We start from the raw sequence: 57,671 nt of genomic DNA, 5'->3' as shown, positions 1-57,671 counted from the left end.
TGGCGTCGGCGATCGGCACCGCTATCGAGCGCAGGCCGATTTCCAGCTCCTGATCGTTGATGGCGTAGCCCTGCGCCCGCACCCGCCCCAGCTCTTCGCGCAGCTTTTCGATCGAACCGACGGTGTGTCGGGTATAGCGCACCAGCGTCAGGCGCTGGAGGTAATCCTCGCGTTTCTCAGGCGGCAAATGGCTCAGCAGCACGCGGCCCATCGAGGTGGCGAACGCCGGCAGGCGGCTGCCGATGTTCAGATCGATGGTCATGATGCGTTCGCTGGAGGCGCGGGCGATATACAAGATATTGTCGCCGTCCAGCGTGGCGATGGAGCAGGACTCGTTCAGCACCTGGCTGATGTGCTTCAGTACCGGCTGGGTGGTTTTGGCCAACGGCGTGGAGCCCAGGTAAGCGTGCGCCAGCGCCAGAATGCGCGGCCGCAGCTCAAAATTCTTGCCGTCCTGCGCGTAGACGAACCCCAGCTTGTTGAGCGTATACAGGCAGCGGCGCACCGCCGCGCGCGGAATGCCGGTCTTTTGGCTGATCTGCGAGATCGACATCAGGCGCCGCTGTGGGGTAAACGCCTGGATCACCTCCAGCCCGCGCGCCAGCGAGGCCATAAAGTTGGGATCGCCTTTGAAAGGATCGCCGCTGACGGCGGATACCGGCAGGCCCTCAGCGCTTTCCGGTGAAGAAGTCTCGGTCATTACGGGCTCCTGAAACGTTATTTTCCGCCGGTTATGGACGAACTTTCCCGTCACGTACCGCGGCTATGCGCTTTAATGCAGCGTTTTATATTACCTATCCCGCCGGAGTCACTATTTTTCCATGAAATAAAACGTACCGGTGGGTTCGATTGGCAACTCGATTATAGTAGACCCCCGTTGCCGACTCGCCTGATGACTCATGATAGTCGCGCATCTTGCAGGACCGCTCAAATCTATGGAGGAGAATGCGTATTGTGGCTGCCAATGAAATTGACGTTCGCTCGCTGATTAACGATCGCCCGCTGGGCGGCTATCAAAAACTGATCGTTTTGCTGGGTTTTTGGGTTATCGCGCTGGACGGTTTCGACATTACGCTGATGGGGTTTATCGCGCCGGAGCTGAAGAGCGGGTGGGGCCTGAGCAGCGCCCAACTGGGCATGGTGATCAGCGCCGCGCTGGTCGGTTTGGCGATCGGCGCGCTGTTGGCCGGGCCGCTGGCGGATTGGCTGGGGCGCAGGATGATCATCATCAACAGCGTATTTTTCTTTGGCCTGTGGACGCTGTTCACCGCGCTGTCGCACAACGTCGAGCAGATGGCGTTCTTTCGCTTTATGACCGGCCTGGGGCTGGGGGCGGCGATGCTGAACGTCGGCACGCTGATCTCGGAATACGCGCCGGAAAAGAAACGCTCGTTCATCATCACCCTGGTGTTTTGCGGCTTCACCTTCGGCGCCGCGCTGGGCGGTTTCGCCGCGTCGTGGATCATTCCGCAGTGGGGGTGGCACGCGCTGTTGATCCTCGGCGGCGTGTTGCCTCTGCTGAGCGTGCCGTTGCTGCTGGCCCGGCTGCCGGAGTCGGTGAGGTTTCTGGTCAGCAAGCGCGCCAGCGCCGCGCGCATCGGCAAAATCGTCGAGAGGCTGGCGCCGGGCAGCACCCGCGCCGACACCCGCTATACCTTGCCGCCGGCGGCGGCGCCCGGCAAAGGCGCGGTGCAGATTGTGGTCTCGCGTCAATATCTGTTCGGCAGCCTGATGCTGTGGCTGAGCTATTTTATGGCGCTGTTTCTGGTGTATCTGCTGGGCAGCTGGTTGCCGACGCTGGTCAAGGGCATCGGCCTGAGCGTGGCGCAGGCGGCGGTGATCACCGCGCTGTATCAGGCGGGCGGCACTTTCGGCTCGCTGTTTGCCGGCTGGTTGATGGACCGCACCAATCCGCACCGTGCGCTGGGCGTGATCTATGTGCTTGGGGCCTGCCTGACGCTGGCCATCGGGCTCGCCGCACACAGCGGCTGGCTGCTCGGCGCACTGGCGCTGGCCTGCGGCTTTTGCCTCAACGGCGCCAACACCGGCATGAATGCGCTGTCCGCCCGCTATTATCCCACCGAGGCGCGCGCCACCGGCTCCAGCTGGATGCACGGCGTCGGGCGCATCGGCGCCATTCTCAGCGCTTTCGCCGGGGCGCAAATGCTGGCGCTGGGCTGGGGGTTTGAGCAAATCTTCGCCATCCTCGCCGTTCCGGCGCTGATCACCGCCGGCGCCGTTTTTATCAAGGGACTGTGGGGATACGACCGCCAGGCCCGCCCGGTGGGCGTTGGGGCGGCCAAGGGCGCATAAGGCAGCGGGGCCGGCCAACGGCCGGTCCTGACGCCATGCGTAAATGTATCGGCAGTGTTAATTGACTCACAGAAAATACACCCTGAATTCCCCGCCAAAATCTCCTATTGCGCTGATAAAAAATAACTTTAACAAATCTCTGCGCTTTTTCGTTCGGTTATCGCACGGTTATTAATTTAACAATATTGAAACTTTTTGGCGGCAATGCTTTGATCGGGTCAGTCGATTAACGAACCATGTTCCGATAATCGCACAGTATGCGATGGCCCCGCCGGGCTATCGCCGGCCGTTCCCACCACGCCGTGCCAACCCAGGAAGCGTGCTATGTCTCAACACAACGTAGAAATTCAGTCGTTCATCGACGACCACCCGTTCTCCCGCTATCAATGGCTGATTTTGGCGCTGTGCTTTCTCACCGTCGCGCTGGATGGTTTCGACACCGCCATCATCGGCTTTATCGCCACGTCGCTGGTGCAGGACTGGGGAATAGAAAAAACCGCGCTGGGCCCGGTGATGAGCGCGGCCCTGGTGGGGCTGGCGGTGGGGGCGTTGAGCGCCGGCCCGCTGGCGGATCGCATCGGCCGCAAAAAGGTGCTGGTGCTGTCGCTGGCGCTGTTCGGCGGCTTCAGCCTGTTGACCGCCTTCGCCACCTCGCTCTCGGCCCTGACGCTGCTGCGCTTCCTGACCGGTCTCGGGCTGGGCGCGGCGATGCCGAACGCCGCCACCCTGATGGCGGAATATGCGCCGCAGCGGCGGCGCGCGCTGCTGGTGAATCTGATGTTTTGCGGTTTTCCGCTGGGCTCCTCGATGGGCGGTTTCGTTTCCGCCTGGCTGATCCCGCACTTCGGCTGGCAGAGCGTGATGGTGCTGGGCGGGGTGATGCCGCTGCTGCTGGCGCTGGTGCTGATCGCGGCGCTGCCGGAGTCTGCGCGCTTTATGGTGGTGCGCGGCTACCCGGCCGAGCGCATCGCCGCCGTGTTGCGGCGCATTGCGCCGCTCAATCTCGGCCAGCCGGTGCGCTTCACGCTCACTGAAAGCGGCCAGGTCAAGGCCCGATCGGCGCTGGGCGTGATCTTCTCCCGCCGCTATCTGCTGGGCACGCTGATGCTGTGCCTGACCTATTTTATGGGTCTGATGATCTTTTACCTGCTCACCAGCTGGCTGCCGCTGCTGATCCGCGAAACCGGCGCCTCCATTCGCCAGGCATCGCTGATTACCGCCTTGTTCCCGCTGGGCGGCGGCATCGGCGTGCTGATTATCGGCTGGCTGATGGACCGGATGGATCCGCACAAGGTGGTGGCGGTGGGGTATCTGCTGACCGGCGCCTTCGTGTGCGCCATCGGCTACGTCTACAGCCATCCGCTGCTGATGGCGGCGACGGTGTTTATCGCCGGCACCTGCATGAACGGCGCGCAATCCTCCATGCCGGCGCTGGCCGCCGGATTTTACCCGACCCAGGGCCGAGCGACCGGCGTCGCCTGGATGCTCGGCCTCGGGCGCTTCGGCGGCATCCTCGGCGCCATGAGCGGCGGGGTGCTGATGCAGATGCAGCTGTCGTTCAGCACCATTTTCACCCTGCTGGCGATCCCGGCGCTGGTCGCCGCGCTGGCGCTGATGGTCAAGCATTTTTCCACCCGGGCTTCGGCGCTGCCGGGCTCGTTCAATAAAGCGTTATAAGGAGATGGCAATGCGCACACAGGTTGCGATTATCGGCGCCGGCCCGGCCGGGCTCATGTTGTCCCACCTGCTGCACCTGCAGGGGATTGAATCGGTGGTGCTGGAAACGCGCAGCCGCCAGGCGGTGGAGTCGACCATCCGCGCCGGCGTGCTGGAACAGGGCACCGTCGATCTGCTTGACCAGACCGGCCTCGGCGAGCGCATGCGGCGCGAGGGCGCCCGGCATCAGGGCATCCGGCTGGCGTTTGACGGCCGGCAGCACCGCATCGACCTGACCGAACTGACCGACCGCGCCATCACCGTCTATGCGCAGCACGAGGTGCTGAAAGACCTGATCGCCGCCCGCCTGGCGGCTCAGGGGCAGCTTTATTTCGGGGTGGAGCAGGTAGCGCTGCGGGCGTTGGATAGCGACCGCCCGCAGGTGCATTACCGAATTGACGGCGCGGCGCAGCGGATCGACTGCGATTTCGTCATCGGCTGCGACGGCTTTCACGGCATCAGCCGGGCGGCGATGCCCGGCGGCCTGCGCCAGGACTATACCCGGGTTTATCCTTTCGGCTGGTTCGGCATTCTGGTTGAGGCGCCGCCATCCAGCGATGAGCTGATCTATGCCCGCCACGCGCGCGGTTTTGCGTTGATCAGCACCCGTTCAACCGGCGTGCAGCGCATGTATTTCCAATGCGATCCGGCGGAACGGGTCGAGCAATGGTCGGACGACCGCATCTGGCACGAGCTGGCCACCCGGCTGGAAAATCACGACGGCTGGTCGTTGAAACAGGGGCGCATTTTCCAGAAAAACGTGGTGGGCATGCGCAGCTTCGTCACCGAGCCGATGCGCTGCAAGCGCTTGCTGCTGGCGGGCGACGCGGCGCATATCGTGCCGCCGACCGGCGCCAAAGGGCTGAACCTGGCGATGGCCGACGTTTGCCTGCTGGCCCAGGCGCTGGAGAGCCTCTATCGCCGCCGCAGCTGGCGCCGGTTGGACGACTACAGCGATCGGGCGCTGCAGCGGGTGTGGCGCGCCGAGCATTTCTCCTGGTGGATGACCAACATGCTGCATACCCGCCGGGACAGCAGCCCGTTCCAGCACCGGCTGCAGCTCTCCGAACTGCAATATACGGTGAAATCGCGCAGCGCCATGACGATGCTGGCGGAAAACTACGTCGGCGCGCCGTTTCCGCTGATGTAGGGAAAAAATATCGGCAATGTTTCGATTATCGCCCAAGGTAGCGTTTATCGAAGTTGACGCTGCCTTGGGCGGCGCGCCATCATCGAAAAATCGCCCATTCGCCGGAGGACCTATGGAATTACTGACGCCGCTGTTGCGATCTTCTGCCGTAAGCGGCTGTTTTAGCGACGCCGCCACGCTGCAGGGCATGCTGGACTTCGAAGCCGCGCTGGCCGCCGCGCAGGCGGAGCTGGGCATTATCCCCCCCGGCGCCGCGCGCCAGATTGCCGCGTGCTGCCGCAGCGATCTGCTCGATGCCGCGGCGTTGGCGCAGGCGGCGGCGCAGGCCGGCAACCTGGCGATCCCGCTGGTGAAGCAGCTGACCGCGGTGGTGGCGGAGCGCGACGCCGACGCCGCGGGTTTTGTGCATTGGGGCGCCACCAGCCAGGACGCGATCGACACCGGCCTGATGCTGCAGCTGCGCCAGGCGTTGGCGTTGACCCGCCAGGATCTTGACCGGCTGGCGGCGGCGTTGGTGCGGCAAATCACCGCGCATCGGCACAGCCTGATGATCGGCCGCACCTGGATGCAGCATGCCTTGCCCACCACCCTGGGGCTGAAGCTGGCCGGCACGCTGGACGCGCTGTTGCGCTATCGGCAGCGGCTGGAAGAAATGTCAGGCCGGGTGCTGGCGCTGCAGTTGGGCGGCGCCGCCGGCACCCTGGCGTCGCTGGGCGAGCGCGGCGGCGAGCTGGTCAGCGCGTTGGCCGCCCGGCTGCAGCTGACGGCGGCGGATGCGCCCTGGCACGGCCAGCGCGATCGGCTGCTGGAAATCGCCGGCTGGTACGCCGGCTTGAGCGGCACCCTGGGCAAGCTGGCGCGCGACGTGTCGCTGCTGATGCAAAATGAAGTGGCGGAATTGGCCGAGCCGGCGACGCCAGGCCGCGGCGGCTCTTCCACCATGCCGCATAAGCGCAACCCGGTGGCCTGCGCGGTGATCCTCTCCGCCGCCAACCGCGCTCCGGCGCTGATCGGCGGGCTGTACGCCGCCATGGTGCAGGAGCATGAGCGCGGATTGGGCGGCTGGCACGCCGAATGGGAAAGCCTGCCGGAGTTGGTGACGCTTTCCGCCGGCGCGCTGCATCTTGCCGCCGATCTGGTCGCCGGGCTGCAGGTATTCCCCGCCGCGATGCAGCATAACCTCAGGTTAACCGGCGGGCTGGTGATGGCCGAAGCGGTCACCATGGCGCTGGGAGAGGCCATCGGCCGGCTGCCGGCTCATCAGCACATCGAACGCCAGTGCCGTCAGGCGCTGGCGCAGCAGCGCCCGTTGCTGGCGGTGCTGCTGGAAGACCCGCTCGCTCGCCGGCATTTCACCGAGCAACAGCTCACCGATTTACTGGATCCGCAGCGCTACCTCGGCAGCGCGCAGATCTTTACCCAGCGGGTGCTGACTCAGGCATCCCCGAGCCTACCGGGAGCAGAAAGGCATGAATGACGAACAGCGTTATCAACAGGGCATCGAGGTGCGCAGGGCGGTGTTGGGCGACGACCACGTCGACCGCAGCCTCAGCCGCCTGACCCCGCTCAACGAAGAGTTTCAGGATTTTATCAGCCGTTACGCCTGGGGCGAAATCTGGACCCGGCCCGGGCTGGAGCGCCATACCCGCAGCCTGATCACCATCGCCATGCTGATCGCCCTCAACCGCGAGGCGGAGCTGCGCATGCACCTGAAGGCGGCGTTCAACAACGGCGTCACCCGCGAGGAAATCAAGGAAGTGTTGATGCAGAGCGCCCTGTACTGCGGGCTGCCGGCGGCCAATGCGGCCTTTCATCTGGCGGCGGAGGTCTTTGCCGAATGCGATCGCCCAGCGGATCAGCCGTGACGGGTTGCCCCGGCGATGCGCCGCACGCTGGCGATAAAGGCCAGCACCGCGTCGCTGTGTTCGCCGTCGTTGCGCGTCAGGATCCCCACCGCTTCCTCCATGCCCTGGGTCGCCAGCGGCAGCGGGATCAGCTGCCCGCCGGCGATATCGTCCTTCACCGCGCTGGAGGGCACAAACCACAGGTAGTCGAACTGCAGCGTCATCTGGCGCGCCAGTGAGGCCGACAGGGTCTCGACATACTGGCCGGGCAGGCTGAACCCCCGCGAGGACAGCAGGTTTTCGGTGTTATGGCGCGGCACCGTGCCCTTGGGCGACAGGATCGCCGGGTAGCTCAGCGCCCGCTCCAGGGTTACGGTTTCGCTCAACAACGGGTGGCCGGGGCGGGTGACCAGCAGCAGTGACTCCAACAGCAACAGTTCGAAGGCGATGCCGCTCATCATCGCCGGCTCGGCCATGCGGCCGATGGCCACCTCCAGCTCTCCGGCCTTCAGCTGCGCCAGCAGCTCGTCGTTTTTTGCGGTGATCACCTGAATGCGCGCATGCGGATGGGCCTGCTGGTATTGGCCGATGGCCTGCGGCAGCATGCCCAACGCGGCGGTGGGCAGGGCGCCGATGCGCAGCGCCCGGGCGGGCGCCTCGTCGAACCGCTCCAGCGCATGGCCGGCGGCGGCCAGCGCCTCCAGCACCCGGGTGGCGTACCCCAGAAACTGTTCGCCCTGTTCGGTCAGCTGCGTGCCTTGCCGATGGCGTACCAACAGCAGGTTGCCGGTCAGGGCCTCCAGCTCGCTGAGGGTTTTCGACAGCGCCGGCTGGCTCAGATTCAGTTTGTCGGCGGCGCGGCTCAGCGAACGCTCCTGCGCCACGGCGACAAAGCCGTTGATATGGCGCAAACGCATGCGCTGGATAAACAGATTGGCTTTTTTCATACCCCAGTGTAGGGAGTTTTTCCCGCCGCCGACAAGTGACGGCGGCCGCAGATTTTCAATATCGGCGGCCGCCGCGGCGCCCGGGCTCAGAGGTCGAAGAACACGGTTTCCCGATCGCCCTGAATGTAAATATCGAAGCGATAAACCACCTCGTCGCCGCGCCGCTCGCGCTGAGCGATCAACGTCTGGCGGCGCACCTCCAGTTCGATCAGGTTCAGCACCGGATCCCGTTGGTTGGCCTGCGCCTCGTCGGCGAAATAGACGCGGGTATGCAGCCCGAGATTGATGCCGCGCGCCACGATCCACAGATTGACGTGCGGCGCCATCGGGCGGCCGTCGCGCCCGCACACCGCGCCCGGTTTGACGGTGTCGAAGCGATACAGGCCGCTGTCGAAATCAGAGCAGCTGCGCCCCCAGCCGCGAAACGCCGGATCCAACGGTTTCTCCCGCTGCAGATCGCCGGGATGGCGGTAGCGCCCGTGGGCGTTGGCCTGCCAAATCTCCAGCAGCACGTCGCGGATCGGCGTGCCGCTGCCGTCGAACACCCGGCCTTCGAGGGTAATGCGCTCGCCCTGGGTTTCCGGCTGGGTCAATACGTGGCTGAAGTTGTTTTCGAAGATGTCGAAGCCGGCGGCGTGCGGCGCCAGGCCGATGTGCACATAGGGCCCGGCGGTCTGCGACGGCGTTTCCGGCAAATACGATGAAGGCATCATGGGTTCCCCTGCAGGCGGTTTTCGAACAGCGTGGCGCGATGGCCGCGCAAGACCAGGTCGAAACGGTAGGCCAGGCTGTCCAACTGCACCGAGGCGGTTTTGTCCAGCCCGGCGATCAGCGTGCGCACCGCATCGTCATTGTTGATGCCGCGGACAATCGGGCAACCGGCGATCAGCGGATCGCCCTCGAAGTACATCTGGGTGATCAGCCGCTGGGCGAAGGCGTCGCCGGACAGCGAAAAGTGAATATGGGCGGGGCGCCAGTCGTTGACCCGGTTGCGCCACGGATAGGGGCCGGGTTTGATGGTGCGAAAAAAGTAGTAGCCGTTATCGTCGGTCAGCATGCGGCCGCAGCCGCCGAAGTTGGGATCGATCGGCGCCAGGTATCGGTCCTTTTTATGCCGATAGCGGCCGCCGGCGTTGGCTTGCCACACCTCGACCAGCGCGTTGCGCAGCGGCAGGCCGTTTTCGTCGCGCACATAGCCGTGCACGATGATGCGTTCGCCGATCGGCAATCCCTGCTTGGCGTAGTTGAGGATCAGATCGTTATCCAGCGGGCCCAGCTCGTGGTCGCCGAACACCGGGCCGGTGATTTCGGACAGCGAATTCTGCAGCGAAATCAGCGCGTGCTTCGGCGAACGCAGCACGCTGGTTTTGTATTCCGGCACCAGCGCCGGCGGGTGAAGATCGTAATTGCGAGCGTAAAGCTCGTTTATCTGGCTCATGCGGAGATCCTCATGGCGTAGGGATATCAGAGGGCTGAGGTGTTGAGTTGTTATGTCAGCGCGTAGGGGAAACCGCCCCCCATCCCGAGTCTACGCAGGCCAAAGTGTTACAAGAAAGTGAAATTTCGCCGCAGGTTGCATAACTCAAGGTTATGTTCCGGGCGTAAAAAAGGGGCGGAAGCCGCCCCTGAAAGGCAGAGAGATTTACAGCCGTTCGCCGTTGCTGGCGATCACCCGGCGGTACCAGTCGAAGCTCTTCTTGCGCGAACGCGCGAGGGTGCCGGTGCCGTCGTCGTGTTTGTCGACGTAGATAAAGCCGTAGCGTTTGCCGTATTCGCCGGTGGTGAAGGATACGCAGTCGATGCAGCCCCAGGGGGTGTAGCCGATCAGATCCACGCCGTCGTCGATCACCGCCTTCTTCATCTCTTCGATATGGGCGCGCAGGTAGTCGATGCGATAGTCGTCGTCGATCCGGCCGTCGGCCTCGACCTTGTCGAATGCGCCGAAGCCGTTCTCGACGATAAACAGCGGCTTCTGATAGCGCTCATACAGCACGTTGAGCGAGTAACGCAGCCCGACCGGGTCGATCTGCCAGCCCCAGTCGGAAGCCTTGACGTGCGGGTTGGGCACGTTGCCGGGGAAACCGAACATGCCGTCGCTGTTGCTGACCGCGTCGGCCTGCAGCGCATTGCTCATGTAATAGCTGAAGCCGATGTAGTCGGTGCAGCCTTCGCGCAGGATTTGTTCGTCCTGCGGCTGCATCTCAATCCGCAGTCCTTTGCGTTCCCAGTCGCGCAGCAGGTAGGACGGGTAGTAGCCACGCACCTGCACGTCGGTGTACAGGTAGCGCTGGTGCATCGCCTCGACGGCGTACATCACGTCGTCCGGCTTGCAGGAGTACGGGTAGAAGGGCACGCAGGCCAGCATGCAGCCGATTTTGAACTCGGGGTTGATCTGATGGCCGAGCTTAACCACCTGCGCGCTGGCGACGAACTGGTGGTGCAGCACCTGATACAGCGCCTGTTCCGGGTTTTCTTCCCGGGTGTAATCCACGCCGGAGCAGCAGTAGCCGAACAGCGGATACCGGTAGTTGCTCTGGTTGTTGATCTCGTTGAAGGTCATCCAGTATTTCACTTTGTGCCGATAGCGGCGCATCACCACTTCGCTGAAGCGCACGAAGAACTCCACGACCTGGCGGTTCTTCCAGCCGCCGTAGGCTTTCACCAGATGGTAGGGCATTTCGAAGTGGGACAGGGTGATCACCGGCTGGATGCCGTGCTTCAGCAGTTCGTCGAACAGATCGTCGTAAAACTGCAGGCCGGCTTCGTTCGGCTCCGGCTCGTCGCCCTGCGGGAAGATGCGCGTCCAGGCGATCGAGGTGCGGAAGCATTTGAAGCCCATTTCGGCGAACAGCGCGATGTCCTGTTTATAGCGGCCGTAGAAATCCACCGCCTGGTGGTTAGGGTAGCGGTAGCCGTCGAGCACGCCGTCGGTCATCACGCGGTCTACGCCGTGCGCGCCGCCGGACAGCACGTCGGCGATGCTTGGGCCTTTGCCGCCCCGATCCCAACCGCCCTCGACCTGGTGCGCGGCGACCGCGCCCCCCCACAGAAAATCTTTCGGCAAGCGTTGCTGTTTCATCGTCAGGTTCTCATTGGTTTATTAATGAAAGGCTATGTAGTTAGCGTCTGAGAATATAGTAGCAACAGTGGAATGATTGTCACGATATAACAAATTACCGTTCGAGGTAATTTGTCACATTAAAAAAACAGCCTGTTTTATTTTGCCGCATTAATTAACCCCAGGCGTTTGCCGATGGTTTCAATAAGGTAAATAACCGGGATTTGGGTGGTGATATTGTGCTGGCCGCCGATCAGATACTGAGGCACGTGGTAGGAGAGGTTGAAGTCCGCCAGCCGCGCCAGCGAAGAGGTTTCGTTGTTGGTGATGCTGATGATTTTACAGTGATGCAGGCTGAACTGGCTGGCCAGTCGCAGGATCTCTTCGGTTTCGCCGGAGACCGACAGCACGATCGCCACGGCGTCTTTATACATGTCGCTGTTAATCGGATAATAAGGATCGTCGATGTGGGTGCTGAATTTCCCCACGTTGGAAAAGAAACGCGCGCCATATTTCCCCAGCGCGCCGGAGGTACTGATGCCGACGAAAATAATGCGCTCGGCGGCTGAAATATGCCGCACCGCCTGGTCGATCAGCTGATTGAATTCGTCGTTGTTGACGCTTTTGAAAAAGCTGATGATTTCACCGGCGCCGGAATCGGCCGGCAGCACTTCGCTTTGTTCGAGGTACAGTCTGAAGCGAATGCGGAATTCGGAATAGCCCTCGCAGCCCATCTTCTTGCAAAAGCGCAGTACGGTGGTGGTGGACACCCCGGCGGCCTCGGCCAGCTCGCGGATGGTCATGTACATCACCTGATTTTTGTTTTTGCTGACGTAGTTATAAACCATCAGCTCCAGAGCATTGAGTTCGGCGATTGCTTTATGGGTAAACATGGATCTGTCCGGCGGCTAACAACGGGAAGCTAATCAGCGGGCTAACATAGCAAATTTTGCCGCAGCCCGCTCGTGGTTTCCGTTGCCCGTCAGACGCGTTTGGCCTCGCCCAGCGGCGCATCCTCCGCCGCTGGGTTGGCGGTCAGGTCGCAGGCGGCCGGCAGCCGCCAGGCGATCAGGCCGGCGATAATCAACGAGGCCGCCAGGGCGCACACCGCCACATTCTGGCCGTACAGGTAGATCATCACGCCGACCAGATACGGCCCGCAGAAACCGCCCAGATTGCCCAGGCCGTTGATCACCCCGCGCGCGCCGCCGGCCACTTCCGCCGAGGCGATGCGCCCCGGCATCGACCAGAACGGGCTAGTGGCGGCCTTCAGGAAGAACCCGCACACCACCAGGGCGATATAGGCGGCGACCACGTTGTGGCGCAGCATCACCGAGGCCAGCAGGGCGCCGGCGAAGCAGAACAGCGACACCATCACCCACAGGCGGCGCTTGCCGGTTTTGTCGGTGAGCACCGAAATCAGGTAAATGCCCAGCAGGGTGGCGACGAACGGCAGGATAGCCAGGAAACCGACCGAGGCCATGCTGCCGCCGGTGAGGTTCTTCAGGATGGTCGGCAGCCACAGGGTGTAGCCGTAATCGCCGGTTTGGTAGAAGAAGTTCAGCAGCACCAACTTCATCAGCCCACGGTTGCGGAATACGTCTTTCAGCGGCGCGTTGCTGACCGGCTGGGTTTTGCTGCGTGCCTGGCGCTCGCGCGTCAGCTCGGTAATCAGGTAGTCGCGTTCGCGGGCCGGCAGCCAGCGCGCCTCCTGCGGCCGGTCGCTGATCAGCAGCCACCAGACGGCCAGCACCACCAGGGACAGCAGGCCTTCGAGGATAAACAGCCAGCGCCAGTCGAGCTGGTTGATGATGGCGCCGGAGACCGGTGCGGTCAGCATGCCGCCCAGCGGCGCAAACATCATCACGAAGGCGTTGGCGCGGCCGATTTCCCGCTCAGGGAACCAGTTGCTGATCATGGTCAGCACCACCGGCAGCATGCCGCCTTCGGAAATCCCTAACACGAAGCGTAACAGCAGCAGTTGATAATGGTTGGTGACGAAGCCGGTCGCCACCGACACCACCGCCCAGGCGCACAGCGACCAGGCGATGAAGCGCTTGCCGCTGCCGTTGACCGCAATCCGGCCGCCGGGCACCTGCAAAAACAGATAGCCGATAAAGAAGATGCCGCTGGCCAGACCGGCCATCTGGCTGGTGATGCCCAGGTCGCTTTCCATGCCGCCGGGCAGCGCGAAGCTGATGTTGACGCGGTCCATAAAAGAAATGATGCAGGCGATCAGGATCGGGGCGATGACCCGCAGCCAGCGGGTATTGGGTATTTTCTTATCCATGGCTTTCTCTCTTTGCAGGCACGGGGAAGAGCGCGTTATCCGGGGACAACGCGGTTCTGTTGGTCGGCGCTAATGAAAAAAGCGTTACTCGATGGCGTGGGGCAACGGCTCGCGGTTGAAGAAGGCGCTGACGTTGGCGAACACGATGTCGCTCATTTTCTGCCGGGTTTCATGGGTGCCGCTGCCGACGTGCGGCTGCAGCACCACCTGTTCCATGGCGAGCAGTGCGGCGGGCACCTGCGGCTCGTCGGCGTAGACGTCCAGCCCGGCGCCGGCGATGGCGCCGCTTTGCAGCGCGGCGATCAAGTCCGGTTGATTGACCACGCTGCCGCGGGCGATGTTGATCACCAGCGCATGGTTGGGCAGCGCGTCGAACACCGCCTTATCCACCAGGCCGGCGGTCTCTTTGCCGCCGGCGACGGCGACGATCAAAAAGTCGCTCTCACGCGCCAACGCCGGCAGGTCGGGGTAGTAGGCGTAGGGCAGGCTGCTGTGCCGGCGGCGGCTGGCGTATTGGATGCGCATATCGAAGCCGGCGGCGCGCTGGGCGATGGCGCGGCCGATATTGCCCATGCCGAAAATACCGAGGCGCTTGCCGCTCACCCGGGTGGTCAACCCCGGCGCTTCCTGCAGCCAACGGCCTGCGCGCACAAAGCGATCGTAGTGACACAGCTGGCGCGCGGTGGCCAGCAGCAGGCCCAGCGCCATGTCCGCCACGTCTTCGGTCAGCGCGCCGGAGGTGATGGTTACCGCAATGCCGTGCCGGCGGGCGTAGTCCAGATCGATGCCGTCGGTGCCGACGCCGAATACGGCGATCAACCCCAGCCGCGGCAGCTGTTCCAGCACCGGCGTGGCGACGCCCACGTCGCCGCGGGTCACCAGCGCGGTGATTGCGCCGCCGTGTTCGGCCAGGTAAGCGTGCGGGTCGTCCTGTTCGTAGAGACGATGCAGCCGGAAATCGCCCTCCAGGCGTTCCAGCAGGTTGGCCATCACCGGGGCCATCAACAGCACATCATGCGGGGTATCGGTCATCATTTTTACCTGTCGAGAAAAGGTTGTTGTTTCGTTATTGTTATCAAAGCGGTTTTCGCCGGGCTTTTTTGCGACGGATATCACGCTGAAGGATGTTAAAAAAGGCTGTTACCCGTAATGTGATCGCCGGGTGGAAAATAGCGGGCATGCCGTTAAAAAGACGGCGAAAAATTGCCGCACGGCGGTTTTTTTCACCTTTAGTGCGCTGAAGGAGGGCCGAACAGGCGGCGGGTAACAGCGGGGCGTAACACGCGCAGGGCTAAAAAAGAAAAACCGCACGACAGAAGTGCGGCAAAGGGTTCACGACGAACGAAACAAGGACAAAAATTCCGGAAGACGCGCGATGGAGGACTCTCATCGCGCGTCGCCATGATAAGCAAAAAACCGGCGGCGACAAATGCCGGATTTTGCTTTCTATAGTTAAATTAATGCAAATTTATTCAGTGGGTTACTTGTCTTCCGACCAGCGGGCAGCGTTAATGTCCACCTTCACCGGCAACAGCCCGATGGCGGTGAACCTGTCGGCCAGCCGCTGCTGCTGGCTGAACACCTCCGGCGTCATGCGCTGGCTGCCGAACGGCATGCGGGCGATGGCCTTGGCCCAGATGGCCTGCTCCAGCCCGGTGCTCTGCGCCAGGATCTTCGCCGCCTCCTCCTGATGCGCGTTGGCCCAGTCGCTCAGCTCACTCAGCTGTTGGATCACCTGCTTCGCGCTGTCCGGATAGGTGTCGGCGAAGTGGCGGCTGGCGAGGTAAAAGGTGTAATGCGGCACCAGCCCCTCGGCGTCTTTCAGCAGCCGGGCGTTGGCGTGGGTTTGCACTTCGGCGTAGAAGGGATCCCAGATCGCCCAGGCGTCGACGCTGCCGCGCTGGAAGGCGGCGCGCGCGTCGCTCGGCGGCAGGTACACCGGCGTGATGTCCTTATAGCTCAGCCCGGCCTGATCCAGCGCGCTCACCAGCAGGTAGTTGACGTCGGAACCCTTGTTCAGCGCCACGCGTTTGCCTTTCAGGTCGGCGACGGTTTTGATCGGCGAATCCTGCGGCACCACGATGGCCTCGGTTTTCGGGCTGGGCGGCGAGTGCGCCAGATACACCAGATCGGCCTTGGCCGCCTGGGCAAAGGCCGGCGGCGCGTCGCCGGTCGCCGCCAGATCGATGCTGCCGACGTTCAGGCCCTCCAGCATCTGCGGGCCGGCGGGGAATTCTATCCAGCGCACCTTGATGCCCTGCGGCGCGAGGGCTTTCTCCAGCGTGCCGCGGTATTTCAGCAGCGCGAAAATGTTGGCCTTCTGGTAGCCGATGGTGATTTGCTGCGGTTTTTCCTGCGCCGCGGCCGACAGGCTGAGCGCCCCCAGCAGCAGGGCGGCGAACAGCGGGGCGGTAAAAATTTTCATCGCGATGTTCCTTATTGACGGTGGTTCAACCGGCGAGACAGCCGATCGCCAAAAAATTGCAGCAGGGTGACCAGCGCCACCAGCACCAGGATCACCGTCAGCATCACCTGGGTATCGAAGCGCTGATAGCCGTAGCGGTAGGCCAGGTCGCCCAGCCCGCCGGCCCCGATGGCGCCGGCCATGGCGGAGGCGTTGATCATGGTGACCAGGGTGATGGTGAAGCCGCTGACGATGCCGGGCAGCGCCTCGGGCAACAGCACGTGGCGGATGATATGCCCGCGTCGGCAGCCCATCGCCTGCGCCGCTTCGATCAGGCCGTGGTCCACTTCGCGCAGGCTGACCTCGGCGATGCGCGCGAAAAACGGCATGGCGGCGATGGTCAGCGGCACCACCGCCGCCCAGACGCCGTACGAGGTGCCGACGATCAGGCGGGTGAAGGGGATCAGCGCCACCATCAGGATCAAAAAGGGGATCGAGCGGAACAGATTCACCAGCCAGCCCAGCACGCGCTGGATGCCCGGCCGCTCATACAGCCCGCCGCGTCCGCTGACCACCAGCACCACAGCCAACGGCAGGCCGAGCGCCAGCGCCAGCAGGGAAGACACGCCCACCATCAGCAGCGTATCGAGAAATCCGGCCCACAGCCGGTCAAGCAGCAGCGACATAACCCAATACCTCCACATCGTCGGCCAGCGCCGGTGAAATTGCCTGAACGGAAGGTGACGGCGTCACGGTAATCAGCAGATACCCGACGGCGTGGCCCTGAATATGCTCGATGGCGCTTTCCACCAGCGTCACGCGGCCGCCGAACGCCGCCAGCACCTGATTCAGCTCCAGCGAAGCGCCCTGGCCGCGATAGCGCAGCCGGATCAACAGCGGTGCGTCCGGCGCCGGCGGCTCGGGGCTGAGACGGCCTGTCAGCGACTCCGGCAGGCGATCGTGCGCCGGCGTCAGCAGGACGCGCGTGGTCGCCTGCTGCGGATTGCCGTACACCTGCCACACCGGGCCGCATTCGATAATCTCGCCGCGCTCCAGCACCGCCACCCGGTGGCAGATATCGTGGATCACCTCCATCTCGTGGGTGATCAAAACGATGGTGATATTGAACTCGCGGTTGATGCGCTGCAGCAGCGCCAGAATGGCGCGGGTGGTTTCCGGATCCAGCGCCGAGGTGGCCTCGTCGCACAGCAGCAGTTCCGGGTTATGCACCAGCGCCCGGGCGATGCCGACCCGTTGCTTTTGGCCGCCGGACAGCTGCGCCGGAAAGGCGTCCGGGTAAGCCTCCAGCCCAACCAGCGCCAGCAGCGCTTCCACCCGTTGCCGCCGTTCGGCGGCGGGCACGCCGGCCACCCGCAGCGGCAGCTCGATGTTTTGCCGCACCGTTTTGGCCGACAGCAGGTTGAAGTGCTGGAAAATCATGCCGGTGCGCCGCCGATAGCTCACCAACCGATCTTCGTTCAATTGGCCGATATCCACGCCGTCGACCTGTACGCTGCCGCCGCTGGGGCGCTCCAGCCGATTGATGGTGCGGATCAGCGAAGACTTGCCGGCGCCGCTGCGGCCGATAATGCCGAAGATTTCACCCCGCAAAATGCTCAGGTTGATATCCCTCAACGCCTCGGTTTGCTGGCCGGCGTAGCGTTTGCTGAGGCCGCTGAAGCGCAGATGGACCTCATCCCGACAGCGCACGACGTCATCCGCCGCCATGGCCTCCGGGTTGGACAAGATCAGGCTGGACATAGGCTACTGGCTCCAGCCGGGCTGATACAGCTTGCCGTAGAAACTGTCCAATTTTGCGCGCACCACCGGCGAGTGCTGATAGACGTCGACAAACTTGCGCAGCCGCGGATCGCCCTGGTGGCCGTCGCGGATCACGAACTGAATCACGTACTCCGGGTTTTCCAGCCCGTCGAACAACAGGGCGCTGGCCGGATCGACGGTGCCGGACAGCTTCAGATAGTGCGGATAGCCCTGCGCCAGATCCACTTCGTCCAGGGTGCGCGCCAGCTGCACCGCTTCCACCTCGGTGATTTCGATGTGTTTGGGGTTGCTGACGATATCCGCCTGGGTGGCCTGGATGCCGACGCCGGGCTTCAGCGTGATCAGCCCGGCCTTTTGCAACAGCAGCAGGCCGCGGCCGCCGTTGATCACGTCATTGGCGATCGCCACGCGGGCGCCGTCCGGCAATTCGGCGAGGCTTTTGTGTTTTTTGGAATACAGCCCGACGTTGTTGATGATCGCCGGGGCATAGGCCACCAAATGGAAATTGCCTTCTTTGTTGGCGTTGTTGAGGAACGGCAGGTGCTGGAACAGGTTGACGTCGATATCGCCGTTTTCCAGGCTGACGTTGGGCGCAGTCCAATCGCTGAATTCGATGATTTCCACCTTCAGCCCTTGCTTGCCGGCTTCTTCCGCCGCCACTTCCAGCGGCGGAGCGAAGGCGGCGGTGGTGCCGACCTTCAGCGCAGCGCCGTAATCATCGGCTGCGGCGGCGCCGGCGGAAAACGCCAGCAGGGCCGAGAACATCAGGTTTCGTATTGTCATGGTGTCGTTCCTTCAAAAAAGAAAATAAGCCGCTCAGGCGGACAAGGGGGAAGGCAGGCGCCAGCTCGCCGCCGGGTGGCTGGCGGGCAGCCGGTCCTGCTGCCGGAACAGCTTTTGCCGCAGGCTGCCGGGGCGGTAGGCGGTTTTATAACGGCCGCGGGATTGCAGCTCGGGCACCACCAAATCGATGAAGTCGCGGTAGCTGCCCGGGTTGACGATGCGCGTCAGGTTGAAGCCGTCGATATCGGCCTGGTCGACCCACTGCAGCAGCGCGTCGGCCACCTGCTGCGGATCGCCCACCACCAGCGGATAGCGCCCGCCCATGGCGTGCTGCTCCAGCAGCTGGCGGCGGGTCCAGCCGCGATAGGTTTGGCTCACCGATTCGATGGCCTGCGTCGGCCCGGCCTGGATCGGCTCGTCCAGCCCGAAGCGCGCCAGATCGATGCCGGTAGAGCTGGAGAAGTGGGCGATGCCGGCCTCCGGGCTGGCGTAGCGCAGGTACTCGCGGTATTTGTCCTGCGCTTCGGCGGCGGTGGGCGCCACAATCACCCCGAGGCCCATGAACACCTTCAGATCCTGGCGCCGACGGCCGGCGGCCACCGCGGCGGCGCGCAGCTTATCCACCTGCGCCTTCATCGCCGCCGGGGTGGCGCCGTTAACGAAGCTGCACTCGGCGTGGCGGGCGGCGAACCGTATGCCGCGCGCCGAACTGCCGGCCTGGAACAGCAGCGGGGTGCGCTGCGGCGAAGGCGACGACAGATGATAGCCTTCGACCTGATAGAACTCGCCGCGATGGATCACCTTATGGATCTTGCCGGCATCGGCGTAGACGCGCCGCTGGCGGTCGGCCAGCACCGCATCGTCTTCCCAACTGCCTTCCCACAGCTGATAGGCGACGTCGAGAAACTCGTCGGCCTGATCGTAGCGGCGATCGTGGCTGACCTGTTCGGTCAGGCCCATGGCGCGGGCGGCGCTGTCCAGATAGCCGGTGACGATATTCCAGCCGATGCGCCCCTGGGTCAGGTGATCCAGCGTCGACAGGCGACGGGCGAACGGATAAGGCGCCTCATAGCTGAGGTTGGCGGTGATGCCGAAGCCGAGATGCTGCGTCGCCGCGGCCATCGCCGACACCAGCAGCAGCGGATCGTTGACCGGCAGTTGGATGGACTCGCTGGCGGTCAGGGCGATGTTTTGTTGGTAGACGTCGTAAACGCCGAGAATGTCGGCGATAAACAGCCCGTCGAACAGCCCGCGCTCCAGCAGCCGCGCCAGTTCGGTCCAGTAGTCGAGCTGGTTGAATTCGGTGGATCGGTCCTGCGGATGGGTCCACATGCCGTGATGAATATGGCCGACGCAGTTCATGTTGAAGGCGTTCAGCAGGATCTCTTTAGCGGGCTGGCTCATTACAGGGTCCCCCGGCGCGGCGGCAGCACGCCGTTCAACAGATAGTCGCCGATCGCCGGGTACTTCCAGCGCACCGGATCGTGTAGCGTGTGGGTGCGGGCGTTGCGCCAGTGGCGATCGAGGTTGTGTTCCCGCAGCGTGGCGCGGCTGCCGGCCAGTTCAAACAACAGGTTGCCGGCGGCCAGCGCCACCTCGGTGGTCCAGGCGCGCGCCTTGGCCACTTCGATCGACGCCAGCGCCACGCTTTGTTCGTCGCTGTGGCGCTGCGCCGCGTCGACCGCCTCGCCGGCGGCCTCCAGCAGGGCGTCGCCGGCCTGAATGCGGGCGGAAATTTTGCCGATGCGGTCCAGCGTCAGCGGATCCTGGCTGGCGCGCTCCACGCCGGCGTCGATCCACGGCCGTGAGCTGTTGCGAACGAACTGCAGCATGTCCTGCCAGGCGGCTTTGGCGATGCCCTGGTCGATGGCGGCGTGCATGATCTGCGCCAGCGGGCCGACCGGCGTCGGGCGCTCAAAGACGCTGTGGAAGGGGACGATATCCTGTTCGTCGACCGGGCAATCCGCGAACGTTACGCTGCCGCTGCCGGTAGTGCGCTGGCCGAAGCCGGACCAGTCGTCGGTGATGGTCAGGCCGGGCGTGGCGCGCGGCAGAAACACCAACCGCTCCTTGCCGTCCTCGCCCAGGGCGGCGGTCGGGATGCGGCCGGCATACAGCGCGCCGGTGGCGTAAAATTTCTGGCCGCGCAGCCGCCATTGGTCACCCCGGCGGTAAAGCGCGGTGCTGCGATGGTGGGCGGCTTTGCCGGCGAATTCCGCCAGCGCGTTGCCGAAATGCACGCCGGCCAGCGCTTCCTGATACAGCCGCCGTTGCTGCTGCGGCGAACCCTGGACCCGCAGCACTTCCAGCGCGTAGAAGTGGTTCTGCGGCACCTGGCCGATCGAAGCGTCGGCCTGGCTGATAATGGCGATAATCCGCGCCAGCAGGCCGTTCGACAGCGCCGGCCCGCCAAATTCGCGCGGCACGGTAATGGCGCCGAGGCCGGAGGCGAACAGCGTCGCCAGCTCGGCGACCGGCAGGCGGCGCTGGCTGTCGCGCTCGGCGGAGGACGGCGCAAACTGCTCCGCCAGGCGGTGTGCGGTGTCCAATGCCTGTTCGGCGCTGGTGATGCGCTGCGCCGTCTGCGCCGGGGTTACCTGAGTGCTCATGTCGGCTCCTTTAAATCCACGAGTGGCGCGCCGGGAAGCGCCCGTTGAGGTAGTAATCGCCAATGGCGTGATATTTCCAGCGCACCGGGTCGTGCAGGGTGTGAGTGCGAGCGTTGCGCCAGTGGCGGTCGAGGCCGTGCTCCGCCAGGGTGGCGCGGCTGCCGGACCATTCGAACAGCTTTTCGCTGGCCAGCAGCGCCACTTCGGTGGTCAGCACCTTGGCTTCGGCCACCGCGATCGACGCCGCGGCGGCGCTCTCGGCGGTGACCGGCCGGCGGTCGACCTGGTCCAGCGTACCGGCCGCGCGCTTCAGCAGGGCGTTGGCGGCGCTCAGCTCGATGCTCAGGCGGCCGACGTCGGCCAGGATGTAGGGATCATCGGCGTTGCGCTCGACCCCGGCGTCTACCCAGGGGCGCGACCGCTCGCGAATGAACTGCGCCGCCTCATCCAGCGCGCCCTGGGCGATGCCGGCATCGATGGCGGCCTGAATCAGCTGCGAGACCGCGCCCTGAATGGTCGGTTTGTCGCTTAATGGCTGCAGCGGAATGACGTTGTCGGCATCGACCGGCACCGCGCGCAGGCGCACCGTGCCGCTGGCGGTGGTGCGCTGGCCGATGCCCGACCAGTCGTCGACAATCTCCAGGCCGGCGGCCGGGCGCGGGATCAACGCCAGCACCGGCTGCTGCCGATCGTCCAGGGCCTTGGCCGCGACGATATGCGCGAACAGCGCGCCGGTGGAATAGAACTTGTCGCCGGTGAAACGCAGGCCGTCGGCGGTCTGGCGCAGGCGGCTGTGCATGTCCAGCGTATGCTTGCTGTTTTTCTCCGGGCCGCCGTTGCCGATGCGTTGGCCGGCCAGCACCGCGGCGAAGATGCGCCGTTTTTGTTCTTCGTTGCCGGCGTCGCGGATCAGTTGGATCAGGCCGAAATGGTTTTGCGGGATCTGGCCCAGCGCCGGGTCGACGGCGGAAATCAGCCGAAACACCTCGGCGAGGGTGACAAAGGACAGCCCGGGGCCGCCATATTCGCGCGGGATGGAAATGCCGCCGAGGCCGGACTGGCTAAACAGCGCCAGTTCCTGCAGCGGATATTGCCGTTGCCGATCGCGCAGCGCGGCGTGAGGCGCGGCGGCGATAGCCACCTGACGCGCCGCCGCCAGCGCCTGTTGATCATCGGCGATCGGGCGGGCCAATTCATCGGTGGGTACAGCGCACGGTTCGGGCGCAACGAATACGGCCATAACGAATTCCTCAATATGACGGACAGCGATAAAGAGCGCGCCGCATTGAGCGTAGCGCTATGAAATATAATTAAAATTTAAATCGGTTCTGCGGTGGGGTACCCGTCGATAATAATAATTTGCGCGCGGAAGTGTAAAGCGGTGGCTTATTATAAATAGTGCCTTGCTTAGCGATTAATTAGCTTAAGGATTACAACGGGTTCGCCTTTAGCCGGCGGGGGGATCGATGCCGGCTCATGCGGCGGCTAAGGGTGAAATCGCCCGGCGACGGATCCGCGCCGGGCGGCGCCGATAGTCGGCGCCCAGCTCAGGCTGACGCAGGCCACGGGCGAATAAGCGCTGGACAGCGTCGCCGCGATGGCGACAATAGGGCAATCAAGCCGAGACAAGGACAAATAAATGAATACCTTAGAAGCAATTCAGCAGCGCCGGGCCACCAAACAGTTCGATGCGCAGCACCGCATGACGCTGGAAGAAAAAAAAGCGCTGTTGGGCATTGCGCTGCAGGCCGCGCCGAGCGCGTTTAACCTGCAGCACTGGCGCCCCCTGTTGATCGAGGATCGCGCCCAGCGTGAAAAAATCCGCGAGGCGGCGTGGGGCCAGGCGCAGGTCACCGACGCCTCGATGCTGGTCGTGCTGTGCGGCGATCTGACCAGTTGGCAATCGCAGGTGAAAAACGTCTGGGGCGCAGCGGCGCAGCCGGTACAGCAGTTTATGTTCCCGGCTATCGATCGGTATTACAGGGACAAGCCGCAGGTGCAGCGCGACGAAGTGATGCGCAGCAGCGGCATCTTCGCGCAAACCCTGATGCTGGCGGCCAAGGCGCAGGGCTATGATTCCTGCCCGATGGACGGTTTTGATTTCGATGCGGTGGGTACCATCATCAACCAGCCGGATCACTACCAGATCGCGCTGATGGTGGCGATTGGCAAAAGCCTGAGCCCGCCTTACCCGCGTATCGGCAAACTGCCGGTCGATGACATCGTGAAAATCGATCGTTTCTGAGAAATAATGCGGCGGGGGATGGTGAATCGCCATCCCCCGCGCTATTAACGACGCACAGCTCGTTCCAGTAACTGAAACGTATGCGCCGCTTCAGGCGATCATTCCACATAATTCCCCCTCTCAAACGCTGCCTCAATAAATAACATCACCTCAGGCCGTAAGGCGAATACCTTATTTTGCATTGCTTGCCCGTAAAGCGGGATTAACCGGCTTTATCGGCCCGCATGGCGGGGAGCGGCAGCCGCCAGCCGAAGTTCATGCCCGCCGCGGCGCCCAGTATCGCCGCGGTCCCGAGCATCTGCAGCAGGCTGAGGCGGTGGGCGAATACCGCCCAGTCGACGACGATCGCCACCGCCGGATAAATGAACGACAGGGCGCCGACCAGGCTGGTGGGGATTTTCTGGATGGCGCTATACAGCAGAAACGACATCAGCCCGGTATGCACCAGGCCCAGGGTCGCCAGCAATAGCCAGTCGCGGGGCGCCGCCGGGGCCTGGACGCCGGCGAACGGCGCCAACAGCAGCGCGCCCACGCTGAGCTGAATCAACACCAGCAGCTGCGGCGGCAGGTTTTTCAGCTGTTTGACGATCGCGGCGGCGACGGCATACATCAGGGCCGCCCCCAGCGCCATCAGTACGCCCAGCAGATAGTCGGGGCCGGCGCCGGCGGAATGGCCGGTGACGATCAGGACCATGCCGCCAAACGCCAGCAGCAGCCAGCCGAGCCGATTCGCCGTCAGGCGTTCGCCGAACAACAACGCGCCCAGGCCGACCAACATAAACGGCTGCAGGTGATAGGTCACGGTCGCCACGGCGATGGACGCGTGGGCGTATGCGGCGAACAGCAGCGTCCAGTTCAGCACCAGCGCCAGGCCGCCCAGCATGGCGATGCCCAGTTGCCTGCCGCTCAGCGCGCCGCGCTTAAGCAGGCCCAGCAGCGCGCATACCGCCAGCATCGCCAGTGCGCCAAACGCGCAGCGCCAAAACACCACCGTCACCGCCGGCATTCCCAGCGCGACGACCGGCCAGCCGACGGTGCCCGAGATCGTCATCGCGAGGATCATTTGCCCGGTGCCGCCGATTTTTATCCGCATGTTTCCATCCTATTCATCCCTTGTGCAATCTGAGTAATTCATTAAAATGAACAATCGAACATTATGATGAACAGATACGAGTTTGTTTGTCAAACCGAACAATCGACCGATATGGTGAACAATGAGCAATGACCTTTCGCATAATCAGACGCCCATCGGCCTGCTGTCGAGCGCCATTCGCCGCGAGCGGGAACGCCTGAACCTGTCGCTGACGGAGCTGGCCAAACGCGCCGGCATCGCCAAGTCGACACTTTCACAGCTGGAAACCGGCAGCGGCAATCCCGGCCTGGAAACCCTGTGGGCGTTGGCGATGGCGCTGGACGTGCCGGTCAGCCGGTTGATTGCGCAGCCGCGTCAGCATGTGCAGGTGATCCGCGCCGATGAAGGGGTCGCTGCGGTGTCCGAACGGGCCGATTACGCCGCCACCTTGCTGGCGACCTGCCCGCCGGGAGCCCAGCGCGATATTTACCGGCTGCGGGTACAGCCGGGCGAGCCGCACCTTTCGCGCTCGCATATGCCGGGCACGATAGAGCATGTGATCCTCTGCAGCGGCAGGGCGCGGCTGGGTCCGGCCGATCGGGCCTTCGAGCTGGCGGCGGGCGATTACATCAGTTATTCGGCCGACTGCGAGCACATTTTTGAGGCGCTGGAGGCGGACACCACCGCCGTGATGCTGATTGAGCAAGGGTGAGCTCGATATTGATTTGATGAATCACCGGCGTTGACCATACGTTTATTGAAAATGATTCTCAGTTATATTAGTGTGCCTGCCTGTTTGGCGGCGGCCTCAAGGGGGCTCGCCGTCCCGCTTTAACGACCTTCAAGGATTGAAGATGAAAATCGCCATCCCCCCTCTACTGCTGCTCGCCGGCCTGACGGCGGCGCAACCCGCCACGCTGCTGGCCGCCGAGGTCGCCATACCCGCCGATCGCGGCGCGCAGCAAGACGCGGCCAGCAACGACTTCAGCTACCTGCGTTACCGCGCCGATTATCAGGTGCTGGCCAACGCGCACAGCGTGAAGACCGAAAGCTATGAAATCCTGCTGAAGACCAAGGCGGCGATCGAAAAGTTCGGCCAGATCCGCCTGGGTTACAGCGAAAAAATGGAGACGCTGGAGGTGGTGTCGGCCTATACGCTCACCGCCGACGGCCAGCGCCACGACGTTGCGCCGGATCGCATCTACACCCAGGAGAGCTACTCCAGCGCCTCGGCGCCGCTGTACGCCGATCGCAAGGTGCGGGTCATCGTGTTTTCCAACCTGGCGCCGGGCGCGCGCATCGTCTATCAGGTGCGCCAAACGCAAAAGGTACCGTATTTCCCCGGCTACTTCGGCCTGTGGGAAACCTTCAGCGTATTCGATCAGTTTGAAGACGCCGAAGTCAGCCTGCAGGCGCCGGCCAAGCTGCCGATGAATATTTTCACCCGCGGGGTGAAGGGCGGCGACCAACCGCAGATCCGCGACGGGCAGGCGCACTGGCGCTGGCAGTATCAGCGCAGCGTGCCGATGAAAGCGCAGAATTGGGCGGCGGGCAGCTGGACCTTCAGCCCAACCATCATGGCCAGCACCTACCGCGAATGGCCGCAGTTAGCCAAGGCCTATCAGTTGAAGGCCAGCCAGGCGGCGAAGGTGACGCCGGGCGTGCAGGCGCTGGCGGATCGGATCACCGCCGGCGTGACCGACCGTCGCGAGCAGGCGGCGGCGATTTATCGTTGGGTGGCGCAAAATATTCGTTATGTGGCGGTGTATCTGGGCAACGGCGGGCTGGAACCGAATTCGGCGCAAAGCATTCTCGACAACCATTACGGCGACTGCAAGGACCATGTGGTGCTGCTGGAAGCGCTGTTGGCCGCCAAGGGGATCGAAAGTTCACCGGTGCTGATCGGCATGGACGAAGGCCCGATCTTGCCGAAGGTGCCGCTGCTGGGGCGCTTTAACCATGCCATTACCTATCTGCCGGAATTCAAGCTGTATCTGGACTCGACCAACCCCTGGGCGCGCTTCGGCCAGTTGCCGGCGGGCGATCTGGGCGCGCCGGTGCTGCTGACGCGCGAAGCCCGGCTGGCGCGCACCCCAAGCAACGACGAGCTGCGCAATCGAAACGCCCTCAGCGTTGATTTCGTGTTCGATAAGGCCGGCAATATGCGCGGTCAAACCGAACGCCGGCTGAGCGAGGTGGAGGAGATCGATCTGCGCGGTTATTTCTCGCAGCTCAACCAGCAAAACCGCGCGCGGGCCGAGGAGTCCATTATGACGTCCTCCGGCATCGACGGCCGCGGGCAGGTGGCGATGCACGGCGATCCGCTGGATCTTGACAAGCCGTTTGGCTTCAGCTTCCGCTTCAAGGCCGACGACTATGTCGATTTTGGCGTGGTGGGCGGCATGCGGGTGCCCAATCCGCCCGGCGGCAAGTCTTTCCGCACGCTTTATACCTCGACCGCCGCGCCGAGTAACGAAACGCCGTTCTATTGCGATGCGCAACGCTATGATGAAACCTACCGCCTGCAGCTGCCGGCCGACGTGCCGATTATCGCCATGCCCAAAGGGCAGCGGTTCCGCAATGCGGCGGGCGATTATCGGGTGGAATGGCGGCGCGACGGCCAACAGGTGATCGTCAACCACCGGCTGCAAATGAACGCCGTTCGCGGCAAGGATGCGCTGTGCCAGCCGCAGGACTATCCGGCGTTCCGCGAGCTGTTCCAGCAGGTGCGGCGCGGGTTCCGCGGGCAGCTGGTGTATGGCGAGTTAGCCAACGCGGTGGTGAGCCCCAAGTAATCCGCAGAACAGCGCGGCCCGGCGTTGCCGTCCGGGCCGCGGTCTGACGCGTTACTTCGGTTCTTTCTGCACCACCAGCCCCACGCCGCGGCCGCGCGGATCCGCGGCGGTTTCCGGCGTGCGTCCCTCGACGCGGATAACCTGAATGTCCCCCATATTCCAGCCCTGATCTTCCAGCACATAGCCCATGGCTTTCAGCTGGTCGGCCACTTTGCCGCGCAGGGGGGCGAAGCCGTCATAGAAGAGGGTGTCTTTCGGCAGCAGCTGATGATGCACGCGCTGGGCCGCCACCGCCTGCTTCAAGGGCAGATGGTAATCGTAGATGTTGTTTATCACCTGGAAAATCGAGGTGAATATGCGCGAGCCGCCCGGCGTGCCGATCACCAGGCTGACCTCGCCGTCGCGGGTGATGATGGTCGGGCTCATCGACGAGAGCATGCGCTTGCCGGGCGCGATGGCGTTGGCGTCGCTGCCCACCACGCCAAAGGCGTTGGCTACGCCCGGCTTGGCGCTGAAGTCGTCCATTTCGTCATTCAGCAGGAATCCGGCGCCCTTGACCACCACGCCGCTGCCGAAGTCCCAATTGAGGGTATAGGTATTGCTGACCGCGTTGCCGGCGGCGTCGACGATCGAGAAGTGGGTGGTCTGGTGCGTTTCCAGTCCGGGGCGGACCTTCTCGGTCGGGGAGATCGCCGTCGGATTGATCTCGGCGGCGCGTTTTTTCAGGTAGTCGGGGGCGATCAGCTGCGCTTCGGGCACCTTGGCAAAGTCCGGATCGCCGAGGTAATCGGCGCGATCGGCAAATACCCGCTTTTCTATTTCCGCCAGCAGGTGGATATAGCGCGCCGAGTTCAGCTCCACGCCGTTGAAATCGGCGGCGCGATCTTCCTTAATGCCCAGCAGCTGCGCCAACGCAATACCGCCGGAGCTCGGCAGCGGGGCGGTATAGAGGGTGTTGCCGCGCCAGCTGATCTGCATCGGCTGGCGCCATTTCACCCGGTAATCGTTCAAGTCCTGTTGGGTGATCAGGCCGCCGTCGCGCTGCATCTGCGCCACCAGCAGCCTGGCGGTGTCCCCCCGATAAAAGTCTTCGGCGCCTTTGTTGGCGATGCGTTCGAGGGTTTTGGCCAGCTCCGGCTGTTTGAACACCGAGCCGGGTTTCATGCTGCCGAAGTAGTCGCCAAAGTTGGTTTTGCCGGCGAACAGCTTGTTGGCGTCCTCGCGGTATTGGTATTGCTGATCGGCCACCTTAAAGCCTTGTCGCGCATAGCCGATGGCCGGGGTCAGCAGTTCGGGCCACGGCAGCTTGCCGAAGCGCCGATGCGCTTCCCACAGCCCCAGCACGGTGCCGGGCACCCCGGCGGCGCGGCTGCCGACCAGGCTGAGATTTTCAATCACTTCGCCTTTCTCGTTCAGGTACATGGTTTTGCCGGCGGCTTTCGGGGCGACCTCGCGGTAGTCGAGGAAGTAGGGTTTGCCGTCGACGTACAGCGTCATGAAACCGCCGCCGCCGATATTGCCGGCCTCCGGATAGGTGACCGCCAGGGTGAAGGCGACGGCGACCGCCGCGTCGACCGCGTTGCCGCCGGCCTGCAGCGTTTGCGCGGCGACCTTGGCCGCGTATTCATCGGGAGCGGCGACCGCGCCGGCGGTCAGGTCGGCGGCGCAGGCGGCGGGAACGGCGCAGGCGAGCGCCACGCTCAGAGCTATCGTTTTCAATAAGCCAACAGACATAGAAGATCCTTTCAGCGTTATTCAATTATCAGGTGAATTAAACTAATTATTTTTAAACAGAGGCTTAGCGCTTTTTCGGCGCTTTATTGAAGGTAGCAGCGGTCAGGCGGCGACGCCTGACCAAGATAAGGAACCGTGACCTGAAGCGTTAAACCGGGTTGGCCGCATCAGTAGGCGTGGAAGTAGTCCTGGATCACCTGCGGATTGTGGGTTTTGGTCAGCGCCAGCATCAGCAGAATGCGCGCCTTGGCGGGGTTGAGCGAGTCGGAAACCAGGCCGGGCTGGCCGGCGTCTTCCGGCACGATGCCGCCGCCGGTGCGGCTGGCGCGCACCACGGTGACGCCGGCCTTTTCGGCCTTTTTGATGCCGGCCGAACTGCGTACCGAAACCGATCCGGCGCCGGTGCCGGCGTAGACAATGCCGTCGACCTTATGGGCGATGGCGGCGTCATACATGTACTCCGGATCGTCCTGATAGCCGTAAATGATGTCGACCTTCGGCAGGGCGCTGAGGTTGCGCACGTCGAACACCGAGCGTTGGGTGTGGATCTTGTCCACCCGGGTTTCGAAATACGGCTTGCCGCCGACGATCGCGCCCAGATAGCCTTCTTCCGGCGCTTTGAAGGTGTCCAGGGTGGTGGCGTTGGTTTTGCTGGTGAAGCGCGCGGAGCCGATGCGATCGTTCAGCACCACCATGACGCCGCGCCCGGCGGCGCGCTTGTCGGCCGCCACGGTAACGGCATCCAGCAGGTTCATCGGGCCGTCGGCGCTGATGGCGGTGGCCGGGCGCATGGCGGCGGTGAACACCACCGGCTTGTCGCTTTTCACCGTCAGGTTAAGGAAGTACGGCGACTCGTCGAGGGTATCCGTCCCGTGGGTGATCACCACGCCATCGACATCGTCGCGCGCCAGCAGCGCGTTGACCCGCTTCGACAGCGTGAGCAATATCTCGCTGGTCATGTTCTCGCTGCCGATATTGGCGATTTGCTCGCCGTCCACCCGCGCGATTTTCTGCATTTCCGGCACCGCGGCGATCAGCGTATCCACCCCCAGCGCGCCGGCCTGGTAGCCGGTGGTTTGCGTATTGGAGGCGGCGGAGCCGGCGATGGTACCGCCGGTAGCCAGGATCACGATGTGCGGCCGTTCCCCGGCGGCGTTCGCCGCGCCGGCAATGCCGAGTATGACGATGATAAATGCCGTTCTGATATGGTGAAGCATAAGCGTAACCCCTGATTAATAAGCCAAATAAGCAGGAGAGCTCAAAGCAAGAAGGGTGCCAGTTCGTTTATCGGCGGCGCTAGGGCCGCAGAAGGCGTGGCCGGGCGGGTTTTGCACCTGATGCGGGAACGGCCCGCACCAAAATGAGTCCGCGATCAGCGCTGTGGCGCCAATCCCTGGCGCTGCGACCGACTTTTACGGGATCCTTACGCAACCCTTTCAGACTAAAAACGCCGCATTCGATATATTGAGAATAGTCATTCTCAATAGGATAGATAGTCAATGCAGAGAAAAACGATTTTTCTTGTCAGCCTGTCATTATTGCTGGCCGCCTGCGATGGGCAAAGCGGCGGCGCGCCTGCGGGAGCGGGCGGCGAGCAGGAAGTGGGGGTGGTCACGCTTCACGGTCAGCCGGTGACCCTGAGCAGCGAACTGACCGGCCGGGTTAACGCCACCATGACTTCCGACGTGCGGCCGCAGGTTGACGGCATCATCAAACGGCGGTTGTTTACCGAAGGCGCCGAGGTTAAGGCCGGCCAGGTGCTGTATCAAATCGATCCCGCCACCTATCAGGCCAGCTACGATCAGGCCGCCGCCCAGTTGAAAAACGCCCAGGCGACGGTGAAATCCGCGCGCCTGAAGGCGCAACGCTACGCGGCGCTGGTCAAGGAGAATGGCGTATCCAGGCAGGATGCGGACGACGCGCAGGCCAGCTACCTGGAGGCGACGGCCTCGGTGGCGCAGTATCAGGCGGCGCTCGAGTCGTCGCGCATCAACCTCGAATACACCCGGGTGCGCGCGCCGATCTCCGGCCGCATCGGTATTTCTTCGGTGACGCCGGGCGCGCTGGTGACCGCTAGCCAGACCGACGCGCTGGCCACCATTCGCGCGCTGGATCCGATTTACGTCGATCTGACCCAGTCCAGCGCGCAGTTGCTTAAGCTGCGGCGCCAGCAGGCGTCGCTGCAGCATGCGGAATCGACCCCGGTGGCCATCAAGCTGGAGGACGGCACTCCCTATGGGCACGACGGCAGGCTGGAACTGACCGAGGTGTCGGTCGACGAATCCACCGGCTCGGTGACGTTGCGTGCGGTGTTCCCCAACCCGGAGCATGAACTGCTGCCGGGCATGTACGTGCACGCCAAGGTAGACAACGGCGTCGATCCGCAGGCCATTCTGGCGCCGCAGCAGGGCATTACGCGCAACGCCAAGGGCGAAGCCACCGCACTGGTGGTGGACGCGCAAAACAAGGTTGCGCAGCGCACCGTGACCGCCGAACGGACGATCGGCAGCCGCTGGCTGATCGGCAGCGGGCTGAAAGAGGGCGATCGGCTGATCGTCGAGGGCACCAACAAGGTGGCCGCCGGCGTGGCGGTCAAACCGGTGGAAGTGCAAACCGGCAACGCCCAGAGCGGGGTGCAGTAATATGGCGCAGTTCTTTATCCGGCGGCCGGTGTTCGCCTGGGTGATCGCCATCATCATCATGCTGTGCGGCCTGATGTCGATCAACTCGCTGCCGATCTCGCAGTATCCCGACGTTTCGCCGCCGCAGATTTCCATTGCCGCCACCTATCCGGGCGCCGATGCCGAAACGCTGGAAAACAGCGTCACCCAGGTGATTGAGCAGCAGTTGACCGGGCTGGATGGCCTGCTGTATTTCTCTTCGACCAGCAGCTCCGACGGCTCGGTGAGCATTAAGGTCACCTTCGATCAGGGCACCGATCCGGACATCGCCCAGGTGCAGGTGCAGAACAAGGTGCAGCAGGCGGAAAGCCGCCTGCCGAGCGAGGTGACCGCGCAAGGGGTGACGGTCAAGAAATCCCAGAACAGCTTTCTGCTGATCGTCGGCCTGTATGATGAAACCGACAAGGCGACGATGGCCGACATCTCCGATTACCTGGTGAGCAACCTGCAGGATCCGCTGTCGCGCATCGAGGGCGTCGGCGACGTGCAGGTGTTCGGTTCGGAATACGCCATGCGCATCTGGCTGAACCCCACCAGGCTGGCGTCTTATTCGCTGATGCCCTCCGACGTGGAGACGGCGATCGAGGCGCAAAACACCCAGGTGTCCGCCGGCAAGGTCGGTGATTTGCCGTCCGGCGCCGATCAGCAACTGACCGCCACCGTGAAGGCGCAGTCGCGCCTGCAAACGCCGGAGCAGTTCCGCAACATCGTGCTGAAAAGCGACAGCAGCGGGGCGCTGGTGCGGCTGGGCGACGTGGCGCGGGTTGAGCTGGGCAACGAGGATTACTCGTCCAGCGCCCGGCTGAACGGCCATCCGGCCTCGGGCATAGCGGTCAAGCTGGCCGCCGGGGCCAACGCGCTCAATACCGCCAAGCTGGTGAAGGCCAAGGTGGCGGAGTATCAGGCCTCGATGCCCAACGGCTACAAGGTGGCCTACCCGAAAGACAGCACCGACTTTATCAACATCTCGATCGAAGAGGTGGTGAAAACGTTGTTCGAGGCGGTGGTGCTGGTGGTGATCGTGATGTTCGTTTTCCTGCAGAACCTGCGCACCACGCTGATCCCGACCATTACGGTGCCGGTGGTGTTGCTCGGCACTTTTGGCGTGCTGGCCGCCTTCGGTTATTCGATCAACACCCTGACGCTGTTCGGCATGGTGCTGGCGATCGGCCTGTTGGTGGATGACGCCATCGTGGTGGTGGAGAACGTCGAGCGCGTGATGCGCGAAGAGCGGCTGCCGCCGCGCGAGGCGACCGAAAAGTCGATGAAAGAGATCACCGGCGCGCTGGTCGGCATCGCCATGGTGCTGTCGGCGGTGTTTCTGCCGATGGCGTTCTTCGGCGGCTCCACCGGCGTTATCTACCGTCAGTTTTCGGTCACCATCGTTTCCTCGATGGTGCTGTCGGTGGTGCTGGCGCTGACCCTGGCGCCGGCGCTGTGCGCCACGTTGCTGAAGCCGGCGCATGAGGCGTTGACCGACAAGGGGCCGCTCGGCCGGTTCAACCGCGGCTATGATCGCCTGCAGGAGAAGTACGCCGACAAGGTCGGCCGGGTGATCCACCGCCCAACGCGTTATCTGCTGATTTACGGGCTGCTGTTGATCGCCGCCGCGGTGATGTATATGCGGTTGCCGACCGGCTTCCTGCCCAACGAAGATCAGGGCGTGGTGATGGTGCAGTACACGCTGCCGGCCGGGGCCACCAACGCGCGCACCTCGGCGGTCAGCGACGCGGTGAAGGAGTATTTCCTCAACGAGGAAAAAGCCAACGTCAACACCATCTTCACCATTAACGGCTTCGGCTTCAGCGGCAGCGGACAAAACGCCGGCATGGCCTTCGTCAGCCTCAAGGACTGGAGCCAGCGCAGCGGCGGCGAAAATACCGCCGACGCCATCGCCAAGCGCGCCATGGCGCACTTCGCCGGCATCCGCGACGCACAGGTATTCTCCATGAGCCCGCCGGCGATCGACGGCTTCGGCCAGTCCGACGGCTTTACCTTCGAACTGCAGGCCAAAGGGGGCACCACCCGGGCGGAACTGCAGACGATGCGCGATCAAATCATCGCCGCCGCCGGCAAAAATCCCGCGCTGCTTGCGGTGCGGGCCAATACCTTGCCGGACACGCCGCAGCTGCAGGTGGACATTGATAACGACAAACTGCAGGCGCTCGGCCTGGGCGCCGCAGACGTCAACAGCACCCTCAGCAGTTCGTTCGGCAGCACCTACATCAATGACTTTATCGACCGCAACCGGGTGAAGAAAGTCTATATGCAGGGCGACGTGGAGTTTCGTTCCAAACCGGAAGATCTCGATAAGTGGTTCGTGCGCGGCACCAACGCGTCCGGCGCCAGCAGCATGACGCCGTTCTCGGCCTTTGCCTCCTCGCACTGGATCTACGGGCCGGAAAACCTGTCGCGCTATAACGGGCTGTCGTCCTTCGAGATCACCGGCCAGGGTGCGCCGGGCACCAGCTCCGGCACCGCGATGACCGAGATCGAAAAGCTGGCGGCCAAGTTTTCGGCCAACAGCAGCTATTCCTGGAGCGGGCTTTCCTATCAGGAACGGTTGACCAGCGGCCAGGCGGCTTCGCTGTACGCCATCTCGCTGATCGTGGTGTTCCTGTGCCTGGCGGCGTTGTATGAGAGCTGGTCGATCCCGTTCGCGGTGATGTTGGTGGTGCCGATGGGCGTGGTGGGATCGCTGCTGGCGATCACCCTGCGCGGCCTGGAAAACGACATCTACTTCCAGGTGGCGCTGCTGACCATCATCGGATTGTCGGCGAAGAACGCCATTCTGATCGTCGAGTTTGCCGAAGAGATGCATCAGCGCGGTGAAACGCCGATCGCCGCGGCGATCCACGCTTCGCGCATGCGTCTGCGGCCGATCCTGATGACCTCGCTGGCGTTTACCGCCGGGGTGTTGCCGCTGGCGGTCTCCAGCGGCGCCGGCGCCAACAGCCGCATCGCCATCGGCACCGGCATCATCGGCGGCACGATAACCGCCACCGCGTTGGCTATCTTCTTTGTGCCGCTGTTCTATGTGCTGGTGCGCCGCATGTTTACCCGCAAGCCCGCCGCCAAACAGCCCGCAAGCTCCCAACCGCAGGCAGGAGAATAATGTGCTGCAACGTTTAATCAGTCTGACCCTCCCGCTGTTGCTGGCGGGCTGCATTTCACTGGATCCCGACTACCAGCGCCCGACGGCGCCGGTGCCGGCCGCGCTGCCGCAGGGCGCCGCTTACGCCGCGCCGGACGGCAAACTGTCGCTAAGCTACCCGGACGTCGCCTGGCGCGATTACGTGCGGCATCCGCAACTGCGGCAGGTGGTGGCGATGGGGCTGAACAGCAGCCGCGATCTGCGGGAAGCGATCGCTAACATCGAATCGGCGCGGGCGCTGTACGGCGAGCAGCGTTCGGCGCTGTTCCCGACCATTAACGCCGGCGCAGACGGCAGCCGCGGGCGGGCGCTGACCGGCAGCGGCAACGCCACCGCCATCAGCCAAAGCTATGAGGCCACGGCCGGCACCAGCGCCTTTGAGCTGGATCTGTTCGGCAAGAACGGCAGCCTGTCGCGCGCGGCGTTTGAAACCTATTTGGCGGATTCCGAGGCGGCGAAAAGCACCCGCCTGACGCTGATCGCCGATATCGTCACCGACTGGGTGGCGGTGGCGGCGGAACGCAGCAATCTGGCGGCCGCCCGACAGACGATGGACAGCGCCAAGCGGTCGCTGGAGGTAACGCGCAAAAATCAGCAAAACGGCATTTTGTCGATGGTCGACGTGGCCTCTGCGGATACCGTTTACCAACAGGCGCGTTCGGACGTCGCCAGCTACACCACCAGCGCCGCGCAGGCGAAAAACGCGCTGGATCTGGTGGTGGGGCAAAGCGTGCCGGAGAATCTGCTGCCCGCGGGGATCGAATCGCTGTCGGGCATCATGACGGATCTGCCGACGCAGCTGTCGTCCGCCGTGCTGCTTAACCGGCCGGACGTGCTGGAGGCCGAACATAACCTGAAATCGGCCAACGCCAATATCGGCTCGGCCCGCGCGGCCTTCTTCCCGACCATCAGCCTGACCGCCAGCGGCGGCGTGGGCAGCAGCGAGCTGTCTTCGCTGTTCAGCCACGGTGCCGGCGTCTGGTCGTTTGCGCCGAGCATCAGCCTGCCGATCTTCAGCGGCGGGTACAACACCTCGCAGCTGAACTACACCAAGGCGCAGAAGGATCTGTACGTCGCCACCTATGAAAAGGCGGTGCAGACGGCGTTTCAGGAAACCGCCGATGCGCTGGCGCGCAAGGGCACCATTCAGGAACAGCTGGCGGCGCAAAGCGGCTATGTAGCGGCGTCGCGGGAGTATTATCGGCTGGCCGAGCTGCGCTATCGGCACGGCGTGGACGGCTACCTGACCATGCTGGACGCCCAGCGCACGCTGTATACCGCGCAACAGTCGCTGATTGCCGCGCAGCAAACCGCCTATGACAACCAGATCACCCTTTACAAGGTGTTGGGCGGCGGGATCGCCGCCGAACGGCAGGGCGATGGCGTGGCGGCCACCCAGGCCAGCCTTAGCCGTTAACCGAAAACAGGCGGGCCGATGGACTGGCCCGCCTGTTAATATGGGTTGATGAATGAATACGATTTGAGTTACAACCGAACTTCAAGATATCTAAAGCAGTTGCAGTGAAAAAACGGATTCAGCGGTTAGCTCTACCATGATGTATATCGAATGGAAGGGAATTCCACACTTTTGAAAACGGATAATTATTGTCATGAAAAAAACGTACAAAATCGTTGCAATTATTATAGGGCTGTTCTTATCATCATTTTTGTTGGCCGGCGCCGGTGTGAGTAATGACTATTTGTATTCCGCGCCAGAAAATCTTTCAAAATTCATTGTGTCAATCTGGTTCTCTATTTCGATAATTTTGACTGTTTACAAGTTGTTGTACTACCTGTTCGAGCAACAGCGTTAAGCTATAAATTCTATGAATACACCATAGATATGAAGTGTCTATGGTGTATATCATGTTAAAGTGACTGCTTTACCCGCCGACGCAATACTACCTTCCCTGTGCGCGATGATAACTCTAATGATGTTAAGTTCCCCACTAGCTAAATTCACCATAGTTTCACTCTCCTGACGATCTGAAGGGGTAATGAAAACGTAAAGAAAGGGAAAACCCGCCAAATCGCCAGAACTCAGCCTGGCCGTCAGAGTCTGAGGAGGACCACTACTCAGGTTACAGGTTCGAGGTCGCAATGGCAGCAGATATCCAGCAGCATATTATTTCGCTTATCGCCAAATTCAACGCCCCGGGGTTTCTTAAGAAGGGCGTGATCATCACCGCTGAAACGGCGATCAATCAGGCGCTCAACCTGTCTTTCAGCGACTCCAACGCCCTGATGCGGCGCTATTTTGACGCCTTCGAGATCGACAGCAGCAATTACAACCACCAACTGTATTTCCCTCAGCCGGCGGACAGCAGCCGCTGGTTTTCTCCTTCGTTCGGCGATGAACGCAGCCGGCCGCTGTACGTTTCCATGCTGGTGCGTTCGGCGCGCGCCAAACGCTGGCTGTATGACATTCATTTTCTGATTGAACAACTCAGGTAAGTAACGGGGCACGGCGTTTGCCGGGGGCGGGCAACCGTCACAAATCAACCAAAATCAGGATCGTCTTATAAAAATATCAGTAAGGTAACGTTCACTTAAGCTAAAGGAAACGGCTGATGAACATAGCGATTACAGCAAGCGTGGGTTTGAAAGGACTGAATAAACCTGACGATGTCAGGGCGGTGCGTCGACAACTGAACGCGCATTTTGCTCGAGTGCGAGGGTTGTCGCAAATCGCGATAGGCATGATTGCCGATGAGGAGCTTTATCGGGCGATACGCGTCTTTCAATTTTCCATGGAAATCAAGTCACCTGACAGTGTGATTTCACCAAACGGAAGAACATTGAGAACGCTGAATATTGCACCTCAGGTTTACAGGTTGGAAGGCCGAAGGATCCTCGGTACTCAAGAAGGGACATTAGGCAATGTACAAAAAAGAAATTTGATTAATATCAATGCCGTTGGCTATAACGGGAATACTCAGTGGGCTTATAATGTTGCCAAAAATGAGTTCCCTGTTAATTCGAATAAATGTAATAAGTTTGTCTACGATGTGATCAAGGAATCTGGCCTTGATGCATATGTTACAATTGCCGGAGTCAGACGACCTCCGCTGGCTGCAGAATGGGCGAACAAAAACACTCATATCTCTAACTGGCGCGTATTGTCAGATGATGAACAACCGGCCAAAGGCGACGTTGCAGCCTATCCGCTCTCCGGGGGGGCAAGTTATTCAGGCCACACCGGGTTCGTTGTCGTTATCAACGGTACGTTGACCAACATAAGTGCTCACAGTGATGCGATTTATCCCATCCTGGGGCAGTTCGAAAATGAAGTTACTACGCGTTATAGAAGATATATCGGAGCATAATGATGCTAAGGAAATACGTTCTCGGATTGTGCCTCGCTTTATTTCCTCTGTTCGCCAGCGCCAGCCGCACGATGGTTATCGAAGCACAGCCAGGGGAAATCGAGGGGGTGGCGTACCGGGTTGATGGCCGGTCTCTGAACTTTGATCAACTGGGTGAGGCGCTAAATCTATGGATGCAGGCCAAGCCTGGCGATAAGAATGAAATTCGCATCGCGGTGTTGGCGAGTGGCAAGATACCGCTGTCGACGTTGTATAACCTCAATGGATTGGTGAAACAGATCGGTTTCAATGGCCCCCGTTTCTTCTATACGGCGGATGAAGGTTCAAACAAACTGTCCGAGATTCAGATTAACCATCGGCCGCTGGTCATGAAGGGAGAATTGGAAAAACAGCTTGCCGTTGAACAACCCTAATTGAATTGGACCGTCGGCCAGGCGGTCCGAATTCTCGTTATCCCTCTAACGATACTGCTGCAGCACTTCGGCGAATTTCGCCAGCCATTGCGGGTGTGCGGGCCAGGCCGGCGCGGTCACCAGGTTGCCGTCGACGTGCGCCTGATCGATGCCGATGTCGGCATAGTGCCCGCCGCTCAGCCGCACCTCCGGCGCACAGGCCGGGTAGGCGCTGCAGGTCCGGCCTTTCAACACCCCGGCGGCGGCCAGCAGCTGCGGGCCGTGACAAACGGCGGCAATGGGTTTGCGCGCGGCGTCGAATGCCTGCACCAGCTTGATCACTTCCGCATTCAACCGCAGATATTCGGGCGCTCGGCCGCCGGGGATCAGCAGGGCGTCATAATCCGCTTCCTTCACCGAGAAGAAATCGGCGTTGAGAGTAAAGCGGTGGCCGGGCTTCTCGCTGTAGGTCTGGGCGCCGTCAAAATCATGGATCGCCGTCATGATAAAGTCGCCCTTGGCCTTGTCGGGGCAGACCGCGTCAACCTGGTGGCCAATCATCTGCAGCGCCTGAAACGGCACCATGGTTTCGTAATCTTCGGCGTAATCGCCGACCAGCATCAGGATCTTCTTCTTGCTCATCATGCCGCTCCCGCGTGAATAAAGATGCCTAAGGTATAGCCCAGTGACGGGGGGAATGCGAACCGCAAATCGCGTTCTATACTCGTGATACTGCGGCATTTTCACCCGCCGCCCATTTTAGGGAGGATCCCCCGATGCTTAATTTGGCGACCTTGCTTGAAGAGAGCGCGCGTTCCTGGCCAGACCGCTCCGCGCTGGTGCAGGACGACATTCCGCTCAGCTACCGGGCGTTGAATGAGCTGGCCAACCGGGTGGCGAATCTGTTGACCGCGCGCGGCGTTCGGCCCGGTGAAAGGGTGGCGCTGGCCTGCCCGAATCGGCCGGAGTTTCCGGCCATCTATTACGGCATTCTCAAAGTCGGCGCCACCGTGGTGCCGCTGAACACCCTGCTGAAAAGCGCCGAGTTTGCATATTACCTGGCGGATTCCGCTGCGGTGGCCTTCTTTTGCCATGAGGGCAACGAAGGGTTGCCGCTGGCGGCCGAAGCGCGGCGCGCTTTTGACGACGCAGAAAATTGTCGCGATTTTCTGATTATCGGCGATCGGTTGCCGCTGGAGGGAGAGCGGTTCAGCCGGGCGGTCGCCGAGCAGCCCACCTCGTTTTGCTCGGCGGTCACGGCGGAGACCGACACCGCAGTGGTGCTTTACACCAGCGGCACCACCGGGCGCGCCAAGGGCGCGGAGCTGAGCCATTCCAACCTGACGCTCAATGCGTTGGGTTCGGTGCGGCTGTTCGAGGGATCGGAAACGGATCCCGATCGCCATTTGGTGACGCTGCCGCTGTTCCATACCTTCGGCTCCACCGTACAGATGAACGCCGGCTTCGCCTGCGCCGCCACGCTGGTGTTGATGGAGCGCTTTGACGCCGCCCAGGCCATAGCGCTGATGCAAAAACACCGCGTCACCTTCTTCGCCGGCGTGCCGACCATGTATTGGGCGCTGCTGAACGCGCTGGACGACAAGGTGGATCTGGCGCGCTTGCGCAGCACGCTGCGCATGGCGGTATCCGGCGGCGCCAGCCTGCCGGTGAAGATCCTGGAAGATTTCTCCCGCCGCTTCGGCATCAACATCCTCGAAGGGTACGGGCTGTCGGAAACCAGCCCGGTGGCCACCTTCAACCATCCTCGCCGCCAGAACAAAGCCGGCTCGATAGGTCAGCCGATTTGGGGCGTGGAGGTGCGCCTGCTGGACGTGACCGGCCGGCCGATCGACGGCGTAGACCAGGTGGGCGAGTTGGCGGTGCACGGCTACAACATCATGAAGGGCTATCTGAACCGGCCGGAGGCAACGGCGGAAGCGCTGGATAACCAGGGGTGGTTCAGAACCGGCGATCTGGGGCGCCGCGACGCCGACGGCTTCTATTTTATCGTCGACCGCGCCAAGGACATGATCATTCGCGGCGGTTTTAACGTCTACCCGCGTGAAATTGAAGAGGTGCTGATGCGGCATCCGGCGGTGTCGCTGGTGGCGGTGATCGGCGTCGAGCATCCGGCGCTGGGCGAAGAGATCAAGGCGGTGGTGGTGCTGAAGGCGGCGGACGACGTCATTGCGGAAGATGAGCTGATCGCCTGGTGCAAGGAGCGGCTGGCGGCCTATAAATACCCGCGCATTCTGGAGTTTGTCGAACGCTTGCCGATGACCAGCACCGGGAAGGTGTTGAAACGCTGCCTGCGCTAGCGGGAAAGGGCGGAGAAATCCCGGCCTGCAAAGGCAAGCCGGGAAGCCGGGCATCAGCCCGGGTAGATGCCGCGTTCTTTACGCGCGGTCAGGATGCGCTCACAGGCCACGATGTAAGCGGCGGTGCGCAGGCTGCACTCTTTCTCTTTGGCCTTGTTCCAGACGTGGACCATCGCGTCGGTCATGATCTTGTCCATACGCTCGTTGATCTCGGACTCGCTCCAGAAGTAGCTGGCCATATCCTGCACCCACTCGAAGTAACTGACCGTTACGCCGCCGGCGTTGCAGATGACGTCCGGTACTACGGTGATGTTGCGTGAACGCAACATGTCATCGGCATCCGGGTAGGTTGGGCCGTTAGCGCCTTCCAGCACCAGCTTGGCGCTGAGGATCTCGGCGCGCTGACGGGTGATCTGACCTTCCAGCGCCGCCGGGATCAGGATATCCATGTCAACCGACCAGAAAGCTTCGCTTTCGATCTCGCTGGCGCCAGGGAAACCGGCGATCTGCTTGTTCTTGGTCTGCCATTCGGTCAGCGCGTTGAGGTCGATGCCGTTAGCGTTGAACAGGGTGGCGGAGTGGTCCTGGATCGCCACCACGCGCGCGCCGACGCCGACGAACAGGCGGGCCGCTTCGCTGCCCACGTTACCGAAGCCCTGAACCGCAACCTTGGCGCCTTCAATCTGCACGCCCAACCGCTTGGCCACTTCGCTGCCGGTGACGAATACGCCGCGGCCGGTGGCTTTTTCACGGCCGAGAGAACCGCCGAGGTGGATAGGTTTGCCGGTCACCACGCCGGTGATGGTGGTGCCCTGGTTCATGGAGTAGGTATCCATCATCCAGGCCATCACTTTGGCGTTGGTACCGACGTCCGGCGCAGGAATGTCTTTCTGCGGCCCGATGATAAAGCCGATTTCGCTGGTGTAGCGGCGGGTCAGTCGCTCCAGTTCGCCTTCAGACAGTTTGAAAGGATCGACGCGGATGCCGCCTTTGGCGCCGCCGTACGGCAGGTTGACCGCCGCACACTTGATGGTCATCCAGGCGGACAGCGCCATGACTTCATCGAGGTCGACGTCCGGGTGGAAGCGGATGCCGCCTTTGCCCGGGCCGCGGGACAGGTTGTGCTGAACGCGGAAGCCTTCAAAATGGCGGATGCTGCCGTCATCCATCTGCAGCGGGATATCAACAATCAAAGCGCGCTTAGGATGACGCAGGGTGTCGATCCAGCGCGACAGGTCGCCGAGGTACGGGGCGACGCGGTCGATTTGTTGCAGATATGTGGCCCAGGCCGTTGTGCTGCTTTCTGAAGCGTAGGATAGCTTTTCCATAACCAACCTTTTTTATATAGAGGTATTTATTTTGTTTAACCGTGGATTACCGAGTGCATAACACTTTGCGACGCTAAATTTACCATTAATCATGCCGCTTGATAGCCCCCAGCTCATCGGGCCAGAAGGCCGTGCGGGGCGGGCTGCAGGGCGGAAAATGAATAGTTAATTACTTTTTATCGACAGCGTCGGATGACATGCATATTTTATGCATAAAATATGCATAAAACCCGTTTTAATCTATTTTTCAGAAGCTTGAATGTGATCAAAAAGTTTCATTTTATTTAAGCGTCATGTTGACAATGCCGTTTCGCGCCGCCAGAGTTAAATTCATGTTAAAACGGCACCGGCGTCGTTTTTTTATCGCACAAGGGAAATTGCAACTTACTGATAGTTAGGTACTTACCCGCCACGCTCATGCTTTGCATGCCAAACGTGGGCGACATCGCAGTTTGAACAGCCGTTTTGTGGTTCGCAAAAATTATCACCTCTCTGTAACAACAGGGCGGGCATCGTTTGGTCTGAATTTTTTTTTTGCCGGTAGAACGCCCGAGGGCGTTTCACTCCTGCTGCCACCCACGCCCCGCAAGGGGCGGTGGCTTAATCGCCTTAACGACGGACAGGTAACACCATGACAAAAAATCACCAGCATCGGCCGAACTCAGGTTCAGCCGAGGGGCACGACTGCGCCCAAACATTGCAGCGCGGCCTGAGCTCACGCCATATCCAGCTGATTTCCATCGGCGGCGCCATCGGCACCGGGCTGTTTATGGGCTCCGGCAAAACCATCGCGCTGTCCGGCACCTCGATTGTGCTCACTTACCTGATCGTCGGCTTCTTCATGTTTATGGTGATGCGGGCGATGGGGGAGCTGCTGCTGACCCGGCTCGACTATCGCTCATTCGCCGACTTCGTTTCCGAATATCTGGGCCCGAAGGCCAGTTTCTTCCTCGGCTGGTCTTACTGGCTGAGCTGGGTGGTGACCTGCATCGCAGACGTGGTGGTGTGCGGCGGCTACGTGCAATATTGGCTGCCCGAGGTATCGCCCTGGCTGCCGGCGCTGCTGACGCTCGGGCTGCTGTGCCTGTTCAACATGCTGTCGGTCAAGATGTTCGGCGAAGCGGAGTTCTGGTTCGCGATGATCAAGGTGGTGGCGATTGTCGCGCTGATCGCCACCGGGGTCTGGATGGTGTGCAGCGGCTGGCGTTCGCCGCACGGCGTGACCGCTTCGGTGCGCAACGTCACCGATCCCGCCATCTTCATGCCGCACGGCATACTCGGCTTCTTCGCCGGCTTCCAGATAGCCATCTTCTCCTGCACCGGCATCGAGTTGCTGGGCACGCTGTCGGCGGAAACCAAAAACCCGCACAAGGTACTGCCCAAGGCGATTAACGTGATCCCGGCGCGCATTATCATCTTTTACGTGTTCTCGATGCTGACCATCATCGCCGTCACCTCATGGAGCCATATCTCTCCCGACAGCAGCCCGTTCGTGATGCTGTTCGACCAGGCGGGCTTGCCGGCGGCCGCGGCGGTGATCAACTTCGTGGTGCTGACCTCGGCGATGTCTTCGGCCAACAGCGGGGTGTATTCCAGCACCCGCATGCTGTACAGCCTATCGATGGAAAAACACGCCCACGGGCAGTTCCGCATCCTGTCGCGCACCACCGCCATACCGATCCGCAGCCTGCTGTTCTCCTGTTTCTGCATGGTGGCCGGCACCTTGCTGCTGATCCTGATGCCGAACGTGATGACGCTGTTCACCATCGTTTCTACCGTGGCGGCGATCCTGGTGGTTTACAGTTGGGGCATGATCCTGGCGGCTTACCTGGTTTACCGCAAAAAGCGCCCGGATCTGCATGCCGACTCTCATTTCAAGATGCCGGGCGGGGTGGTGATGGCCTGGCTGACGCTGGCGTTCTTCGCCTTCACGCTGGTGCTGATGGTGTTTGATCGCGATACGCTGATTGCCCTGTGCAGCATGCCGCTGTGGTTTATCGCCCTGGGGCTGATCTGGCGCTTCCGGGTGCGCGACAGCCTGGCGCGCGAAGGCTACGTGTTCAGCACCGAGGCGGAATAATGCCTGGGAGCGCGGCCCAGGCCGCGCTCCGCTCGGCAAGCGCGCGCAACTGAGGTATGCTAAGCGCCTGAGCAGCAGAGTAAACAGCGCCACACGGAGATACAGCAGCGTGCCGAACACCCCCTCACAACTCGAACTCTTGCGGTCGGTCGCCGACGGCATCGCAGCCCTGTTTTTCCCCAACGTCGAGGTGGTGATCCACGATCTGGCCACCAACAAGGTCGCCTATCTGGCCAACAATCTGTCGAAGCGCAAGCCGGGCGATGACGCCGGGCTGGATGACTTTGAACTGGGCGCCGAGGCGAAAGTGACCGGTCCCTATGAGAAGCTCAACTGGGACGGCAAGAAAATGCGCTCGGTGAGCATCGCCGCCCGCGATGGGCAGGGCAACCCCAGCTATCTGCTGTGCATCAACCTGAGCACCGGCACCTTTGAAGACGCCAGAAACGCGCTGGACATGTTCCTGTCGGTCACGCGCCTGCAGCCGCAGCCGCAGCAGCTGTTCAAGGACGACTGGCAGGAGAAGATCAACACCTTCCTGCACGAGTGGCTGCGCCGCGAGAGCGCCGCGCTGGGTGCGTTGACGCGCGAGCAAAAGAAGCTGTTGGTCAGAGACCTGTATCATGAAGGGGCGTTCAAGGCCAAAAGCGCGGCGGATTACATCGCCAACGTGCTGTCGATGGGGCGCGCGACGGTGTACAAGTATCTGCGCGAGCTGAAGCAGGACTAAAACTCGCTCACCGGCCCGGCTAAAAAAACATGGCGTTTTGCCGCGGCGCTTTGATATGGTTGTATTGTGCAACCATGTGAAGGAATAACCCATGCCCGACGCCTACCTGTTACCCATCCGTGACGCCAGCCGCCGCCTGGTGCGAGAGCTCGGCTTTATGGGCAATACGCTCGCCGGCACCGATTTGCCGCCCTCGGCGGTGCACGCGTTGATAGAGATCGGTGAAGGGCGCGCCAATCACGCCGCCGCGCTGTGCGGCGCACTTAATCTGGAGAAGTCCAGCGTCAGCCGCATGCTGAATAAATTGCGCAAGGCGGGGCTGTTGGACGTGCAGCCTAGCGAGCGCGATGGGCGTGAAAAGCTGCTGGCACTCAGCGAACAGGGGCGGGAGACGCTGGCCGCCATCAACCATTTTGCCGATCGGCAGGTACGCGGCGCATTGAACACACGGCATGGCGACGGCGCCGCCATCGTCAGCGGTCTACAGGCCTACGTGGCGGCCCTGCGAGCCAGCCGGACGGGAGAGGCACAGGTTAGGGCGGCGGTGGAGATCGTCAGCGGTTATCGCCCCGGCTGGGTGGCCAGAACGCTGGAAATGCATATGCAGTATTACTCGCGCAGCGTGGGGTTTGGCGTGTTTTTCGAGGCCAAGGTAGGGGCGATGCTCGCCGATCTCGCCGGCCGTTTGTCTCATCCGCAAAATCAGGCATGGTCGGCGATCGGCGACGGCCGCATTCTCGGCTCGATCTCGGTTGACGGTGAAAGCCTGGGCAACAATCGCGCCCATCTGCGCGCCTTTATTCTCGATGACGCACTGCGCGGCAGCGGCATCGGCCGGCAGCTGCTCGGCAAAGCGGTCGAGTTTTGCGACCAACGGCGCTTTGATGAAATCCACCTGTGGACCTTCAAAGGGCTGGACGCCGCGCGGCATCTCTATGAAAGCGCCGGGTTCAAGCTGGCGGACGAACAGCCGGGCACCGCCTGGGGGCGGCAAATGGTGGAACAGCTGTTTGTTCGCCGCCGCCTTAGCCCTGCGGCGTAGCGGCTTGCGGCCGATGTTGCTCGCCCCAGTCGCACATCATGTCGATCACCGGGATCAGCGAGCGCCCGCGCTCGGACAGGCTGTATTCCACCTTGGGCGGGATCTGCGGATACTCCTTTCTGATCACCAGCCGGTCTTTCTCCAGCTCTTTCAGGGTTGAACTCAGCGTTTTGTAAGAGATGGTGCCGATACAGCGCTGCAGCTCGTTGAACCGCAGCACCGGCTTATACAGCGCCAGCCAGTACAGGATGATCATCTTGTATTTGCCGTTGATCACCGACAGCGTGTAGCCGTAGCCGGTCTCCTCCAGGTTAATGCCCGTCGGGCTGCAAACGTCTTCAGCGTTCATTTTACACTTTCCTTAAGGTAAGTATGTGTAGTGAGTGTGCGTATTTTACATCTTGAAAGCATAACATATGATGCGTCGGTGAACTCATTGAAAGGAGATGCCCGAATGAAAACGCTGGTAGTTGTCGCTCACCCGGATATCGAGAACTCGGTTATCAACCGGCGCTGGCTGAACGAGCTGCGAAAGTATCCCGAGCTTTATACCGTGCATGAGCTTTATCGCGCTTATCCCGATTGGCGGATTGACGTGGCCAGGGAGCAGCGGCTGATAGAACAGCACGACAACATCGTGCTGCAGTTCCCGATCTTTTGGTTCAGCAGCCCGCCGCTGTTGAAGAAATGGCTGGATGACGTGTTCACCCATGGCTGGGCCTACGGGGCAAACAGCGGGTATAAAATGCAAAACAGAAATGTCGCGCTGGCGGTGACGGCCGGCGTTCGCGCAGAGGACTATGCCCGGGAGGGGCGCTATAAATATCCCCTGGAAGAGATATTTCGGCCGTTTGAGCTTACCGCGCACTACGTGCGGGCCAAATACGCCTCGTTTTTCGCGTTTTACGGCACGGAATCCGTCACTGACGGCGCGGTTGAGGAGGTGAACCGGCAGGAGCTTGAACGCAGCGCGGTGGATTACAGAACCTTCCTGGCCGCACTGAACTAGCGGTCTCTTATAGCCGCACTCCCCGCGAACCGGGAGTGCGGCTAATTTACGCCAGATGCGCGCTGAAGCCGCTGCGCTCCGGCGCGATTTCGTCCTTCAGCGTGAGCTGGGGGATCTGATAGTCGCCCGCATTTTGCCGCCGGAAAGGGATAGGCGCGGCATGCCACAGGGCATCAAGCCGCTGCCCCAGCGCCGTGCAAAGGGCGCCGAAGCGAGCCTCGTCAACCCGGCCGGTGCGATAAGTGACAAACGGCGGCAGCACGTCGAACCCCGGGTAATGCAAAATGCCATGCTGGATCGGGAACAGGATATCGTCGATCGGGCCGTTGATGCCGCGTGCGGCGTAGTGTGATTCCCAACCGCCGGTGCTGACGACCAGCATCGCCCGTTTCCCCGCCAGGGTACCTTCGCCATAGCGATCGCCCCAGCGCGCATCGGAATGCTCGCCCACGCCATAGGCAAAGCCGTAAGCATAAACGCGCTCGACCCAGCCTTTCAGGATTGCCGGCATGGAAAACCACCACAGCGGAAACTGCAGGATAACCGCATCGGCCCACAGCAACTTTTGCTGCTCGCGTTCGATGTCCTCACTCTGCAGCCCGGCGGCATAGGCGCGCTGCGAATCCATGGCAGGATCGAAGCGCCCGCTGTGCGGGCCGTCACGGCTGTCGTCGGCATCGAGCACCGCTTTCCAGCGCATGGCGTACAGGTCGGAAACCTGCACCTGATGGCCGGCCTGCTGCAGGTGGGCGACGGCAAAGTTTTTCAGTGAGCCATTCAGCGACTGCGGCTCGGGATGGGCATAGACGATCAAAACATTCATGGTAAACCTCCGTTGCAAGATAACTGCAGGGTAGGCAGCCATAAGGTATATTGGAAATGAATTTCCAATATTCCAGGTATTATCATGAGTAATTTGAGACGGCTGGATCTGAATCTGCTGGTGACGCTGGACGCCTTGCTGGCCGAGCATAACGTTACCCGGGCGGCGCAACGGCTTAACTTTTCCCAGCCTTCGGTCAGCGTTCACCTGGCCAAGCTGCGGGAAATCTTCGGCGATCCCTTGCTGCTGCCGGGCCCGCGCGGCATGCTGCCGACGGCCAGGGCGGAACAGCTGCGCGAACCGCTGCGCCAGGCGCTGGCGGCGCTTGAATTGGCGGTGGCGCCGAGCACGCCGTTCGATCCCGCAGCGGCCAATAATACCTGGCGCGTCGCCGCCTTCGACTACGGGGAGTCGACCATCGTGCTGCCGGCGCTGAACGGGTTGAGAACGGCGGCGCCGGGCACCCGGCTGGCGGTAATCGAAACCGCGCCGGCGCGTATCGCCCAGCAGGCGGAGCGGGGCGAGATCGACCTGGCGTTTCACACCCGGGAAGGCGCGCCGCCTAACCTGCGGCAGCGCACCTTGTTCAGCGAGCGCTACGTGCTGGTGGGGCGCGCAGGCCATCCGAAACTGCAAAAAACGCTGACGCCGGCTCAGTTCTGCCAGCTTGAGCAGGTGATGGTGTCGCCGGACGGCGGCGGTTTTTTCGGCATTACCGACCGGGCGCTGGAAGAACTGGGGCTGACGCGGCGCGTGGTGCTCTCCGTGCCGCACTTCCTGTTCGTGATTGCGGTGCTGATGAATACCGAGCTGGTGGCCATGCTGCCGGAGCGGCTGCTGCGTCATCAGCCGGCGCTGGAGGTGGTTGAACCGCCGGTGGCGGTGCCGGGTTTTGAGATGACCATGCTGTGGCATGAGCGCTCTCATCGCGATCCCGCCCACCAGTGGCTGCGGGAACACATTGTGCGATCGCTGTAAAAAACTATGAGTCCGGCGCCACCCCGGTCGATCGGGCCAACGGCGCGATCGGCGGGGCGGTTTCAACAACATCAACCGCCGCGCCGCCTATCCGGAAGTCAGCCAGCTTTTACGTAGCTCTATTTGAGCCAGCTTTATAATTGACCGATACTTTTCATATAATCCAAGTATCGGGTAAGTAATGCAGTATTGGTCGGCGTATAGTCAAGCCCTCCAGATTCGGTTAATACTGCCTGAGTCTGGCCAGCATCATACCGAGGTATGTTTCTGAAAACTTCCCACAGCGTAAGGTCTTCATACACGACTTCGGAAAGCATCGGTAACAGCGGCATCAATGGGTTGGCGTCCAAATTTGGATCGTCATACAATCTTTGCAACCACTGTTTATAAGGCATTGGGGTTAAAACGTAGCCGCAATGTTCAAATAGTTCAAAGAAGGTGTTCAGACTGATTGAATGCGCGTCACTCGGAGGGATCAGATGATACATACGCCCAAGATGACTATTATCGCTGGCGATACGAATTAAGGCTGCACTAGCATAGTCTACGGGGATCAGCTCTTTACGATCGCCAGGTAACAATGGCGATGCGCCGGTACTAATACACCCTTTGATCATCCGCCACATAAAATCTTCTGGATTACCCACACCGCTAACGCTGTCGGTCATCATGAAGCCCGGTCTGTAAACCGACAGCGGAATACCTCGCTCTCTCGCTTGCCACATTAGCCGCTCAGCCACCCATTTACTCTGTATATAGCCCAGGGTATATTTCATTCCTTCCCAATAGGGCATCAGATCGTCTTCTTCATAAAAACGTTCTGTCGGGAACAATAATCCTGCGGGCCCTATGGCGGCGACGGTAGAAACGTAATGAAGTGGCTTGGCCTTGTTCGCGATGGCTAAACGCAATAAGTTGATCGCTCCCAGCACATTAGTTGCACGATGCGCCTGGTAAGGCTCAATAAAACTAATATGAGCAGCGGTATGAAAAATGACATCGCAATCTGTTGTGAGACGCGTGTAACTCAGGTTGTCCAGCCCTAACTCAGGTTGGGTCATGTCCCCCGCAAGTGCTACGATACGCAAACCAAAATCTTGTTGCCAAAGCCCGTATTGGGTCATGTTATCTTTGACACGTTGTAGGGCTGCGTCATGATCCTTCGCTCGTACCAGACAGACAACTTGACGCACTTCATCTAACCGCAGTAAATCACGCAGGCAGAAAGCCCCCATAAACCCCGTCGCGCCAGTCAGAAACACTCGCCCTGCCGAGGCACTTAACCATGGCTGAGGTGACTCTAGATTTGGCTGAATATCCTCAGGAAGCTGGCTGTCTCTGAGTAAGGTAGCGCAGATGTCGTCGGTTGCGACTTCTTGTGGCTGTTGGAGTAAATGCAGTAGATTACGGGGTGTTTGAGCGTCATACAGATCCTGGATTGATAACCTCTGCCCGAACCGACGTTTGATTTCCAATACCAATCGCGCAGCCTGTAATGAGGTGCCACCAAGCAGGAAGAACTCATCATCCATCGAGGCTTGGGTTACATCAAGTACCTGCTGCCATATCAATAATAATTCGGCGGCGTTTTGGGGCAACTCTGACGGGCATTCGTTCGCAATCCGCAGTTTATCAACCTGAGCCTGCAACAGGGAGCGATTGGCTTTACCATTTTCATTTATAGGGATAGCATCCACGACCTGCAAGCGTGGGAGCATGTAGGGCGGCAGTTGCTGTTTAACGCGATTAAGCAGGTTGTTGGTGTCGCACTTACCAGGGTGTTTGGGGACGACAAAGGCGGTTAAATAGGCTTCGTTCGTCTCATTCCTCATCACACAAACCACGGCAGCAAGCAATTGCTCACTCCTTAGCAGCTGGGTTTCGATCTCTTCGATCTCAATACGGTATCCCTGCAATTTTATTTGGTTATCGATACGCCCGGCGTAAATGATGGCGCCATCAGATCTCTGCCAGCCCATATCCCCACTTCGATACAGACGCTTAGGTGTGCTTTCCCCGGCAATCTTAACGGTTGGGAATTTTTCCTGAGTTAACTCAGGTTGATTGATATATCCCCGTGCTAACCCTTCACCTCCGATATAGATCTCTCCCTGCTTACCTGGAGTTACAGGATTCAACTGTTCATCCAGAATATAGGCCTCCGTTTTATCGAGTGGCCGACCAATTGGCACCTCTTCCTTTTGCAAATCGTCCGCCACGACGCGGTGGTAAAGTGTGATCGTCGTCCCTTCCGTTGGACCATAGCAGTTAAGCAGATTTTTTGGCCATGCAGTTGGTAAGAGTGACTTCAACGCTTGAAGGTTAAAGGCTTCACCCCCAACCAGCAGATAATTCAGAGAGCGGAAGGCGGCGGGGCACTGTGGAGCGATAAAGTTAAACAATGATGTCGTCATAAACAGATAACTGACAGCATACTGTTGTAACCTATCCTCCAATCGTTTCGCATCGAGCAGAGTCTCTTTGGTGATAATAACTAAGGCAGCTCCATTGAGTAATGCCCCCCACACCTCCAGAAAGGAACCATCGAACGCCGGGTTCGCGTGACAGGCAACCCGATCGCTAGCTGTAACGTGAATAGCGCTGGAATTAACCAGCATGCGCACAATACCGCGGGCCTCAATTTCTACGCCTTTAGGTTGCCCAGTGGTGCCGGAAGTGAAAAGAATATGGCTACGTTGATTCAAGCCTTTGTCTTTCATCGGCATTTCAACATGCCGATTATCGGTTGAGGGGGAATTATCAAAGAGAATAAAATGGGTCGATAATGGCCGCGTACCCGAATTGATATCCGTAATGGTTAATTTCGCCTGCACTTCTTGCAGCATGAAATTGAGCCGTTCATCCGGCAGCGAAGGGTTCAGTGGGACACAGGTTCCGCCTGCTAGCAAAACGGCCAACTGGCAAATGATATACTCGGCCCCTGCACTCATTAAAATAGCAACGGGCTCCTCAGGTTGAACTCCTTTCTGGCATAACTCTATCGCTAGCTTCTGTGCCTGTTTCGCCAATTGGTTATAGCTTAATGTGTATTGAGGGGTGATGATTGCTGGCCGCGCAGAGTGCTGTTGCACCTGATGTAAAAAAAGAGCGGTGAGACCCATCGCGGGGAATTCATGAAGCTGTTTCATATTCTCGGCTCCATTGTAATTAAGTGGATATTTCAAATCTTTCCGGAAGAGCGTTGTTGCTTATACAATTCGAGGAGTTTAGGACGATCGGCCTTCCCATTCGGATTCCACGGGATGGCACCAACCATATGGATGCGCGGTAACATATAGGGTGGTAAGCATTGCTTAAGTTCACCGAGCAGCTGCTTGCTGTTGAAAGTAGATGGGTCTTGTGGAACAACAAAAGCAAGCAGGTAACCTTCATCGCCTTCTTTTTTAACCGCACAGACAATGGCTTCCAACAGCAATCCGGTTTTTAGCAATTGAGTTTCCACTTCCTCCGCTTCTATACGATAACCCTGTAATTTGATCTGGTTATCCACTCGCCCCGAATACATAAAGACACCATCGGCCCGTTTCCAGCCCAAATCACCCGTTTTGTATAAGCGCTTGAGCTCATCCTCTCCGCTAATTTTAATGGTGATAAATTTCTCTGCTGTTAATTCGGGACGATTTAAGTATCCACGAGCCACTCCATCACCACCTACATATATTTCGCCTAAGACACCGACATCGGCCAACTGCAACTGATCATCAAGTATGAAAACCTCCGTTTTATTAATTGGTTTTCCTAGAGGCATGCTTTCTGCCGTTAGGTCGTCCAACCCTATTGGGTAATACAGTGTGTAGGTGGTGTTTTCCGTCGGGCCATAAACGTTATAGATATTTTTAGGCCACGCTTCCAGGGGCAGTGATCTCAGAGTACGAATATTAAATGCTTCTCCGCCAATCATCAGATAGCTCAGGGTACGGAAGGTGTCAGGGCAGAGGGTAGTAATGAAATTGAATAATGATGGCGTAACTAAAATGGAGCTAACGGCATAATCAATAAAACAGGACTTTAACGCTTCTGGATCGAGCAGCACTTCTCTATCAATAATAACAGTAGCGGCACCATTAAGGAGTGCCCCCCAAACCTCAAGAAGAATGGCATCAAAATCCGGAGCAGAAATGCTGCCAAGACGATCCAGAGTCGAAATAGGAAGATAATCCGCATTGACCACCAAGCGTAGTATGCCTCGGTACTCAACCTCAACAGCCTTGGGCGTACCAGTTGTGCCGGAAGTAAACATGATATAAGCCCGGTGGTTCAAACCTGCCTTTATCCCCGGTAAATCGGTAGAAAGAACATTTTGACGCGGATAGGCGTCGAGCAGGACATAACGAGTTGATAATGCACGTCCAGCCAAGGCTGAGTCGGTAAGGGTAAATATGACCTTTGCCTCTTGGAGCATGAAATTCAGGCGATTGTCAGGTGAAGCCACGTTGAGAGGCACACAGCTCCCTCCAGACAATAGAATAGCAACCTGGCAGATGACCTGTTCAATGCCTGATTTCATCAAAATGGCCACTGGCATTTCATTTTTCACTCCCATTTGCAGTAAATGGCCGGCGAGTGACTGCGCCTGTTCAGCAAGTTCAATATAACTGAGAGTTCGTTCCGTTGTTATAACAGCCGGTCGATTGGGATAATGCTCAACTTGCTGTAGAAAGAGCTTCATCAACTCCAGGTTATCAACGCCTTTAATATCTTGACGTTCTGTAAAAGCAAAGAGTTTATTCATTAATAGCGACTCCTCTGCGTTTTATCCCCGTCATCACAAAAGCAACTCATTGCACATTTAGTGGTTACTAGGATTTATTTTGGGGTGATTTTAATACTTGGGAATTAGCTAGAGCTTCGCGAGTTGATTAATGTGTTTAGATCAACCGCTATTCTCCGGTCTTGCCGGCTCTCCAACCAATGATCAATATCTAACAGCCACCACTCGGAAATCTTCAATTCATAAAATCGGCGGGCACCTTTCCCGATAAATTCATCCAAAGGCGGCATCCATGCTGCGCGTAAGGTTTCATCGGGGAAGTTATTGAGGCCGAAATAATGGTGCGCTTCGGCACTTTCGTGCTCGGGGATTTCACGGCAAAGGCCGGTAAATTGAGCGCCATCTAAACCAAGTGGAGATACCCCCTGCAAGTCAGTACGAAATACTGAGCCGCTCACTAGTTCATGCTGTCGAATATTTTCAGAATGCCTGGCAGTACGCATCGAACACCAAAGAATTCGGACAGGCGAAAAGACCGGAACATAGTTAACCGTTGATGCCCAGACCTCCCCGGCTAGCGAACGGCTGGCAAGCGTGAAAAAACGCGCATTCTGTAGCAAAGAGAGACTTCTTTCTGCCTTCGACATAATTAGCCTCTACTCTGTTGGGAAACAGATGTGTAGTCCTTGTCATTTTTGATCCCTTCAACGATCGCCGCATGTGGGGAATGCAGATAACCATCAAGCGAAACACCGTGCTCTTGCTCAGGTTGAGGAGGCTGTAATTGTCGCCAGGAAATAGAGTGAAACCCGGCTTTACGCAGTGTCGATATTAGTGTTTCTTCGGACCAATAATGCGCTTTAATATTGACGTCATAGGGAGGCTGACAAATGTGCAGATTAACCAAGCTGCCATCTGTTCGTTTCTCTTTTTCTATCAGGCGAAAACCGTAGGGGCGGTAATATTCTGGATCTGGGTTGAATTTAGGGTGTATTGGTAAAGTAATAAGACGTCCACCGGGTTTTAAAAGCCAAGCCATCGTTTCACTCATTTTCAGTAATTTTTCTTTATCCGGCGCATAAGGCATTACATAGATAGCTAAGACGACATCAAATTGTTCCTTAAGGTTATTATCTAATGTTGCGACATAGGATATCCCTTGGGGGTGTTTTTGTTCTAAGCGTTTAGCATAGCTCAACATTCCCTCTGAAACATCGTACCCCACGATCTTCCTGGCACCTCTGCCCTGTAACCAACGAGAAATAAATCCTGGTCCACAGCCAAAATCTAGCACGTTCAGCCCTGTAAGATCGCCCAGCAAAGCACCAATCGTCGGGATTTCCAAGTATTTTCGATAGGGTGCAGAGAACATTTTTTCATAAAAGTCGGCATGAGCATCAAAAGTTTTCTCATCAAAATCATGAGATGTCTGTTGTTGCTTACCAATAAAATTTGATGGGCGGTTCAGTTCAACACTCATACTACCTCACTACTCAAGGGTGAATAAAAATAGTTCTACACGAAATTATCCCAATCAATAAATATTACTCTGGATTTAATAAAATTTATTACTCTATGAAAAACTTGGTAAAATAGTGAACTAAGGTAATTGTATTTTCATCTTCCCATAAAGATAGTAGTTAATGGGCACTGTTGCAAATGTAGGGAGGATAAAGATAGCTACCCTATGCAAAAATATTATATTTCAAAGGTGTAAGCTTGGCGAACGGAAATTATTGTACGCTAAGCATGCTTTTTAAGCAGACTCAGCATCCTTATACAGAGCCCGGGTGCGACAAGCCTGAGAAACACTGTAGCCCGTAGCTTCTGCCGTTTCACGGATATTCAATTTTTACCTGCAGGTAAATACATTACTTTCTGATGTCGTTCACCGTTAGCTTGCTTGCCCCGATATTTACTCAGTATATGTGCTCGCTCGATTAAAATATCATTGCGATGGCTGTCCATCAGTAAGCGTCCCTGTTCCGGGCGGTCAAGTATTGTACCGCTGATGTTCTCCCGGTAGTAATCGGCGTACAAAATTTCATCGCCAACACCCGCTAATAAGCAATTGGCCACGCAGCCGGGCCGCAGCTTCCAGTTGGGAGTTAACGTCGATTTCTGATAAACCGCCCGGCATGCGCAATGCCGGGTTTTTATCTCTGCGGAATAGGGGAAAAGCGGGGTATTACATGAACAGAAAGCGATCGGCCAGCTGGATGGAACGTTCAATTCGCGGCGGCAGCGCATCGTCATAATCTGCGCTTTCGGCAGCCTGCGGGGCAACCTCGTCGGCCTTCTCGATCAGCAGGTCGCTGAGCAGGGCCCAAAAACGATGGATACTTTGCATATTCCCTCCGGTCATTAATTACTCTGAGGCTGATAGTAATCGCCGCCGGCCCGGATGGGAAAAACTTAAAAAACATATCTTAAGATCCTAATCGCATATCGGCCGGCTCAGCTGAGATAGCGCTGGAACCAATCCAGCGTGCGTTGCCAGGCCAAATCGGCCGCCGCCCGGTCATAGCGCGGGGTGGAGTCGTTGTGAAAGCCGTGATTCACGCCGGGGTACATATAGGCCTGATACCTTTTGCCGCCCGCCTTGAGCGCCGCTTCGTAGGCCGGCCATCCCTCATTGATGCGGGCATCCAGTTCCGCATAGTGAAGCAGCAGCGGCGCCCTGATGCGCGGCACTTCGTCGGCCCGCGGTTGGCGGCCATAAAACGGCACCGCCGCCGCCAGCTCCGGATAGGCGACGGCGGCGGCATTGGCCACGCCGCCGCCATAGCAAAAGCCGGTGATGCCCACTTTGCCGGTGGTATGGGGATGCTGCATCAGGAACTCCACGGCGGCGAAAAAGTCATTCATCAGCCTGGCGGGATCCAGCCGCTGCTGCAGTTCGCGGCCTTGGTCGTCGTTGCCCGGATAGCCGCCGACCGAACTCAAACCGTCGGGCGCCAGGGCGATATAGCCCGCCTTGGCCACGCGCCGCGCGACGTCTTCGATATAAGGATTCAGGCCGCGATTTTCATGGACCACCACCACGGCCGCCACTTTACCGGCCGCCTTGGCCGGACGGACCCAATAACCGCGCACCGAACCATGGCCGTTAGGCGATGGATAGGTAATATATTCCGCCTTAATATCCGGATCGGTAAATTCAACCTGCTGAGCCAGCGCGTAGTTTGGCCCGATCAGGCTGAGCAGCGCCATCGCCGTCAGGCCGCCGACGGCGTACTTGGCCGCCAGCTCGAGGAATTCACGCTTGGTGATTTTGCCATGCGCGTAGTAGTCGTAGTACTCGAGCAATTCCGGGTGAAAATCTTTTGCGGTAAGACGAGACATAGGACCTTCTCCAGCGATTGGCGTTAGCCCTATAGATAGCCGATGGTGAAAATATGCGCAACCTTTGCTGGCCGGGCGAGAGCGAACCCTCGCCCGGTTTCGCTCAGAAGCTGACGTTCAGCTTGGCCCACAGGGTGCGGCCCGGTTCGTTAACCGAAGTATTGGCCGAATAGCCGAAGGCGCTGTTGCCCGCCAGATTCAGGTGCTCGCTGTAGGTTTTGTTCAGGATGTTGTCCAGACCGGTGCTCAGCTTGACGTTTTTGTTCACCTTATAAGCCAGGTTCGCGGACAGCACGCCGAAGCCCGGGCTGGCGGCAAAGTCTTTGCCCACCACGTTGCCCTCGTTGATCGCGACGCGATGCTGGCTGCTGACCAGCCGCCACAGGCCGGTGCCGCTCCAGTCGCCGCGCTCGTAGGTCAGCCCCAGGCGCGCCTCCAGCGGCGGGATCTGCGGCAGCGGCCGGCCATCGGCGGTATTTTTGCCCCAGGCATAGGCCAGGCTGGCGTCGGTTTTCCAGCGTTCGCTCAACTGATAACCCAGGCCCAGCTCCGCGCCCATGATATTGGCGTTCACGTTGTCGGCCTGGCTGATGCGCGCGTTGCGCGGATCGTATTTGAACAAAATAAAATCCTCGACTCGGCCGACATAGCCCGAGATCCAGCCGTTAAGGCGCTTGCCGCTGTATTGCGCGCCGACGTCCAGCTGGGTGGTTTTCTCGCTCTTGACGCTGGAGAACGGATCCCGGCTGCCGTTCGGCCCAAAGGTGGGCGAGAACAGCTCCCAGTAGTCGGGGAAACGCTCGGTATAGCCGACGCCCGCGTACAGCATCAGCGGCAGCGCCGCCAGGGTATGTTCGACGCGCATAAACCCGCCGGGCAGGGTATCGGAACGCTCCGCGTCCTTGCCGTTGGTGAAGTTCTCCGCCAGGCTGCGATCGAGGCGCGCGCCGCCGATCACTTTGCTCCGTTCGCCGGCCGCCCAGCTCAGCTC

Annotated in this window: 49 protein-coding genes and 1 pseudogene (2 of these 50 cut by a window edge); 20 read left to right on the top strand and 30 right to left on the bottom strand. The window is 60.3% G+C overall.

Features of this window, described 5'->3' with window-relative positions:
* Positions 1–700 carry the 5' portion of an IclR family transcriptional regulator C-terminal domain-containing protein gene (locus D7I37_RS20620; RefSeq protein WP_061795231.1) on the bottom strand. Its footprint begins 128 nt before the window's first position, so the window shows 700 of its 828 coding nt (coding positions 1–700); its start codon is at positions 698–700; the stop codon falls past the left edge of the window.
* Positions 701–951: 251 nt separating this feature from the next.
* Between D7I37_RS20620 and D7I37_RS20615 the strand changes: the two genes are divergently transcribed.
* From D7I37_RS20615 to pcaC, 5 genes are all read left to right on the top strand, one after another.
* Positions 952–2,313 (top strand): MFS transporter, encoded by a 1,362-nt coding sequence (locus D7I37_RS20615; RefSeq protein WP_371415265.1) that lies wholly within the window; start codon positions 952–954, stop codon positions 2,311–2,313.
* Between the two features lie 324 nt (positions 2,314–2,637).
* Positions 2,638–3,990 (top strand): aromatic acid/H+ symport family MFS transporter, encoded by a 1,353-nt coding sequence (locus tag D7I37_RS20610; RefSeq protein WP_129544265.1) that lies wholly within the window; start codon positions 2,638–2,640, stop codon positions 3,988–3,990.
* A gap of 10 nt (positions 3,991–4,000) precedes the next feature.
* Positions 4,001–5,179: a 4-hydroxybenzoate 3-monooxygenase gene (locus D7I37_RS20605; protein ID WP_061795234.1), complete on the top strand. Its 1,179-nt coding sequence runs from the start codon at positions 4,001–4,003 to the stop codon at positions 5,177–5,179.
* A gap of 112 nt (positions 5,180–5,291) precedes the next feature.
* Entirely contained in the window at positions 5,292–6,656 is a 1,365-nt protein-coding gene (locus D7I37_RS20600; protein WP_129544264.1) for a 3-carboxy-cis,cis-muconate cycloisomerase, read from the top strand.
* Positions 6,649–7,044, top strand: a complete 396-nt coding sequence (gene pcaC, locus D7I37_RS20595; protein ID WP_061795244.1) for a 4-carboxymuconolactone decarboxylase — start codon at positions 6,649–6,651, stop codon at positions 7,042–7,044. Before D7I37_RS20600 ends, pcaC begins: the two co-directional genes overlap by 8 nt.
* On the opposite strand, the gene D7I37_RS20590 is transcribed toward pcaC, so the two are convergent.
* The 14 genes from D7I37_RS20590 to D7I37_RS20525 all read right to left on the bottom strand — a co-directional run bounded on the left by D7I37_RS20590 (position 7,035) and on the right by D7I37_RS20525 (position 22,136).
* The gene (locus tag D7I37_RS20590) at positions 7,035–7,970 is read right to left on the bottom strand and encodes a LysR substrate-binding domain-containing protein (protein ID WP_061795245.1); all 936 of its coding nucleotides are present in this window, start codon (positions 7,968–7,970) and stop codon (positions 7,035–7,037) included. The two genes, pcaC and D7I37_RS20590, sit on opposite strands and share 10 nt — an antisense overlap.
* An 86-nt stretch (positions 7,971–8,056) precedes the next feature.
* Positions 8,057–8,680: a protocatechuate 3,4-dioxygenase subunit alpha gene (pcaG, locus tag D7I37_RS20585; protein ID WP_174524331.1), complete on the bottom strand. Its 624-nt coding sequence runs from the start codon at positions 8,678–8,680 to the stop codon at positions 8,057–8,059.
* Entirely contained in the window at positions 8,680–9,408 is a 729-nt protein-coding gene (gene pcaH, locus D7I37_RS20580) for a protocatechuate 3,4-dioxygenase subunit beta (RefSeq protein ID WP_061795247.1), read from the bottom strand. Before pcaH ends, pcaG begins: the two co-directional genes overlap by 1 nt.
* A gap of 204 nt (positions 9,409–9,612) precedes the next feature.
* Positions 9,613–11,049: a 6-phospho-beta-glucosidase gene (locus tag D7I37_RS20575; RefSeq protein ID WP_095097636.1), complete on the bottom strand. Its 1,437-nt coding sequence runs from the start codon at positions 11,047–11,049 to the stop codon at positions 9,613–9,615.
* 137 nt (positions 11,050–11,186) lie between these two features.
* Entirely contained in the window at positions 11,187–11,921 is a 735-nt protein-coding gene (locus D7I37_RS20570) for a MurR/RpiR family transcriptional regulator (RefSeq protein ID WP_061795249.1), read from the bottom strand.
* An 89-nt stretch (positions 11,922–12,010) separates the two neighbouring features.
* Entirely contained in the window at positions 12,011–13,318 is a 1,308-nt protein-coding gene (locus D7I37_RS20565; RefSeq protein ID WP_129544263.1) for an MFS transporter, read from the bottom strand.
* Positions 13,319–13,402: 84 nt separating this feature from the next.
* Positions 13,403–14,353 (bottom strand): 2-hydroxyacid dehydrogenase, encoded by a 951-nt coding sequence (locus D7I37_RS20560; protein ID WP_061795251.1) that lies wholly within the window; start codon positions 14,351–14,353, stop codon positions 13,403–13,405.
* A gap of 445 nt (positions 14,354–14,798) precedes the next feature.
* The gene (locus tag D7I37_RS20555) at positions 14,799–15,743 is read right to left on the bottom strand and encodes a sulfonate ABC transporter substrate-binding protein (protein ID WP_095097630.1); all 945 of its coding nucleotides are present in this window, start codon (positions 15,741–15,743) and stop codon (positions 14,799–14,801) included.
* Between the two features lie 11 nt (positions 15,744–15,754).
* Positions 15,755–16,408 carry a methionine ABC transporter permease gene (locus tag D7I37_RS20550; RefSeq protein ID WP_061795253.1) on the bottom strand — a complete coding sequence of 218 codons (654 nt, stop codon included), beginning with the start codon at positions 16,406–16,408 and terminating at the stop codon, positions 15,755–15,757.
* Positions 16,392–17,483, bottom strand: coding sequence for a methionine ABC transporter ATP-binding protein (locus D7I37_RS20545; RefSeq protein ID WP_083950334.1), 1,092 nt, complete (start codon positions 17,481–17,483; stop codon positions 16,392–16,394). The genes D7I37_RS20550 and D7I37_RS20545 overlap by 17 nt, the downstream gene beginning before the upstream one ends.
* A gap of 3 nt (positions 17,484–17,486) precedes the next feature.
* A complete protein-coding gene (locus D7I37_RS20540) occupies positions 17,487–18,287 on the bottom strand; it encodes a MetQ/NlpA family ABC transporter substrate-binding protein (RefSeq protein ID WP_061795254.1) in 801 nt (266 codons plus the stop codon).
* Between the two features lie 33 nt (positions 18,288–18,320).
* Positions 18,321–19,691: an LLM class flavin-dependent oxidoreductase gene (locus D7I37_RS20535; protein ID WP_095097623.1), complete on the bottom strand. Its 1,371-nt coding sequence runs from the start codon at positions 19,689–19,691 to the stop codon at positions 18,321–18,323.
* On the bottom strand, positions 19,691–20,896 hold the full coding sequence (locus D7I37_RS20530; protein WP_129544262.1) for an SfnB family sulfur acquisition oxidoreductase: 1,206 nt from the start codon (positions 20,894–20,896) through the stop codon (positions 19,691–19,693). The genes D7I37_RS20535 and D7I37_RS20530 overlap by 1 nt, the downstream gene beginning before the upstream one ends.
* Before the next feature lie 10 nt (positions 20,897–20,906).
* Positions 20,907–22,136 (bottom strand): SfnB family sulfur acquisition oxidoreductase, encoded by a 1,230-nt coding sequence (locus D7I37_RS20525; RefSeq protein WP_061795257.1) that lies wholly within the window; start codon positions 22,134–22,136, stop codon positions 20,907–20,909.
* A 399-nt stretch (positions 22,137–22,535) separates the two neighbouring features.
* Here D7I37_RS20525 and D7I37_RS20520 point away from each other — a divergent pair, with 399 nt between their 5' ends.
* Positions 22,536–23,141, top strand: a complete 606-nt coding sequence (locus D7I37_RS20520; RefSeq protein ID WP_061795258.1) for a nitroreductase family protein — start codon at positions 22,536–22,538, stop codon at positions 23,139–23,141.
* A gap of 202 nt (positions 23,142–23,343) precedes the next feature.
* Here the strand turns inward: D7I37_RS20520 and D7I37_RS20515 are convergent, their stop codons facing one another.
* Complete coding sequence (locus tag D7I37_RS20515; RefSeq protein WP_095097614.1) at positions 23,344–24,234, bottom strand: DMT family transporter; 891 nt, start codon at positions 24,232–24,234, stop codon at positions 23,344–23,346.
* Between the two features lie 121 nt (positions 24,235–24,355).
* Between D7I37_RS20515 and D7I37_RS20510 the strand changes: the two genes are divergently transcribed.
* Positions 24,356–24,925 carry a helix-turn-helix domain-containing protein gene (locus tag D7I37_RS20510; RefSeq protein WP_129544261.1) on the top strand — a complete coding sequence of 190 codons (570 nt, stop codon included), beginning with the start codon at positions 24,356–24,358 and terminating at the stop codon, positions 24,923–24,925.
* A gap of 142 nt (positions 24,926–25,067) precedes the next feature.
* The gene (locus D7I37_RS20505; protein ID WP_129544260.1) at positions 25,068–27,008 is read left to right on the top strand and encodes a DUF3857 domain-containing protein; all 1,941 of its coding nucleotides are present in this window, start codon (positions 25,068–25,070) and stop codon (positions 27,006–27,008) included.
* 51 nt (positions 27,009–27,059) lie between these two features.
* On the opposite strand, the gene ggt is transcribed toward D7I37_RS20505, so the two are convergent.
* Together ggt and D7I37_RS20495 are read right to left on the bottom strand one after the other, a co-directional pair.
* On the bottom strand, positions 27,060–28,742 hold the full coding sequence (gene ggt, locus D7I37_RS20500; protein ID WP_061795260.1) for a gamma-glutamyltransferase: 1,683 nt from the start codon (positions 28,740–28,742) through the stop codon (positions 27,060–27,062).
* A gap of 167 nt (positions 28,743–28,909) precedes the next feature.
* On the bottom strand, positions 28,910–29,959 hold the full coding sequence (locus D7I37_RS20495; protein WP_061795261.1) for a type II asparaginase: 1,050 nt from the start codon (positions 29,957–29,959) through the stop codon (positions 28,910–28,912).
* 282 nt (positions 29,960–30,241) lie between these two features.
* On the opposite strand from D7I37_RS20495, the gene D7I37_RS20490 reads away from it, so the two are divergent.
* From D7I37_RS20490 to D7I37_RS20465, 6 genes are all read left to right on the top strand, one after another.
* A complete protein-coding gene (locus tag D7I37_RS20490; protein ID WP_129544259.1) occupies positions 30,242–31,384 on the top strand; it encodes an efflux RND transporter periplasmic adaptor subunit in 1,143 nt (380 codons plus the stop codon).
* A gap of 1 nt (position 31,385) precedes the next feature.
* Positions 31,386–34,538 (top strand): efflux RND transporter permease subunit, encoded by a 3,153-nt coding sequence (locus D7I37_RS20485; RefSeq protein ID WP_129544258.1) that lies wholly within the window; start codon positions 31,386–31,388, stop codon positions 34,536–34,538.
* Between the two features lies 1 nt (position 34,539).
* Positions 34,540–35,994 (top strand): efflux transporter outer membrane subunit, encoded by a 1,455-nt coding sequence (locus D7I37_RS20480; RefSeq protein ID WP_129544257.1) that lies wholly within the window; start codon positions 34,540–34,542, stop codon positions 35,992–35,994.
* A 683-nt stretch (positions 35,995–36,677) separates the two neighbouring features.
* Positions 36,678–37,031 carry a DUF1493 family protein gene (locus D7I37_RS20475; RefSeq protein WP_129544256.1) on the top strand — a complete coding sequence of 118 codons (354 nt, stop codon included), beginning with the start codon at positions 36,678–36,680 and terminating at the stop codon, positions 37,029–37,031.
* 116 nt (positions 37,032–37,147) lie between these two features.
* The gene (locus tag D7I37_RS20470) at positions 37,148–37,903 is read left to right on the top strand and encodes a CHAP domain-containing protein (RefSeq protein ID WP_095097589.1); all 756 of its coding nucleotides are present in this window, start codon (positions 37,148–37,150) and stop codon (positions 37,901–37,903) included.
* Positions 37,903–38,316: a hypothetical protein gene (locus tag D7I37_RS20465; protein ID WP_061795269.1), complete on the top strand. Its 414-nt coding sequence runs from the start codon at positions 37,903–37,905 to the stop codon at positions 38,314–38,316. Before D7I37_RS20470 ends, D7I37_RS20465 begins: the two co-directional genes overlap by 1 nt.
* 45 nt (positions 38,317–38,361) lie before the next feature.
* Here the strand turns inward: D7I37_RS20465 and D7I37_RS20460 are convergent, their stop codons facing one another.
* Positions 38,362–38,937, bottom strand: a complete 576-nt coding sequence (locus D7I37_RS20460) for a DJ-1/PfpI family protein (protein WP_061795270.1) — start codon at positions 38,935–38,937, stop codon at positions 38,362–38,364.
* Between the two features lie 134 nt (positions 38,938–39,071).
* Between D7I37_RS20460 and D7I37_RS20455 the strand changes: the two genes are divergently transcribed.
* On the top strand, positions 39,072–40,613 hold the full coding sequence (locus D7I37_RS20455) for a long-chain fatty acid--CoA ligase (RefSeq protein ID WP_129544255.1): 1,542 nt from the start codon (positions 39,072–39,074) through the stop codon (positions 40,611–40,613).
* A 53-nt stretch (positions 40,614–40,666) separates the two neighbouring features.
* On the opposite strand, the gene D7I37_RS20450 is transcribed toward D7I37_RS20455, so the two are convergent.
* Positions 40,667–41,941 (bottom strand): Glu/Leu/Phe/Val dehydrogenase, encoded by a 1,275-nt coding sequence (locus D7I37_RS20450; RefSeq protein WP_061795272.1) that lies wholly within the window; start codon positions 41,939–41,941, stop codon positions 40,667–40,669.
* Between the two features lie 631 nt (positions 41,942–42,572).
* On the opposite strand from D7I37_RS20450, the gene D7I37_RS20445 reads away from it, so the two are divergent.
* From D7I37_RS20445 to D7I37_RS20435, 3 genes are all read left to right on the top strand, one after another.
* Positions 42,573–44,021 (top strand): amino acid permease, encoded by a 1,449-nt coding sequence (locus D7I37_RS20445; RefSeq protein ID WP_061795273.1) that lies wholly within the window; start codon positions 42,573–42,575, stop codon positions 44,019–44,021.
* A gap of 109 nt (positions 44,022–44,130) precedes the next feature.
* Entirely contained in the window at positions 44,131–44,751 is a 621-nt protein-coding gene (locus tag D7I37_RS20440) for a transcriptional regulator (protein ID WP_129544254.1), read from the top strand.
* Between the two features lie 91 nt (positions 44,752–44,842).
* Positions 44,843–45,793, top strand: a complete 951-nt coding sequence (locus tag D7I37_RS20435; RefSeq protein ID WP_061795275.1) for a bifunctional helix-turn-helix transcriptional regulator/GNAT family N-acetyltransferase — start codon at positions 44,843–44,845, stop codon at positions 45,791–45,793.
* On the opposite strand, the gene D7I37_RS20430 is transcribed toward D7I37_RS20435, so the two are convergent.
* Positions 45,777–46,142: a helix-turn-helix domain-containing protein gene (locus D7I37_RS20430; RefSeq protein WP_061795276.1), complete on the bottom strand. Its 366-nt coding sequence runs from the start codon at positions 46,140–46,142 to the stop codon at positions 45,777–45,779. The two genes, D7I37_RS20435 and D7I37_RS20430, sit on opposite strands and share 17 nt — an antisense overlap.
* Before the next feature lie 105 nt (positions 46,143–46,247).
* Between D7I37_RS20430 and D7I37_RS20425 the strand changes: the two genes are divergently transcribed.
* Entirely contained in the window at positions 46,248–46,802 is a 555-nt protein-coding gene (locus tag D7I37_RS20425) for an NAD(P)H-dependent oxidoreductase (RefSeq protein WP_061795277.1), read from the top strand.
* A 46-nt stretch (positions 46,803–46,848) separates the two neighbouring features.
* On the opposite strand, the gene D7I37_RS20420 is transcribed toward D7I37_RS20425, so the two are convergent.
* Positions 46,849–47,625, bottom strand: a complete 777-nt coding sequence (locus tag D7I37_RS20420; RefSeq protein ID WP_061795278.1) for an NAD(P)H-dependent oxidoreductase — start codon at positions 47,623–47,625, stop codon at positions 46,849–46,851.
* Between the two features lie 84 nt (positions 47,626–47,709).
* Between D7I37_RS20420 and D7I37_RS20415 the strand changes: the two genes are divergently transcribed.
* Positions 47,710–48,603, top strand: a complete 894-nt coding sequence (locus D7I37_RS20415; RefSeq protein WP_129544253.1) for a LysR family transcriptional regulator — start codon at positions 47,710–47,712, stop codon at positions 48,601–48,603.
* Positions 48,604–48,737: 134 nt separating this feature from the next.
* On the opposite strand, the gene D7I37_RS20410 is transcribed toward D7I37_RS20415, so the two are convergent.
* The 8 genes and pseudogenes from D7I37_RS20410 to D7I37_RS20380 form a co-directional block, all read right to left on the bottom strand.
* Complete coding sequence (locus D7I37_RS20410) at positions 48,738–51,752, bottom strand: amino acid adenylation domain-containing protein (RefSeq protein WP_129544252.1); 3,015 nt, start codon at positions 51,750–51,752, stop codon at positions 48,738–48,740.
* 32 nt (positions 51,753–51,784) lie between these two features.
* Entirely contained in the window at positions 51,785–53,356 is a 1,572-nt protein-coding gene (locus D7I37_RS20405; protein ID WP_129544251.1) for an amino acid adenylation domain-containing protein, read from the bottom strand.
* Positions 53,357–53,460: 104 nt separating this feature from the next.
* Complete coding sequence (locus D7I37_RS20400; protein WP_129544250.1) at positions 53,461–53,982, bottom strand: pyridoxamine 5'-phosphate oxidase family protein; 522 nt, start codon at positions 53,980–53,982, stop codon at positions 53,461–53,463.
* A 2-nt stretch (positions 53,983–53,984) separates the two neighbouring features.
* Positions 53,985–54,815 (bottom strand): class I SAM-dependent methyltransferase, encoded by an 831-nt coding sequence (locus tag D7I37_RS20395; RefSeq protein ID WP_129544249.1) that lies wholly within the window; start codon positions 54,813–54,815, stop codon positions 53,985–53,987.
* 276 nt (positions 54,816–55,091) lie between these two features.
* Positions 55,092–55,369: pseudogene (locus tag D7I37_RS20390) on the bottom strand (hypothetical protein); the annotation flags it as partial.
* A gap of 154 nt (positions 55,370–55,523) precedes the next feature.
* Positions 55,524–55,685, bottom strand: coding sequence for a hypothetical protein (locus D7I37_RS27090; protein ID WP_165283114.1), 162 nt, complete (start codon positions 55,683–55,685; stop codon positions 55,524–55,526).
* 107 nt (positions 55,686–55,792) lie between these two features.
* Positions 55,793–56,680 carry a YghX family hydrolase gene (gene yghX / locus D7I37_RS20385; RefSeq protein WP_061795281.1) on the bottom strand — a complete coding sequence of 296 codons (888 nt, stop codon included), beginning with the start codon at positions 56,678–56,680 and terminating at the stop codon, positions 55,793–55,795.
* A gap of 103 nt (positions 56,681–56,783) precedes the next feature.
* Positions 56,784–57,671 carry the 3' end of a TonB-dependent copper receptor gene (locus tag D7I37_RS20380; RefSeq protein ID WP_129544248.1) on the bottom strand. It continues 1,164 nt past the right edge of the window, so only the last 888 of its 2,052 coding nucleotides appear in the window; its start codon lies off the right edge, out of view; it ends in the stop codon at positions 56,784–56,786.

Origin of the sequence: Serratia sp. 1D1416, from assembly GCF_003641105.1 — a bacterium.
Classification (GTDB): domain Bacteria; phylum Pseudomonadota; class Gammaproteobacteria; order Enterobacterales; family Enterobacteriaceae; genus Serratia; species Serratia ficaria.
This window is presented reverse-complemented; position numbering and strand designations above follow the sequence as displayed.

Excerpts from the sequence above, each read along its gene's own strand:
- ggt (WP_061795260.1), bottom strand. The coding sequence starts at position 28,742 with ATGTCTGTTGGCTTATTGAAAACGATAGCTCTGAGCGTGGCGCTCGCC.
- D7I37_RS20410 (WP_129544252.1), bottom strand. The coding sequence starts at position 51,752 with ATGAAACAGCTTCATGAATTCCCCGCGATGGGTCTCACCGCTCTTTTT.
- pcaG (WP_174524331.1), bottom strand. The coding sequence starts at position 8,680 with ATGCCTTCATCGTATTTGCCGGAAACGCCGTCGCAGACCGCCGGGCCC.
- D7I37_RS20425 (WP_061795277.1), top strand. The coding sequence starts at position 46,248 with ATGAAAACGCTGGTAGTTGTCGCTCACCCGGATATCGAGAACTCGGTT.
- D7I37_RS20460 (WP_061795270.1), bottom strand. The coding sequence starts at position 38,937 with ATGAGCAAGAAGAAGATCCTGATGCTGGTCGGCGATTACGCCGAAGAT.
- D7I37_RS20475 (WP_129544256.1), top strand. The coding sequence starts at position 36,678 with ATGGCAGCAGATATCCAGCAGCATATTATTTCGCTTATCGCCAAATTC.
- D7I37_RS20415 (WP_129544253.1), top strand. The coding sequence starts at position 47,710 with ATGAGTAATTTGAGACGGCTGGATCTGAATCTGCTGGTGACGCTGGAC.
- D7I37_RS20590 (WP_061795245.1), bottom strand. The coding sequence starts at position 7,970 with ATGAAAAAAGCCAATCTGTTTATCCAGCGCATGCGTTTGCGCCATATC.
- D7I37_RS20535 (WP_095097623.1), bottom strand. The coding sequence starts at position 19,691 with ATGAGCCAGCCCGCTAAAGAGATCCTGCTGAACGCCTTCAACATGAAC.
- D7I37_RS20545 (WP_083950334.1), bottom strand. The coding sequence starts at position 17,483 with ATGTCCAGCCTGATCTTGTCCAACCCGGAGGCCATGGCGGCGGATGAC.
- pcaH (WP_061795247.1), bottom strand. The coding sequence starts at position 9,408 with ATGAGCCAGATAAACGAGCTTTACGCTCGCAATTACGATCTTCACCCG.
- D7I37_RS20565 (WP_129544263.1), bottom strand. The coding sequence starts at position 13,318 with ATGGATAAGAAAATACCCAATACCCGCTGGCTGCGGGTCATCGCCCCG.
- D7I37_RS20470 (WP_095097589.1), top strand. The coding sequence starts at position 37,148 with ATGAACATAGCGATTACAGCAAGCGTGGGTTTGAAAGGACTGAATAAA.
- D7I37_RS20490 (WP_129544259.1), top strand. The coding sequence starts at position 30,242 with ATGCAGAGAAAAACGATTTTTCTTGTCAGCCTGTCATTATTGCTGGCC.
- D7I37_RS20405 (WP_129544251.1), bottom strand. The coding sequence starts at position 53,356 with ATGAATAAACTCTTTGCTTTTACAGAACGTCAAGATATTAAAGGCGTT.
- D7I37_RS20450 (WP_061795272.1), bottom strand. The coding sequence starts at position 41,941 with ATGGAAAAGCTATCCTACGCTTCAGAAAGCAGCACAACGGCCTGGGCC.
- D7I37_RS20605 (WP_061795234.1), top strand. The coding sequence starts at position 4,001 with ATGCGCACACAGGTTGCGATTATCGGCGCCGGCCCGGCCGGGCTCATG.
- D7I37_RS20435 (WP_061795275.1), top strand. The coding sequence starts at position 44,843 with ATGCCCGACGCCTACCTGTTACCCATCCGTGACGCCAGCCGCCGCCTG.
- D7I37_RS20570 (WP_061795249.1), bottom strand. The coding sequence starts at position 11,921 with ATGTTTACCCATAAAGCAATCGCCGAACTCAATGCTCTGGAGCTGATG.
- D7I37_RS20430 (WP_061795276.1), bottom strand. The coding sequence starts at position 46,142 with ATGAACGCTGAAGACGTTTGCAGCCCGACGGGCATTAACCTGGAGGAG.
- D7I37_RS20530 (WP_129544262.1), bottom strand. The coding sequence starts at position 20,896 with ATGAGCACTCAGGTAACCCCGGCGCAGACGGCGCAGCGCATCACCAGC.
- D7I37_RS20510 (WP_129544261.1), top strand. The coding sequence starts at position 24,356 with ATGAGCAATGACCTTTCGCATAATCAGACGCCCATCGGCCTGCTGTCG.
- D7I37_RS20560 (WP_061795251.1), bottom strand. The coding sequence starts at position 14,353 with ATGATGACCGATACCCCGCATGATGTGCTGTTGATGGCCCCGGTGATG.
- D7I37_RS20515 (WP_095097614.1), bottom strand. The coding sequence starts at position 24,234 with ATGCGGATAAAAATCGGCGGCACCGGGCAAATGATCCTCGCGATGACG.
- D7I37_RS20600 (WP_129544264.1), top strand. The coding sequence starts at position 5,292 with ATGGAATTACTGACGCCGCTGTTGCGATCTTCTGCCGTAAGCGGCTGT.
- D7I37_RS20555 (WP_095097630.1), bottom strand. The coding sequence starts at position 15,743 with ATGAAAATTTTTACCGCCCCGCTGTTCGCCGCCCTGCTGCTGGGGGCG.
- D7I37_RS20520 (WP_061795258.1), top strand. The coding sequence starts at position 22,536 with ATGAATACCTTAGAAGCAATTCAGCAGCGCCGGGCCACCAAACAGTTC.
- yghX (WP_061795281.1), bottom strand. The coding sequence starts at position 56,680 with ATGTCTCGTCTTACCGCAAAAGATTTTCACCCGGAATTGCTCGAGTAC.
- D7I37_RS27090 (WP_165283114.1), bottom strand. The coding sequence starts at position 55,685 with ATGCAAAGTATCCATCGTTTTTGGGCCCTGCTCAGCGACCTGCTGATC.
- D7I37_RS20495 (WP_061795261.1), bottom strand. The coding sequence starts at position 29,959 with ATGCTTCACCATATCAGAACGGCATTTATCATCGTCATACTCGGCATT.
- D7I37_RS20575 (WP_095097636.1), bottom strand. The coding sequence starts at position 11,049 with ATGAAACAGCAACGCTTGCCGAAAGATTTTCTGTGGGGGGGCGCGGTC.
- D7I37_RS20525 (WP_061795257.1), bottom strand. The coding sequence starts at position 22,136 with ATGGCCGTATTCGTTGCGCCCGAACCGTGCGCTGTACCCACCGATGAA.
- pcaC (WP_061795244.1), top strand. The coding sequence starts at position 6,649 with ATGAATGACGAACAGCGTTATCAACAGGGCATCGAGGTGCGCAGGGCG.
- D7I37_RS20550 (WP_061795253.1), bottom strand. The coding sequence starts at position 16,408 with ATGTCGCTGCTGCTTGACCGGCTGTGGGCCGGATTTCTCGATACGCTG.
- D7I37_RS20610 (WP_129544265.1), top strand. The coding sequence starts at position 2,638 with ATGTCTCAACACAACGTAGAAATTCAGTCGTTCATCGACGACCACCCG.
- D7I37_RS20395 (WP_129544249.1), bottom strand. The coding sequence starts at position 54,815 with ATGAGTGTTGAACTGAACCGCCCATCAAATTTTATTGGTAAGCAACAA.
- D7I37_RS20420 (WP_061795278.1), bottom strand. The coding sequence starts at position 47,625 with ATGAATGTTTTGATCGTCTATGCCCATCCCGAGCCGCAGTCGCTGAAT.
- D7I37_RS20400 (WP_129544250.1), bottom strand. The coding sequence starts at position 53,982 with ATGTCGAAGGCAGAAAGAAGTCTCTCTTTGCTACAGAATGCGCGTTTT.
- D7I37_RS20540 (WP_061795254.1), bottom strand. The coding sequence starts at position 18,287 with ATGACAATACGAAACCTGATGTTCTCGGCCCTGCTGGCGTTTTCCGCC.
- D7I37_RS20505 (WP_129544260.1), top strand. The coding sequence starts at position 25,068 with ATGAAAATCGCCATCCCCCCTCTACTGCTGCTCGCCGGCCTGACGGCG.
- D7I37_RS20485 (WP_129544258.1), top strand. The coding sequence starts at position 31,386 with ATGGCGCAGTTCTTTATCCGGCGGCCGGTGTTCGCCTGGGTGATCGCC.
- D7I37_RS20455 (WP_129544255.1), top strand. The coding sequence starts at position 39,072 with ATGCTTAATTTGGCGACCTTGCTTGAAGAGAGCGCGCGTTCCTGGCCA.
- D7I37_RS20445 (WP_061795273.1), top strand. The coding sequence starts at position 42,573 with ATGACAAAAAATCACCAGCATCGGCCGAACTCAGGTTCAGCCGAGGGG.
- D7I37_RS20465 (WP_061795269.1), top strand. The coding sequence starts at position 37,903 with ATGATGCTAAGGAAATACGTTCTCGGATTGTGCCTCGCTTTATTTCCT.